Below are 57,671 nucleotides of genomic sequence, written 5' to 3' on the forward strand. Positions count from 1 at the left end.
AGGTGCTGCGGTAGATAGCGAAACCGATACGCAACAATTCATTTTGCCAATTATAATGCCTTTAATGCTAGCGGTTTATATTGGTATTTTTACGGTTATTGAGGATCCTCATGGAACCATTTCAACAGTGTTTTCATTTATACCGTTCACATCTCCGGTAGTGATGTTAATGCGCATTCCCTTTGGTGTGCCTTTATGGCAACAATTGGTGTCGTTATTCATATTAATTGCTACCTTTATGTTTGCAGTATGGTTTGCGGCTAAAATATATCGTGTTGGTATTTTAATGTATGGTAAAAAACCAACTTACAAAGAGTTGATAAAATGGATGAAATATTAAAATGGTTCAAGAATTAAATAAAATAGAAAAAGTAGTCGAATCTAGTTCCGTTTGGAAGGATGTTTTAACATTCCTTAATCAACATGTCGATTTTACTAAAGATATCAGTATTTCCGTAAAAGATGTATTGATTATTATAACAGTTATTTTCGTAACCACCTTGGTATTAAGATTTGTTTTAAAAATTATTACAAGGAAACTCCCAGAAGATGATAAAGGTAAGTTTAATGTGGTGTTTGGCTATTTCAGGTGGTTGGTATATCTGCTTATTTTACTTATCACGCTTAACGGTGTAGGTGTAGATGTAACAGCCGTTTTTGCTGCGTCGGCGGCATTAATGATAGGTATTGGTTTGGCGCTTCAAACACTGTTTCAAGATATTATATCGGGTGTTTTTATTTTGGTAGATCAAACGGTGCATGTGGGTGATATTATTGAAATTGATGGAAAAATAGGAAGGGTTGAAGAAATCAAGTTGCGAACTACAAGAGCCGTGACCATAGATAATAAAGTATTAATAATTCCAAACCATTTGTATTTAGAGAACAGTTTGTACAATTGGACACAAAATGGCTCGGATACCAGAGAAAGTGTCGAAGTGGGCGTAGCCTATGGAAGCGATGTGCAATTGGTTAAAAAGTTGTTGATACAAGCGGCAACTTCAATTCCTGAAGTTTTATACAAAGAAGATATAGCAGTGCGATTCACAAATTTTGGTGAAAGTTCGTTAGATTTTAAAGTTGTTTTTACCATACACGATAGTTTTAATGCCAATGCCATTAGAAGTGAAGTTCGATTTGAAATAGATAAATTATTTAGAGAAAATAATATTAGTATTCCGTTTCCGCAACGCGATATTAATATTATTCAAAAACCAAATCAAAGTGTTAGTTTAAGATTAGTACAATCTGAATTTAATACCAATTTAAGTAAAGATTAAATAAAAAAGCAAATGCCAAAAATTTTAATAATTGAAGACGAAGCAGCCATAAGACGTGTGCTTGTTAAAATTCTTTCAGAAGAAAACGAATCGTACCAAGTAGAAGAAGCCGAAGATGGATTGGTTGGTATTGGAAAAATAAAGAACGACGACTACGATTTAGTTCTTTGCGATATAAAAATGCCAAAAATGGATGGTGTAGAGGTGTTGGAAGCTACCAAGAAAATAAAACCGGAAATCCCAATGGTGATGATTTCTGGCCATGGTGATTTAGATACCGCAGTAAATACCATGCGTTTGGGAGCGTTTGATTATATATCGAAACCGCCCGATTTAAACCGACTTTTAAACACCGTTAGAAATGCATTAGATAAAAAAGAACTGGTTGTTGAAAATAAATTGCTTAAAAAGAAAGTGAGCAAAAATTTTGAAATGATTGGTGAAAGTGATGCTATTTCGCATATAAAAGATATTATTGAAAAAGTAGCCCAAACCGATGCTAGAGTACTCATTACAGGTCCCAACGGAACAGGAAAAGAGTTGGTAGCACATTGGTTACACCAAAAAAGCGAACGTGCCAATGGCCCCATGATTGAGGTAAACTGTGCAGCCATACCAAGCGAATTGATAGAAAGTGAACTCTTTGGTCATGTAAAAGGAGCGTTTACAAGTGCTGTAAAGGATAGAGCTGGTAAATTTGAGGCAGCTAATTCAGGAACTATTTTTTTAGATGAAATAGGCGATATGAGTTTGCCAGCACAAGCAAAAGTACTTCGAGCGTTGCAAGAAAGTCGTATTCAGCGTGTAGGTAGCGATAAAGACATTAAAGTGAATGTGCGCGTTGTGGCGGCAACCAATAAAGATTTAAAAAAAGAAATTGCAGAAGGTAGGTTTCGTGAGGATTTATACCACCGATTAGCCGTTATTTTAATACAAGTGCCTGCGTTAAATGATAGGCGTGATGATATTCCGTTATTGGTGAATCATTTTACCGAAAAAATTGCAGGCGAACAGGGTACATCGAAAAAAGCATTTTCAGATAAGGCCATTAAATTACTGCAAGATTATGATTGGACAGGCAACATTCGAGAGCTTCGTAATGTAGTAGAGCGTTTAATTATATTAGGTGGAACCGAAGTAAGCGAACAAGATGTAAAAATGTTTGCTAGTAAATAAAAAAAATAAGGCTTTCTAAAAAGTTAAAATAAATCGTCATTACGAACGTAGTGAAGTAATCTGATTATTGATTTTCAATAACTTAATGATCGCTTCGTTTCTTGAAATGACGTAGAACTACACTTTTAGATAGCCTCATTTTAAACCAAATTTTCTTAGTTACAAGAATTTAATTCAGATAAATAATTTGAAGCTAAACTCTTTAAATTATTCACATAATATTGTTTAAGGTCTTCAATACTTTTGTTCGAAGTGTCTTCTAAATTATCAGTATTTGTGATGGTTTTATGGTTGCAATCACAACTTTTTAAAGTTTCATTATAAGATTTAATATTCGAAGCGATAAGGGTTTTATAATTCAAGATTAACTGTTCTTTTTTAAGAAGTATTTCTTGTTCTTTCTGTTCTGCCAACTTTCCTTTAATTTCAGCTTCCTTAAGCTTTAAGGTTTCTTGTTGTTGTTTCAGTTTCAACTGTTCTTTTTCCAAATCGTTAAGCATTTGGTTATTTGCCGTACTTGAAGTAGAGGTGCCGGCAGTACATTTTTCAATAGCAATCACACTTTCTTTACTAATATCCCTGCCTTGTTTCACAAAAAACCGTCCGTCTTCATACGTTTTAGCATCTTCTACTTTAGCTAATAAAATAATGGCTTTATCAGTAAATTCCAAAGCAGTTTCGCAGCCACAACCAGTTAAAGGTTTCTTTGAAAGTTTTAACGACTCAACCGATCTGTTTGCATAATACTTTAAATGGCTGATATTATTGGCATCGTAAGATGATTTTACATGTGAGTAGGCACTCACTAAATAATAGTTGGCATCGTCACATACCGTTTGGCCGTTAACAGTTATTGAAATAATAAAAATAAAAAAAAGGTAAAAGTGTTTCATAAGTTTGGGGTTAGTACATAAATAGGTGCTGCTAATGTATCAAAAAACATTAAACATGGCAGTGTTATTCATCGAAATTATGAGATTTACTATATTTATAGCATATAAGTTTATAATAAAATGATAATTATGAAAGATAAATGGATTGAAAAATATAAAGTTACAGCGCCAATATCGTTAAAAGATATAGACACAAAAGTGGTTATAAAAAAAGCAGATAAAAAGCTTAAAGATGTACGAGAAGATTTAGGAAAACTTCAAGACACCATGTATGCACACGATAAATATGCAGTTTTGGTATGTTTACAAGGCATGGATACTTCTGGAAAAGACAGTTTAATACGTGAGGTTTTTAAGGAATTTAATGTTAGGGGTGTGGTGGTGCATAGTTTTAAAGTACCAACAGATTTGGAGCTGGGGCATGATTATTTGTGGCGCCACTATATAGCACTTCCCCAACGCGGAAAATTTGGTGTTTTTAACAGAACGCATTACGAAAATGTATTGGTAACGCGCGTACATCCTGAGTATGTTTTAGGTGAAAATATACCTTCGGTTAATTCGGTTGAAGATATTGATGATACCTTTTGGAATAAACGTTTTGAACAAATAAATAATTTTGAAAAGCATATAGCCGAAAATGGTACCATCATTTTCAAATTCTTTTTAAACCTTTCTAAAGACGAACAAAAATACCGTTTGCTTCGTCGTTTAGAAAAACAAGAGAAAAATTGGAAATTTTCTCCGGGCGATTTAAAAGAACGCAAACTCTGGGATGATTACCAAACATGCTATGAAGATGCCATTAACCGCACCTCGAAACCGTACGCACCTTGGTATACCATTCCTGCCGATGATAAAGATACAGCGCGTTACATGGTGGCTAAAATAATGCATGATACCTTGAAAAAATATACCGATATTCAAGAACCCGAGTTAGACGATAAAATAAAAGCAAACATGTCTATGTATAAGCAGGAGCTGGAAAACGAGTAAACTTTATTGTTTTTGAAATGTTTTTTATGATTTCTTTTAGAAGTCTCCCTTTTATAAATACTATTTTTAACTCAAAATTCAACAATATTATGATAAAAGTTGCAACAGTACTATGCTGTTTTTTTATTTCAATAGGATTAAATGCCCAAACCGACGAAGCTGTTTTAAAAAAAATATACACCACATCTTTAACCAACGGAAAAAGTTACGATTGGCTAAATCATTTATCAATCCAAATAGGCAGCCGTTTATCAGGTTCGTTGGGAGCTGAAAGAGCTGTAACTTATACAAAAGAAGAACTCGAAAAATTAGGTTTAGATAAAGTTTGGTTACAACCCGTTATGGTACCACGTTGGGTTCGAGGTGCAAAAGAATATGCGTATATAGAAACTGCTCCAGGTAAAACCAATACAGTAAATATTTGTGCCTTGGGCGGTTCGGTAGCAACCCCATCTCTAGGAATTAAAGCAAATATTGTTGAAGTTAAAAACTTTGAAGAATTAGAAACTTTGGGAAAAGCGAATGTTGAAGGGAAAATTGTATTCTATAATCGCCCGATGCAACCCGATTTAATTGAAACGTTTAATGCGTATGGTGGTTGTGTAAACCAAAGATATAAAGGTGCCGTTGAAGCTTCAAAATATGGCGCCATTGGTGTTATTGTAAGGTCTATGAATTTACGTTTAGACGATTTGCCACATACAGGAAGTATGACGTATGATGATATGCCTGTTGAAAAACGAATTCCTGCAGCAGCCATAAGTACCAATGATGCCGAAGTATTAAGCACCATGCTGCAATTGGATAAAAACATAAAACTCTACTTTAAACAAAATTGCAAACAATTAGCCGATGTGCAATCGTATAACGTAATTGGTGAAATTACGGGCAGCCAGTTTCCAAGCGAGTATATGGTTGTCGGTGGTCATTTAGATTCCTGGGATTTAGGTGATGGTTCGCATGATGATGGCGCTGGTGTTGTACAATCTATGGATGTATTACGATTGTTAAAAGAATCTGGAATTAAACCAAAACGCAGTATTCGTGTGGTATTATTTATGAATGAAGAAAACGGTTTACGGGGTGGTAATAAATACGCCGAAGAAGCCAAACAAAAAAATGAAAATCATGTGTTTGCTCTCGAAAGTGATGCTGGTGGTTTTACACCACGTGGTTTTAGTTTCGATTGTAATGATGCCAATTACAATCAGGTTTTAAGTTGGCAACAACTATTTAAACCGTACTTAATTCATTATTTTGAAAAGGGTGGAAGTGGTGCCGATGTGAGTCCATTAAAAACTAAAACAAATGTTTTGGCAGGTTTACGTCCAGATTCTCAACGGTATTTCAATCATCATCATGCAAGCAATGATACTTTTGATGCCGTTAATAAACGTGAGCTGGAATTAGGTGCAGCAACAATGGCTTCTTTAGTATATCTGTTTGATAAATATGGAGTTAAATAAATGACAAGTGACAATTAACAATTGACAATTAACACCTTAAAACCCAAAACCCAAAACCCAAAACCCAAAACCCAAAACCCAAAACCCAAAACCAACAACCAAAAACCAAAAACCAAAAACCAAAAACCAAAAACTCTAGAATGAAACACCTCATATTTGTTTTTGCTCTAATCAATTCAATAATTACAATGGCTCAATCTGAAGAAAAATTACCTTATTATGAAATTCCTGAATATTCTGAATCATATACTGCAAATTCTGTAGCAGCTAGAATGATTGATGGTTTAGGATTTCGCTATTATTGGGCTACTGAGGGGTTACTTACTGAAGATTTAAATTATAAACCAAGTGAATCTGCTAGGGCAACTTCTGAAACGATCGAACATATTTACGGCTTATCTAAAGTTATTAGAAATAATGTTTTAACTGATAATAAAGATGATAATAAAGAGAAACTCAATTTTGAAGGCTTACGAAAACAAACATTATTAAATTTGAAGTTGGTTTCAGATGCATTAAGAAGTACAAAAGCACCTTTTAAATTAGAAGATTCAGCAGTGCCTTTTTGGAATATCATTAACGGCCCTATTTCTGATGCGTTGTGGCATTGTGGGCAAGTGGTTTTATTGCGTCGTTCTTCTGGAAATCACTTTAATTCGAAGGTTAATCTTTTTAGTGGGAAAATTAAAGAATAGTTTAGAGTACGACTTATTGAAGATTCAACTAATCATAATTTATTTCTTCCTGTTAAAATCTATTTCGATCTAGTTTTATAATATTTTGAACATCTGGGTTTATTAATCTTAAAATAATTTGGTTCAGGAACTTTTTTTTAAATCCGATATATTGCACCAAATAGCCGATAAATTCGGAATCTATTTTTCTGTTAATTAGCTTTGTGTATATTATAACTTATAAAACAATCTCATATGAAAACAAAATTACTTTTATTAGCATTATTTGTAACTATGCTAGGTTATTCGCAAACAGCCATTGAACAATTTCAAAGTGCTACAGGTTCACAATTTGTAAGGGTAACAGGCACTATAAATCAATCCCCAACAGGTGCAAATGCATCATGGGATTTTACAGGTCTATCAGATACTTCAACTATTTATTCAGATACTTATTCTTCTTCAACCATTCAAACAAAAGAAGGTTCAACTTTAATAGCTGAAATTGTGCTCAATACTTCTGGAGCAACATCTATTATATCTGAAAAATTAGAAGGATTTGAATTAAATTTTTCTAATTATGGTATCATAGGTACCTTTCCTTTAAGTTATAACTATTCGAATTCAGATACTGTTTCTGGAACATTTAGTGGCGGAGGTGTTTCTGGGACTGTGGCTAATAGTAGTAATATAGTTGTTAGTGTTGATGCCTACGGAACTTTAAAAGTGGGTGCTTTTGATGGGGCTGTTACAAGATTAAAAATGGTTCAAAACTTATCTCTCAATATTACATTTCCACCAATTACAGCATCAGGCACTTTAACATCTTACTTTTATTATGATGCTAATAGCACTAATCTTATATTTAGAACAAACCATTTAGAAGTTTCTGATGCGGGTATAGATACCACCATCATGGAACGGTTATACAACAATCCGTTAAGTAATGATAAGTTTCATATTTCAAATTCTGACCTAAGTTTAGTTAGTAATCCTGTGCAGGAGGTTCTTAGACTTAACGTAAGTAATAATATTAAAATACAACGTATCACTATTTTAGATGTTTTAGGTAAAATTGTTTTAAAAGTAGATACTAATGAATCTTCAATACCTGTAAATCAATTAAAATCTGGGTTGTTTTTTGCATCCATTACAACCGATAAAGGCGTTGTGATTAAAAAATTTATAAAGAAATAGTTTTAGATATAAAACATAAAAAGCGTTTCATCCAAAATAGTTAATTGGATGAAACGCTTTTGTTTATTGATAGAAATTATTTTAAAATCTAGCTTTATTACTTATTAAATATTTTTCTTTAACGTGAGTTCGACGTAAAAAATTCAATTTTAAAGTTTTTTATTGAATATCCGTTTTCCTATAGTGAAAAAAACTGAGATTATCTGTGAAATTAGCAGGATAATTTTACAATTCAATATTGTTTTATTATCCAGCTGATTTTGCATATTTACGCAGAAAAAATAAATTTTTATATAGTTGCTTTATAAAGAAATAGTTACAAAAAGCTGTTTTTATGATATTTTACTGATAATCTTTTTTTTTTTGAATAACATAAATCATGTCACCTTGAATGCTCCCCACAATTAACGGTGGGGTGGATTCCTAATAAATGAATAATTTAGGTTTTTTAGACAATCTCTTTAAATTGAAAAATCATTATTTAGCAGTTAGTAATGTTGGGCTATAATAAGCCATTTCAGCCACTATTTTACCATCGGCATCAAAGCTATCGCTAAAATGAAACGGAACTGAAATCGCTTTTTTATCCGATTTACGAATTAAATGATAATTCCACCATGATAGTACTTCACGGCCATCGCCCATTTCATATTCTAAATAATCTGGATAACCAATCATATCGATGCTTACAATTTCATAATCTTTTAAAAATTTTGCCCAATTTGCTTTTGTTTCGGCTTTTGTATGCGATGTTCCAAATTCATCATTAATGTCATTAAACCTGGCGTCATCACTATAAAAGCTCATGGTTGTTTCAAGATCTCCATTTTCATAAGCGTATGTTAGTTTTCTAACGGTATTGATATTGTCGTGGTGGTTATAAATTTTACCGTTGGTTCTGTTACCATAACTCGCGCCAATTTCATCAAAAATACTTTCGTTGTTGTAGCTTATAGAAGTTTGTATTTTATTGTTTTTGTTTACCACATAAAGCCTATGTACTGGCATATTAATTTTTACGCCTGTTTTTTTGTGCACCCCTTTTAAGTCTTCCCAAGTTTGTACCCAAACTACATCTTTATCGTTGTCTTTTTTATATTCAATAGCATCTGGGTAGGCACCTTTTGTACGCGTAATGGTAAAATAATCGAGCGCATCGTTCCAACCTTTTACACCACTTAAAAAGGAGGCTTTGTCTTGTCCTTTGTCGTTGGTTCTTGTGCCCACGCCATTATAGGATTTAAAATCATCTGCCAAATAACTGGCTACTTTGGTAGAATCTCCAGCTACAAAAGCTTTAGTCATATCTTCTACAATTGTAAGTGCAGGATGATCGATGTAAACCGTGCCGTTTGTTTTTTTCTGTGCAAAAAGGCATGTTGTGCTTATAAAAGCGAGTACGAATAATAATGTTTTTGTTTTCATTTGATTTTTGGTTTTAAGTTGAGTAATTATTTAATGTTTCTTTTATGGGTTTAAACTGTATGTTTAAATCGTTTTTTGCTAAATCATTTTTGTAAATAATGCTCAGTTTTTCTTTTGGATTTTTGTTGTTAAGCATTGCTTGAATGTCTGATGCTTTATAGGTTTCGCTACTTAATAAATAATTTTTGCCATGTAACCCTTTTGTAGTTGCGGTTTTGTAAGTAGCAAGGGCCACATCTTCAACAGTTACCATGGCAAATGGCACATTATTATCAAATACAGCTTTCATGAAATCGTTGGGAGCTATATTGTTTTTAATTAAATATTGAATACTGCCTGATGTAGAATCTTCTCTTTCAGATAAAGCGTTACCAATAACCATGACTGGGGAAACGGAGCTGATTTCAAAATGTAAATCAGTATTATTTTTAATGAAATTTTCTACCGTTTCATTGGCTATGAATTTAGCTTGTGCATACGGGTGGCTCTCGGTACTTGTGAATTTCACCTCTGTTTCATCAAAAGTATCTGTAAAACTTTTTGTTCCTGCTGGAAACGGAAAATTGGTATTATAAGCAGCAACTGATGCTATAAAAACTACTTTTTCAATACTAGGTGTGTTATTTATTACTTCCAGAAAATTTTCGGTGCCCTTAATTGTAGGGTCGAACAATTGGGTTTTTGGGTCTTCTACATCTAAAATGAAAGGAGTTCCACTATGAATTACCACGTCGCAATCGCTTACAAAATCTTTTAAAGCAATTTTATCTGTTACGTTTAATTCACTTATATAAAGATTTTCCGAATGGTTAAAAACCATTAAATGTTCGTATTTGTCTTTCTCGGTAATATCGGTGGTCGAAACTTTTACTTGAAACCCATGGTCTAGAAATTGCTTGGTTATATAACTGCCTATAAAACCAGAACCACCTATGATGCCTGCTTTTTTCATTTGAAATAATTTTTACCCCTTTAAAAAAGGAGTGTATTAGTACTTCTAACTCTAACAAAAAATTAAGTAGGTAATATTTGGGGAATAGAAACAGACAGCATAACAAATAATTAAAGAGTGACTAATTCTTTTTTTAATTATAAATGACATGTTTTATTGCATTTAGTTGATGCTAAAACTGTCTGTTATGGTTGGTTAATTATTTTTTGCTACGTAGCCTAAATCGGGGCGCATTTCCCCAGATTTGGTTTCATATCTAGAAATTGAACTAAATAGCGCATCAAACAGTTTTTTGCCTTCTTCGCCGTATTGCGCTTCTGCTTCATTACTTGTTTTTATATAATCTTGAGCATCTTTAGCTGAAAGCACGGCAACGTAGAATTCTTCAGGTGAACCAAATCCGCTGTGATAAATTCTAAATTGTTCTTTGAGTCCCTTTTTTGCGTAGAATTCTTTTATTGCTTTTATTTTTTCTGAAACTATTTTGGAAGTTGAGGGCGTTACATAAAAGAAATGGTACTTTCTATAATCTTGATTAGGGGTACTCACATTCATTCCGTTAGGCATGTAAGATAGGTCAGCGTTTAAATGGATAACATAATCTGTGTGCTTATCGTAGCATGTGTTAAAGCGTTCAAACAAGGCAGAAAAGTTTTCTTTGCCCATTTTTTCAGCAAGTGGCTCTAATGGGTTGGCATCAAAATCAGCCATATTTTTAATAGGAGCAATGGTTAGATACCTACCATCATCAATTCTTATTGATGCCCAATCGGCATCTTTAAGGTCGTGTTTTTTGCAGGCTTCAACAAAATCTTTACATACTTTTTCATAGTCATTTTGCTTGGCGGGTTTTACGTAGTCGGTGTGTACCCAATACGCTTGGTTTTGTGCATTCGCCACTAATGTTATCATACATAGTAACAAGATGCCGAACAATGTGTTTTTCAAAATTTTCATGATAATAGCGTTTAAATGGTTAATTAATAACCCTAAGCTATTGATAATCATTTGTAAATGAAACCGATATAGGACGAAGCGGGTGTAATAATGTCCGAAACCTATGTTTTAGTTATCGGACGGTTTAAATGGTTGATAATTAAATATATAAATGGTTTTTAAGCAGATTAGCTTAACTGAAAGTTGAATACAAAGGAAGTTCCGTTTGAATAATCTTCCGTCATCGTACCATTCAATTGACGAGTTAGTAATGAAATTAACTGCGAACCAAAACCTGTACCTTGAGTGATACCTGATTTTCCAATACCATTATCTGCAACTTCAAGATGCAACATATTATTGGTTTGTTTTTCTAGTTTTATGGTAATGGTGCCTGTGTTGTTATCAGGGAATGCGTATTTAACGGTATTGGTTAATAATTCGTTGATAATCAATCCTAAAGGAACAGCGGTGTCTATATCCAAATCAAGAGTGTTCATGGCTAAATTTAAATGCACTTTATTTTCAGCACCAAAACTGTCGAGAATGGTTTCACTTAAATTTAATACATAATCTTTCATTTCAATAGCACCCAAATTGCTGCCTTTGTATAATTTTTGATGAACAATGCCGATGGAATTAACGCGATTCTGACTTTCAACAATGGCTTCTTTGGTATTAGGGTCTTTTATTTGGGCTGATTGAAGTGCAAGTAAACTAGAAACAATTTCTAAGTTATTTTTAACTCTGTGATGTACTTCTTTTAATAATAATTCAATTTCAGAATTTTTTGAAGCCAGTAGTTTATTTGCTCTACTTCGGTCTCGATAACCAATAAAACCAAAAATAAGCAAACCAATTAATAGGGCAAGCAAACCAAAACTTAATGTTTGAATGAGTTTTTGTTGTGAAATTTTATCTTCCTGATTTGCAATGGTTTCCTCCTTTTTATTGGTTTCATATTGGGTTAAAAGCTCCGACATTTTTGCATCACTTTCAATGGAAGCTATGCTGTCTCTTAACGAATAAGCTTTTTGTTTGTAGTTTAATGCCAATTCATAATTACCCAATTTATTGTAAATAGTACTTACATGGTTGTAGTTTTCAATTAAATTGGATACATCGTTATTGTTTTCTTGTAATTTTACGGTTTCTAATTGATAGCTTAAAGCCTCTTTATAATTGCCCAACAGCATATTAACTTCACCTAAATTAGCGGCTACTGTAGAAATAGCATTTGGGTAATTGGCGGCAGTTGCTAATGCTAAACAGCGTTTGTAACTTTCTAAAGCTTCAGGATATTTACCTAAACGTTTTAATGCGTTTCCAATGCCGTTCGTTACATCGGCTTCGGTTGCTAAACCCAAGTTTTGTTCTTTACAAATGGCTAGTGCTTTATTGTAATATGCCAACGATTGCTCATAATTACTTTTAGCCATAGCCACATTGGCAGCATTAAAATTAACGAAGAATTTTTCTGAAATTAAATTATGTTTTTCCGCAATAGCAATGGCTTTTTCGGCATATTCCAAAGCTTCTGTTAATCGGTTTTGACGAGTTAAATCTTCTGAAACTCGCGTTAAAGCATCACAAATACCTTCCTTGTCTTTTAAGGTTTCCATAATTTTTAAAGCAGAAAGGTCTTTTTGTAATGCCTGTTCTAAATCGCCTTTTTTCTTATCAACCCAAGATAATTTGAAAAGTGTTGTTGCTTTTCCTCGTTCGTTTTTCACGGCTTCATAACCTTTTATGGCTTTATTGAAGAAAAGGGACGCAGAGTCTAATTCTAATAAATTAGCATGCATTCTACCTTGCATTTCGTAAAATTTGGGTTGCCAGTTTTTATCGTTGCTTTCTTCTGATAGTTTTACACCTTGTTTTGCGTATTTTAAAGCTTCAGCAATATTCTGATTAAAAGCGATGGCAACCATCTCATTTATGAGTTCCAGTTTTTTGGTGGCTTGTTTTTCAGAATGAAGCTTTTGTTGTAAAACTTCCATATTATTATCTTGACTATACACGTAAAACGAGCACAAAATAAAAATGAATACCAGTTTTTTCATAAATACTTTATACTTTTTGAATATGTTGAAGCAATTGTTTTTTTGAATCTGAGCTTATGGGAATCGCTTTTTTTGAAATAACAATATGCGATGTAGCAATTTCATCTATTTGAGAAAGGTTAACAATGAACGACCTGTGTATGCGCAAAAAATGATTGTTAGGGAGTTTGTCTTCCAAATCTTTGAGTGTTACCACCAATAAGTATTCTTTATTTTTAGAGTGAATACGAGAATAGTTTCGTTCGGCTTCAATATAAAGAATATCAGCAATTTGCACTTTTACCATTTTGTCTTGGTGGCGTACAAAAATGCAATCGCTTAAAATAAACGGTAAGGTTTCATCTTCTTCAGTAGGTTCAATTTCCGATTCAATTTCAGTATAAAATCTATTAATGGCTAATTCGATAGTGCGTTGTAAATCTTGCTTTTTAAAAGGTTTAGAAATGAAGCCATAAGGATTTGTGGTTTTAGCTTTATTAAAATGTGCATCATCCGAATTTGCAGTTACATATATAATAGGAATATTGTAGTCTTGCTGAATTATTTGAGCGGTTTCTATACCATCAAGCGTACCTTTTAATTGAATATCCAGTAAAATTATATCAGGTTTATTTTCTTTTATGTGTATTAAGGCTTCTTCTCCTTTTAGTAAAATGCCCGTAATCTCGTAACCAAGCGTAGTAAGTTGCAACGACATGTTTGCTGCGATAATCATTTCGTCTTCAACAATCAATATCTTTACGGGTTCATTGGTTTTCATTGTATAAGTATTTGAATATTAAACACATATACGTTAAAACAACTTAAAGATAACTTGGGGGATCGTGTTGAGAGTGCGTGAAACATATGGGTCTTTTTTATTTATTGCTATTAAAAAAAAAGACTTAGGGTGAAAATTTATATAATATTAAAGAAAATATTGAAATTTAACAAATTAATTGCATATTATTAATGTAATATATTATATAATAAAAAAATGCTCAACAATTGTTGAGCATTAAAAAAAAAAGGTTTAGTTGGTAAAGGTTATTTAACCAATTGTTTTTCTTTTTTACTAGCAAAATTTACTTCTATTTGATTATTAATAATATCATCAAATGTTTCTCTTTTTCTTATTAAATGGGCTTCATTGTTGTACCATAGTACTTCCGCAGGACGGAATCTTGAGTTATAGTTGCTCGCCATAGAAAAGCAGTAAGCGCCTGCATTTTTAAAGCATAACACATCACCTTCGTTAATTTCATTAATTCTACGGTTGTTACCAAAGGTATCCGTTTCACAAATATAACCTACAACTGTGTAAAAACGCTCGCGTCCTTTTGGGTTGGAAATATTGATAATATCGTGGTGCGACCCATAAAACATAGGGCGTATTAAATGATTAAAACCAGAATCTACCTGTGCAAAAACAGTTGAGGTGGTTTGTTTAATGGCATTTACTTTTGTTAAAAACCTTCCTGATTCGCTCACTAAAAATTTACCAGGTTCAAAAGCTAAGGTTAAATCTTTACCATATTCTTTGCAAAATGCATTGAATTTAGCCGATAATTTTTCACCTAATTCTTCAATATTGGTTTCAATATCACCTAATTTGTAAGGTACTTTAAAACCAGAACCAAAATCAATAAAATCTAAATTTTTAAATTGTTTGGCCGTTTCAAACAAAATTTCACTGGCATAAAGGAACACTTCAATATCTAAAATATCGCTACCTGTATGCATGTGAATACCATTAATAGTCATTTTAGTATTTTCAACAATACGTAAAATGTGAGGTATTTGATGTATAGAAATTCCGAATTTAGAATCGATATGACCCACTGAAATATTAGCATTTCCACCAGCCATAACATGCGGGTTAATACGAATACAAACCGGTGTTTTTGGGTGCTTTGTACCAAACTGTTCTAATATGGAAAGGTTATCAATATTAATTTTAACACCCAATTTGGCAGCTTCTTCAATTTCATTTAAAGAAACACCATTTGGTGTAAAAATTATTTGTTCTGGAGTAAATCCTGCTGCTAAACCTAATTGAACTTCTTGAATTGAAACGGTATCAATACCAGAACCTAAGGTGTTAAACAGCTTTAATATGGATATATTTGATAATGCTTTTACGGCATAATTTATCTTAAGATGCTTAACGTTTTTAAAAGCATTCGTTAATCTCTTGTATTGATATTCAATTTTTTCGGCATCATAAACGTATACCGGGCTCCCAAAATCTTGTGCAATTTTCAGCAATTGATTTTCCAACATAATTTTAAAATTTTCGTCAAAGATATTTCTTTAGATTTAATATAAAAGAAATAAATCAAAAATTAAACAAATTAAACAAATTGTTAATTATATAACAATACAACTTAATCAATTAACAATTGTCAATTGATAATTGTCAATTATCAATTAATTACTACATTTGCGCATCTTAAACTATTTAGCAAATTATGAATTTACACGAATATCAAGGTAAAGAAATATTAAGCAGCTTTGGCGTGCGTATCCAGCGTGGTATTGTTGCTCAAAGTGCACAAGAGGCAGTAACTGCTGCAAAACAACTAAGCGCTGAGACAGGTACGAGTTGGTATGTTATAAAAGCACAAGTACATGCAGGTGGACGTGGTAAAGGTGGCGGTGTAAAACTTGCTAAAAACCTTAAGGAAGTAGAAGATATCTCTGGACAAATAATAGGAATGAACCTTATTACACCTCAAACATCGGCGGCGGGTAAAAAAGTTCATCAAGTCTTAATAGCTGAAGATGTTTATTATCCAGGAGAAAGTGAGACAAGTGAATTCTATATGTCTGTACTCTTAAACAGAGGAACAGGACGTAATATGATCATGTATTCTACTGAAGGTGGTATGGATATTGAAACAGTTGCAGAAGAAACACCTCATTTAATTTTTACTGAAGAAATTGATCCGACCGTAGGTATTTTACCTTTTCAAACACGACGCATTTCTTTTAATTTAGGTTTATCTGGTAACGCTTTTAAAGAAATGACAAAGTTTGTTACCAATCTATATACTGCTTATGTAAAATCTGATTCTTCTTTATTTGAAATCAATCCGGTTTTAAAAACAAGTGATAATAAAATACTGGCAGTGGATGCTAAAGTAACCATTGACGATAATTCACTTTTCAGACATAAAAACTATGTTGATTTACGTGATGTACGTGAAGAAAGCGCTATTGAAGTTGAAGCTGGAGCCTTAGGCTTAAATTATGTAGATTTAGATGGAAATGTTGGCTGTATGGTTAATGGAGCTGGTTTAGCCATGGCAACTATGGATTTAATAAAACAAGCAGGTGGTGAGCCAGCAAACTTTTTAGATGTTGGTGGTACTGCTGATGCAGCTCGTGTGGAAGCAGCATTTAAAATCATATTAAAAGATCCAGCTGTAAAAGCTATTTTAATTAATATTTTTGGTGGCATTGTACGTTGCGATCGTGTAGCACAAGGTGTTATTGACGCTTACAAAAACATGGGAACTATTAATGTGCCAATTATTGTGCGTTTACAAGGAACCAATGCAGATATTGCAAAAGAGTTAATTGATAATTCTGGTTTGGATGTAATGAGTGCAACCGAATTTCAGGAAGCGGCCGATAAAGTACAACAAGTACTAGCTTCATAATTTATATCCTACAAGGTTTTAAAAAACCTTGTAGGTATATTGTATATACTTGTTGGATAATTATTCTAAAAAGCCAATTTTGTAATAATAGTCACATTGAGCTTGTCGAAATGTTTCTTTTTTTAAAGTCTTCGACAAGCTCAGACTGACATTTAGGTTCTAATTGACTTATGAGTTTCAAATAAAAACTGATTTTCATTAATTACTACACCCAAAGGGTTATATAAAACAAAAAGAGCAACGTTAATCGTTGCTCTTTTTGTTTGTTTTAGAATGTAATAAACTCTTCTTCTTTATAAATTTTTTTGGTATCGCTTTCGCGGAAGCTTCGCCTTGTTCAGTTCCTGCTTGGGGATTTGGAATTTTTTCTTTTTTGGAGGTTGAGTTTTTAGGAGGCATCGGTCCACGTAAGTGAATAACCAAACCGTTTAAAAAGTTTCGTAAAATTTGGTCGCCACATTCCATATATTTTGGGTGGTCTTCATTTCTAAAAAAAGCGCCTAATTCACTTTTGGAAATTCTAAAATCTACAAGTTCTAAAATCTTAACAATATCATCATCCCTTAACTTTAAAGCAACACGTAGTTTTTTTAATATATCGTTGTTTGTCATATTTTTTATTTTCACTTAAATAAAAGCTACCGTTTATCGATAATGCAATGAGGCGGATGCTTTTCTAGCGTTTTTATGTTTTTTTGTAAAGATACTTAAAAATTTATTAAACTTCATTTAACTTAATGTAATTTGTAAATTTATAACATATTGTTAATCAGTAAATTAAATGTTTAATTTTTGTTTTTTAATTTTTATTTTTTGATAAAAAAAACAGGCTTTGTCATGGGTGATTTTAGTTTTTAATGATGAAATAAATAAAATTCACGACCAACTACGCCTGTGTTTTCGATAAGTTACATAATATCCACGATTATTAAATTACTCTTGTGTGTATCTTTATATTATTAATTAATTAATTAATCCCTCAAGACATGATTAATAGAGTAGAAAAACTAAGTCTCTTGTCTGAAATGATAGCTTTTGCTAAGTACGACAAAGATATAAAGCATATGGAATATAATTTTTTATTAGGTGTAGCCAAACAACTTGAAATATCACGAGAGGATTTCGATTATTTAATTGAAAATCCTATTAACTATATTCATTTAAAATCGCATAGCGAACGTATTGTTCAATTTCACAGATTGGTGTTATTAATGAATATTGAAAATCAAGGAGATAACAATTCAAAAAGTGTTATAAAACTATATAACTTCGGGTTAAGAATGGGCTTAAGTCATGAGTCCATTACCAAGGTTTTATATTTAATGGAAAGTTTTCCAAATAAAATAGTGCCGCCAGATGTATTAATAGATATTTTTAAAACACAATATAATTGAAGTTAACTCTCAAAACTTTAATTAAATGTTTTAAATTTCAACCTATTTAGGTTATTATAAAGCTAAAAGTGAAAACTTTTAGCTTTTTTATTTTACATCGATCTATTCATTCAAAAGGATATATGAAGAGTCTTAGTTCGGTAGCATTTTTTTTGATTCCATTTTTTATTAAGTTACACCGCAAGTTTTATTTTTTTTTAGCATCTAAATAGTGAAACTTAACATTATAACCATGAAAAAAATTACATTTCTGTTTGCTATTTTAAGTATTAACTTAACAATTGGGCAATCTTTTTACGATTTAGAAACAATACAAACCATCGAAATTACTTTTGCCGCAAGTAATTGGGATGCCTTATTAGATGCAGCCGAATCTACAGATGAATATATTGAAGCGCAGTCAGTTTCGATTAACGGAACCGTTTTTAGTACGGTTGGGGCAAAATATAAAGGCAATAGTTCTTACAGTGCCAGTAATGCAAAAAATCCATGGCATTTAGAATTGGATACCTATGTAGATCAAGATTATCAAGGTTACACAGACATCAAATTAAATAATATGATTTTTGACCCATCCATGATAAGAGAGACATTGGGATATAAAGTTTTAGGTAATTATATGGATGTACCTTTGGCAAATTACGCAAAGGTTTATGTAAATGGAACTTATTTAGGACTTTATACTAACGTAGAGTCTATTTCTAAAAAATTTGTAGATAGTCGTTTTGGTTCTAAAACAAATGCTTTTTTTGATTGTAGTCCTCCAGATGGAGCTACTCCACAATCAACTAATTTGCCAAATTTGGCATATTTAGGTACAAATAGTACAAGTTATGAATCGGCTTATGAGATGAAATCTGAAGAGGGTTGGGATGATTTAATTGCGTTAACTTATAATTTATCGACTACCACTTCAACTAACACTGCAAATATTGAAGCTGTTTTAGATGTTGACAGAGCACTTTGGATGCTTGCCTTTGATAATGTTTTTGTGAATCTAGATAGTTATATTGGACAATTCAAACAGAATTATTATTTATACAAATCTGATAATGGACAATTCAACCCTATTGTTTGGGATTTGAATATGAGTTTTGGAGTATATGGTAGTACAGGTTCTAGTACTGGAGGCCCTGGAGGTTCAACTTTAACAACGGCATCAAAAAAGACACTTTCGCATACATTACATGCGTCTGAAACGGCATGGCCTTTAGTCAATAAATTTCTGGCTATTCCTAGCTATAAAAAGAGATATTTAGCACATTATAAAACGATTTTAACAGAAGTGCTTTCAAACAGTGGTAGCGAATATTACTTAACAGATGCCCAAGCATTTCAAACACTTATTACCGATGCCGTAACAGCAGATACTAACCTATTTAGTTACCAATCCGTTTCAAATATGAGTGCTAATTTGGCTAGTACAGATATAAGTGTAACAAACAATACAGCGCCTGGAATTACAGCTTTAATGTCGGCAAGAAACACCTATTTAACGGCTTTAAGCGACTTTACAAATACACAACCAAGTATTACAAGTGTTACACCTTTAAATACAAGTCCTGCTATTGGTGGCACCGTTTCAATAACTGCCAATGTTACGAACACAACTACTACGTCTGTTTACTTAGGATACCGCTCCAGTAAGAATGCTGTTTTTGTTAAAGTACTAATGTACGATGATGGAGCGCATGACGATGGTTCTGCAAATGATAATGTATATGGCGTTTCAATACCTGTAAATGATGCTGCTATTCAATATTACATTTATGCTGAAAACACCAATATTGGCGCATTTTCTCCAGCTAGAGCAGAGTATGAGTATTATAGTATCGATGCAACATATCCTACAATTGCTTATCAAGAATTGGTAGTAAATGAAATAATGGCTTCAAACACTGCTACTGTTACAGATCTTAGTGGTAAGTACGAAGATTGGTTTGAATTATACAATAATACTGCAAATACTTTAAGTTTGGATAATTTGTATGCATCTGATTCTTCTACTGATTTATTGAAATGGCAATTTCCAACTGGAACGACCATTGAACCTTACTCTTATCTAGTAGTTTGGGCAGATAGTGATACAGACGAAAATGATGGGTTGCATGCCGATTTTAAGTTTTCTGCGAGTGGAGAGAATTGTATTTTATCTTATGCTGATGGAACTATTGTAGATGCAGTAACTTTTGGAGCACAAACAGCAGATATGGGATACGCAAGAAATCCAAACGGAACAGGTGATTTTGTAATTCAATCACCAACTTACAACGCTAATAATGAAACTAGTTTAGGTGTTGGTGATATAGAAATTTCTAGTTTAAATTTAAAATTATATCCAAACTCAACAGCTAATGTTTTAAATATTGTTGATAACGCAAATGTTGTAGAATCTATTAAAGTTTATAATTTACAGGGGCAAGCACTTTTTGCTAAAACATATTCGAACGAAAATAATATAACCATTGATTTGTCTGGTTATTCAAATGGTATGTATGTAGTTAATGTTAATAACCGACAGAATTTTAAGGTTGTTAAAAGATAAAGGAATAATGGTTTTGTATCTACTAAATTAGTTGTATGTTTAAACAACTTATTTAGTAGATATAATTTTTATTAATCCCATTTTCAGAACCTGATTTATCGAAATTCACTGTTAATGTTGAGGTTTCATCCGATGTAATAACAATAGATGTTCTTCCATAATTTCCTCAAATTAATTAATCAAAACGTCACTTGAGGTTCTTTTTCTTCCATATTAAAAGTAAATTCCCCAAAGGCTAAATAAAGTACAAGGTTTTTGTATGAGAAAAGTTGCTTAGTTTGTGAGTTAGGATTTTTCATAAATATTTATTTTCAGCTATTTCCCACTCTGACATTTCTCCAAATTCGGAAAGTGTTTTTGGTTTAATGCTAAATTTTATAATTTCAGTAGATACTTTTTCTTCTAATATATTTCCAGTTTCTGAAATTATTTCTCCTTTTTTAAAGTCGTATTTGTCATTTTCAAAATTTCCAGTTGCTGATTCCACTCCATTACTTTCAGCTTTTATAATTACCATTTGGTTATTATTAAACTCAAAAGTGTAAGATTGATTTGAACGAGCAAATTGATAATAAATAATCAACAATCCATTTTCAATCGATAATTCAGGTTCTAAATATGGCAACATGCCACCTTCGTCTCCAAGAGCGATAAATTTATTATTCTGGATAATTGTTTCTTCATAACCGTTTTTATTTAGCATAACAATTATAATTCTTGGTTTATTTTTCAATAATTTGCAGTCGGAACGTCTTTTTTCTAAAATACTGTCTTTCGATTCAAGTATTAGAGCAAAATCAGTGAGATCATCTTTATTCAAGTCTCCAGAAGATTTTTGTAAGATTCTCCAATCTGAATTATTCTCAATGGTATTTAAATTCTGTCCGATAAAATTGGGATAAATTGATTCATTATTTTGAGAATTTCCCAAAATACAAAAACATAAAAATAATAATGTCAGAATTCGTTGTTCCATATTTGTTTCAACTAAAGTATGCAAAGTTTCAATCTTCTTTTTATAAAAAATCTTAAGTTTTTTTATAATATTTCAGACATTTTATCTTGATATGCTTTTATCTCATCACGCAATTTGGCGGCCACAATAAAGTCCAACGCTTTAGCCGCTTCTTCCATAAGTTTACGTTTCTCCCGAATTTTCTTTTCAAGTTCAGGTTTACTTAAATATAAGGATTCTGGTTCTGCAGCTTTTGCTGCTTCTAATTCGTAGCTGTATGTACTTATCGAGTTCTTGGTTAATGCATTATCCAAGCTTTTGTTTAACGCTTTTGGAACTAAATTATGTTTGGTATTGTATGCAATTTGTTTTTCGCGTCTGTAATTAGTTTCGTCAATGGTTTTTTGCATGCTGTTTGTAATTTTATCGGCATACATAATGGCTTTACCATTTAAGTTTCTAGCAGCTCTACCAACCGTTTGTGTCAATGAACGTGCTGAACGTAAAAAACCTTCTTTATCGGCATCTAAAATAGCCACTAGAGATACTTCTGGTAAATCCAATCCTTCACGTAATAAGTTAACGCCAACCAAAACATCAAACAAACCTTTGCGTAAATCTTGCATAATTTCGACACGCTCTAATGTATCCACATCACTGTGAATGTAGCGACAACGAATTTGAATGCGATCCAAATATTTAGTCAATTCTTCAGCCATACGTTTAGTAAGGGTGGTTACCAAGGTGCGTTCATCTTTTTCTACACGTTGCTGAATTTCTTCAATTAAATCGTCAATCTGGTTTAAACTGGGGCGAATTTCGATAATAGGGTCTAATAATCCGGTTGGACGAATCACTTGCTCCACATAAATACCATCCGATTTTTTCAATTCATAATCGGCAGGTGTGGCACTTACATATATCACTTGGTTTTGTATGGCTTCAAATTCCTCAAATTTTAAAGGACGGTTGTCCATAGCAGCTGGCAATCTAAAACCGTATTCAACCAAATTTTCTTTCCGGCTTCTATCGCCCCCATACATGGCGTGTACCTGTGAAATGGTTACGTGACTTTCATCAACCACCATTAAATAATCATCTGGAAAATAATCTAATAAACAGAAGGGACGTGTGCCTGGTAATCTTCCATCTAAATAGCGTGAGTAGTTTTCAATACCAGAACAGTAGCCTAATTCGCGAATCATTTCCAAATCGAATTCGGTGCGTTCTTTTAGGCGTTTTGCTTCTAAATGTTTGCCGATTTCTTTAAAATAATCGTGTTGTTTTACTAAATCGTCTTGAATTTCTTTTATCGCACCTTGAAGCACATCGGGCGATGTAACAAACATGTTTGCTGGATAAATGGTCATCAAATCGTATTTTTCAATCACTTGATTGGTTTGAATGTTGAAAGATTCCATATCTTCAATTTCATCGCCAAAAAAGTGAATTCTGAAAGCATCATCGGCATAACTTGGGAAAATATCTACCGTATCACCTTTTATTCTGAAATTCCCGTGGTTGAATTCGCCTTCGGTTCTAGAATATAAACTTTGTACCAATTGATGCAATAATTTTGTTCGTGAAATTACTTGATCTCTTTCTAAAGTAATCACGTTTTTTTGAAATTCTATTGGGTTTCCAATACCATATATACAAGAAACGGATGCGACAACCAATACATCACGACGACCCGAAAGTAGGGAAGAGGTTGCACTTAAACGCATTTTTTCTATTTCTTCATTGATAGATAAATCTTTTTCTATAAAAACACCTGAAACGGGAATGTAAGCTTCGGGTTGGTAATAATCGTAATAGGATACGAAATATTCCACTGCATTATCTGGAAAAAACTGTTTAAATTCTGAATATAATTGAGCTGCTAATGTTTTATTATGTGCTAAAACTAAAGTCGGTTTTTGAACTTCTTGGATCACATTGGCTACTGTAAAGGTTTTACCAGAACCTGTTACACCAAGTAAGGTTTGATATTTTTCATTAGCTTTTAAACCTTCAGCAAGTTGTTTGATGGCTTGCGGTTGGTCGCCTGTAGGACTGAATTCGGATTCGATTTTGAACTTCATTTTGCAAAATTACGCAAAATATATGTGCTATCGTTTTAAAGTGAAATGACCCATAAAATTTCTTCCATCTTGAAGAAAAACTTTAAACCAATAATCATCGGTAGGTAACATGTTGCCATTAAAAGTACCATCCCATCCAACGGAATCTGGTCTTAATTGTTTTAAAAGTTTTCCGTAACGATCATAAATAAATATAACACTATTGGGTTGAATATTGGCATTGATGCCTTTTATCTGCCAAAAATCATTGAAACCGTCGTCGTTAGGAGTAAAATATTTTGTGTTCCCGATTACTGAAATATCCAACGTTGATTCCCCACAGATCTCATCTTGTACATAAATAGTATAAAACCCGGGTTTTACGTTGTTAAAAACAGTTTCTTCTTGGTAATTTATGAAAGGTGAACCTGCTTCTCTTAAAGCATATTCGTAATTGCCGCTGCCTAAATTTTCTGGATTTATGGTGACAGAATTATTTTCAGCCAGATCATTTATAATAACATCGTTTTGTGTGATGTTTGCTGTTTCGGAAGCTTCAACACTAATATCTTTTGATCTTGAGCAATTTGTTCCATCGGTTTTTGTTAATGTTATAGTATAGATTCCAGGTGTTGAAACTTCTAGTGTGGAGCTGGTCGCTATTTCATTGCCTTCAAAAAACCACGAATAGCTAAAGTTTTCGGTGCTATTAGCTTCATATGGATCTAAAATAATGCTGAATGTTGGATCTGAGGTACATACAATTTGAGGTGTTTCAACAGTGAATTCGGGTAGCGGATTTACATTCAAAGTAATGTAAGGTCCAAATGCTTGACAATCATTACTAATTTGGCTATCCACCCGTATGTAAATTTGTTGCGTGTTGGGATACCCAATATTTCTGTAGTTAGAAGTGTTGGTTATGGCATCATTTTCAGCTAAAGCATCGGCTTCATTTCTATAAAAAGTAACAGACGGGGTTTGTGGTAAAAAGAAACTTTCCACCATGGTTTTGACATAACTAAAATTGAAAGTAGCAATGCCGTCTGTGTCATTATTGTTATCATTGTTATTGCCATTAATATCTAAAAAATCATCGCAAGTATTAATAATTTCATTGATAGCTCCGTTAGGAATCTGGCTAATACTTACTTGTAATTGAATTTCAGAAATAGCTGTGCAACCTGAAGTAGATGTTATTCGAGCCCAAACAACTTCAGTAAATGGACTTGTGCTATTTTGATAAGCTATTGGCGAAGCAATATAATCTGGACTTGTTGTATCTCCGGAATTAGCGGCAATTTCTGTTTTGAAATACAAAAAGGTTTCGTTAGATGCATTGGTGGAAATTTTATTATTAGCTTCCGTTAAGTTGAAAAAACTAATGCCATCAATATCATCGTCACATTGTATTAAAGTAACAGATGGGTTTACAACAGGTGATGGAATTACAGAAAGTGTGATACTATCAGAATACAAACCACAGCTATTTCCAATTCTATCTAATCTTACTCGGTATTGGTAATTGTTGTATGATAATGGTGTATCTGAAATGGTTAAGTTTGCTGTTTGTGAACCATTATAAATAGCGTTGTCTGTAAAGGTGTTCCAATTAATTCCATCGGTGCTTATTTCCCATTGATACAATTCTGCTTCAGCTGAAACTATAGATAGTGTTGTGTTTAGGTGTTCGCAAACTTCTGTATTAATAGGTTGGGTTGTAATTGAAATAGGCGCGGCGATTAAATAATTGTTATTTGGCAGTGTGTAACCATCGGTGGCATTGGTGACTTTTCCAAAAGTATTTATAGTAACTGTAGAATGGCCTAGTAGGCTGTCGTTGTTGCCATCAGAGAATCCTGCTTCAATAACATCACTACATAAATCGCCATCGCTGTCTAAATCTATATAACTAAAAAGGGTATCGGCATCTAAATTGTTTACGGCATATCCAATAGCATTACTATCTGGAGATGTTTCAGCGTTATCATCCCATCCGTTAGTTCCAATTTTTGTGTTTATATTATCAATAATTCCATCAAAATTGCTGTCTGGTAAGGCGCTACCTGATTCTTCTAAATCGAAAATACCATCGTTATCGCTGTCTAAATCATAAAAATCATACACACCATCCGTATCAGAATCTAAAGGTGTTGCATTTATATTATACACATCGTCTAGTCCATTTAAATCGGCGTCAACTCCAGATAAAGCTATAATGGTTCCTATGTTTTCAATAAAATCAGGAATCCCATCGTTATCGCTATCTAAATCCAAAGCATCTTCAATACCGTCTAAATCGGTGTCTTTTTTAAAACAAGTTAGCGAAAGTCCACCATTAAAGATGGATCCCGTGGTTGGATTTTCTAGTTTGTGAACGAATGAAAAGCCATCAATTTTATTTGCCAAAAAAGTATAAGGTCTGTTTCCAGACGGTGAGGGGTTGATTTTAAAATGAATTTCAGAACCTGAAATGGTGGTAATTCCTGTTTCAAAAATGCCATCAAAATTAGAATCTACCAATAATCGATTATCAGGATCTACTAAAGTTATGTTTTTATTAAGCGGAAGTATGCCTACTATAAAATATTCTCCATCGACTGGTGAATGAGTAACGCCTTCACCAAATTTAATATTCACAGATTCTGTAAAAGAAATTTGATAGCTATTTTCAGAACTGGTTCCAGGACTTAAATTGCTCGAAAATCCTCCAGAACTATTACCCGTAAAATAATTGGGGGTTCCAGAAGTATTAGATGTTGTGTGGATACCAGTAGCAATACCATAATTTCTAGTGGCATCTTCAAAAACCAATTCTGGGGTAGCAACGATGCTTAAATTTACTTCAACATTACCTCTAGATTCTGTGCAGTTTAAAATACCATCATTGTCGTTGTCAATATCAATATTGTCAATAATGCCATCATTATCAATATCATCCGGACAAATGCTTACTGGTACTTCAACAGATTCTAAACGTTCTAAAGTACAAGCTATAATACCTATTAATTTATATTTTCCTGGAATTGTTGGTGTGTACGAAGGCGTATTTACAAATAAATTTTGAAAACCTGTACCATCATCAAACCACCATTCAAAACTGTCAAAACTTTGGGTGTTTGCAGCTTCAAGTGTAACGTTTGGAATGCAATTGCCAAGTGTTGCAAATTGTGCGTTGAAGTTTATTTCGGGTGCTGTAGGAAACCCTGAGTAAAAACTCCCTGAGGTCGCATTATTATTCTGATTAAAATAAGCGCAGTATAGCTCGTCATTACTTTGAACAGATATGTTACCACTCAGATTTAGTACTTTATAGGTTACATAATCTGGCTTACCTGTTACTGTACTTGGACCCACATAATTAAAACTAGAAATAGGGGAATTGTTAATGGTAATCGTTGCGCTTGCTTTTGTTACAATGGTGATGCCTCCAGTATAAACGGTACTTCCAATATTGTTTATGGCAGCTATGTTATCTAGATTCCCTCTGGTTTCGCAGCTTAAAGGAGGGACAAAAAACATGCCCTGGTTGGCTTCAGCACCTGCAAGACCACCAATCCCTTGGTATGCAAAAACATCTTCAGTGGTCTCCACGTACATATTGCCGTTGGCATTATAATAATAACCTTCAATTAAATAGTATTCACCTGCACTTATAGGCCCAATAGGTGTATTTCCATTAATACTTATAAAAGTATTGTTTGAATGGGCCACTATCAGCACATTTTCCCAACCATCATCCCCAGCACCTCTAACAAAAATGTATTCTTTTCCAACTTTAGAGACATCTACAATTTGATCGATGCCGTAGTCTCTTCCGCTTCCACCATAAAAGCTACCGTTCGCAGAACCACAATTAACAACAATGGGCTTGTCCGATTGTACAAGGCAGCCAATTAAACCGTTTTGATTAATAAAACTATTGTCACTATTGGTAGCTACAATATAACTTTCACCTTTATTTAAAGTAACGGTTATAGGCGTTGCGCCTGCATAGTTTTCAATGATTAATCCTGAAGGCAAATCGGAAAAAGCCACTAAAGTATTATCGCTAGTAGCCATTACCGAAACAAAATTTAAGTAATTAGATTGTGGGTTTGAATTAGTGAAACTCCCAACTCTAAATGTATACCCTAATGCCGATGTGCCCTTGCTAACCAAGGCTCCTGCTTGTGCACCTGCATTTACTCTTACCGATACATAGACAGGTCTATCCGCTTCTATAATATAACCTTTGTTAGTTTTTACGGTACTTGTTTCGTTTATATTCACAAACAATGGTGTACCTCTACCCGTGCCAATAGCATAAGTATAGGGCGATGTGTTTGATACAGTGCCAGTAATAGAGGTGGCTACCCCAACTGGTTTAATTGTAAAATTAACTGAGGAAGTGCTTGGGGTTGAAATGTAAATATAATGATCTTGAGGTGCGGAAGAATTCGTTCCAGATTCGGTTAAAGGTGGTAAAAAATGTGTTTTACTTAATTGTGAAAATGCTAACTGACCAACACATATGAAGAGTATGACAAGGAATGGATTGATATGCTTTTGGTTACACATTTTCAAATTAATTAAGAATCATATTTTATTTTGAATTTTGGGTGCAAACTAAAGTATGCTATTTTAATTAAAATAGACTTGCCAAATTATGAAAGGTTTAATGAATTCGGATGAAATGATAAAATAGTCGTTAATAGACTTAAACCTTATCGTTTTAGTGCAAAGTGCCCCTTTACTTCAAACGCATTTCCGTTTTGAATAACTTTTGCAACAAACCAGTAGTCGTCAGATGGCATATTCTCACCATTATACGTACCATCCCATCCATTGGATGTGTGCAGTAAGGTTTTAATTAATTTACCATAGCGATTGTAAATATATAAGATAGTACCCGGAAGTTTTTCAATGCCTATAATGTGCCAAGTATCGTTGTAAGTATCGTTGTTGGGTGTGAAAAATTTTGGAATATCTATAACAACCACTTCGGTAGTTGCGTCTTCACAACCGTTCAAATCTCTAATAGTTACGGTATGGACGCCATAAGTAACGTTTTCAAACACGTTGGATGTTTGTGGTTCGCCATCATCTAAAATATAAACATAATCGCCAATACCACTAATAGTGACGGTAATGCTGTTAGGGTCTGAAAAATCTACGGTAGCTGTTGAGTTTATGGTTGCAGTTTCCGATTCTACAACCGAAAAAGTTTTTGTGTATTGGCAATTGTTAGGAGTTGTTACTGTAACAGAATAAATGCCCAGATCTGTCATATCTAATTGAATTTCTGAAGCGGTAGAATTATTCACAGTAGGATTTATTGTAGTGGACCATAAATAGGTGTCGCCTACATTTCCAGTGGAAGCATTAATAATTAATGGTAAATCGTTTCCACATACAGCAACAACATCGCTTATTGGTATCATAGGAAGTGGGTTAACAATGGTTGAAAACTGTGTAACACCGTAGCATGTTGTTATGTTGTTTTCTAATCTGGCATAAATAATTTCGCCATTAAAAGCGGCATGTATATTTCCCAAGGCATTGGTGCCTGTTTCGGCATTTGCAGCATCATTATAAAAAGTAATTGTATGTGCACTAGCATCTTGTGCGCCCAATATGGCGTTGCTTGTATCCAATAAATTGAATTCAAAAAAACCATCAAAATCATCATCGCAAGAAACTAAATTGGGTGGTGTATTGGCAATGGGGTTTGGGTTTATTTGTAAAATGAATGCTTGCACAATAACACAACCTGTTGTATTATCTGAAACCCTCGCGTAAATGGTATGACTGCTAGCTGTGTAATTGTATGTGTTTGATAAAGGATCTGTATTGGTGTCGGCATCATTTTGGGTGTTGTGATAGGATATTGTAACGTCATTATTGCTGTTTACAATCATAGAGTTTACTAAAGATAAATCATAAGTATCAGTGTCATTATCACATATTTCAATAGTTCCGATGGTATTGGTTGGTGCAGGTAAAATCACATTAAGTTCCAAAGGAATAACACTGTAACAACCAGTTAGAGTATTGGCTACTTTTATATAAACGGTTTGTGAATTTGAATTGAAATTTGTTGGATTTGAAATGGCGTTTGAATTATCTAAACCATCATTTGGGTTGATATCACCTTGGTTTTCAAAATAATTAATAATGAGATTGTTTTGAACGCGATCGTTAATTTCAAAATCTGCGGTTTCTAAATTAAAAGTGGTTGTTCCATCATAATCGGTATCACATTCAATTAATGGAGCTTTTACTTCCGAAATATCTGGAGCCGCAATAATATTTATGCCTAATTCTTCAATAATAAAACATAAAGAGTCGCTACTTTCAATTCTAATGTATAAGGTTTGCGGGTTTATAGCGTTGGTGTATTGGTTTGGTAAAGGGCTTGTATTGTTTTCTGCTTGATTACGAGTAAGATGAAATGAAATATTTAGGTTATCGGTAGAACCAAGGGCAATTTCATTTCTTTTTTCATCTAAATTAAAAACATTTTTGCCATCGTTACTAGCATCGTCACACACTAAATAATCTTGTATAGGGTTGTAAATAGGGGAGGGAGAAACTTCTAAAATAAAAGAAGCAGTTCCAAAACAGCTCGCATCCGTTGTATTTTCAACTCTAACATAAATGGTTTGTGGACTTGTTGTGTTTTGGTAAATGGTGTTTTTAGGAATAGGAATTGTAAACGCCGCATCTTCAAAATAAAAGACTTCTTTACCTATTTGACCGTTTAATATTTCATCATCTTTTTCAGATAATAAAAAATCGGCAAAACTATCACCATCATCTTCACAAACTTGGTAATTACTTATTAAAGGAAAATTGGGAAGCGTATTAACAATAACTTCAAAAGATTCAATTGTATAACATCCATCTGATGAAAGTGCATCTTCAACTCGAATGTAGATAGTTTGTGTATTGGAATTGTAAGCTGTTAAATTTGAATCGGGAATGGGGTTTGAATTCGTATTGGCTTCGTCAAAAGATGTGTGTACACTAATATTTAAACCTATTCTGCTTGCAACTGCTTCATCAATTTTATCATTAAGATTTATTGTTGATACTCCGTCTTGGTCATTATCACAAATAATAATATCTGTAGGTGTATTGGTTGAAGGTGCTATTAAAACTTCTATTTCAAAAGAATTTATAGTATAGCAAGTAACTCCATTTAATCTACTCTCAATACGGGCAAAAAATTGTTGTATTCCTGAAGATGGGTGAAAAGGAGGGAGTTCATTGTTTTTGTTTTCGGCATCTAGAAATGATAGAAAATATGTGACTGTAAAATTAGTATTGCCGTTGGTTATCTCATTATCTAGAGAGTGTAATTCAATATCTACCATACCATCATCATCGGTATCGCAATAAGGTATAGGGGTTAAAGGATTAAACAATAGAATAGGATTAATTAACAGGGTGATTTCAGACATTTCAAAACAGCCTGTATCTGTATTTTCTACTCGTATGTATAAAGTTTTTGGACTTGTTGCATAATAGGGTACATTATTAGGGATTGCGTTTACGTTGGCATCTCTATCTGCTTCAGTTTCATAAAATGTTGTAGATATAGGGAATGGCAAGGGATTCCCGTTTTTGTCGGTAGCAATTTCATTTTGTATGGAGTTGAGCGAAAAAGGGAGCGAATCGGTATTGTCATTATTGTTGTCGCACAGAGCAAAATCTCCCGTATTGGTAGCTGTTATTAGTAAATTGGTATGAATTTCTAAGGGTACAATAGATGCACATCCCGTGGTATTGTCTTCAACCCTTACGTAAAGCGTTTGTTCTTCAGGATTTATATTTTGGTAATTAGTAGGGTTTGTAATAGGGTTAGCACCTGTTTGGGCATCTTCATAATTTATATGAAATGAGGTTGTTACATTGGTTAGTCCGTTTTCAATATCTGCAATTACTTCTGTTAAATCAAAACTATCAAAACCATCATGGTCGGCATCACAAGCGTCTAAATATCTAGTATCTCTAATAACTAAAGGACTTATTGTGATGATAACATCTAATGTTGAAGTGTTTACACAACCTGTTTGGGTGTTAATGACGCGTACATAAACGGTGCTGGTAGGTGTAGCAGTATTTATATATGGTAATGGTATAGGGTTGTTGCCCGTATTGGCATCGGCAGGGGTGTAGTGGTAGGTTACGGCTAAATTGCTTTGTCCGTTTGTTATTTCATCATCTTTTTCGTTTAAATATACAATGGCGAAACCATCAGGATAATCGTCGGTATCACAAACCTCTAGGGGTGTTGGATTTGTAATATTAGGAACTTGATTGACTACTAAATTAAAGGTGGTGTATGAAAAGCAGTTACTATCTAAATCATCTATTCTAACAAATATGGTTTGTGGATTAGATGTATTGGAAATGGGTGCTGTAATTTCATTAATATTGCTTCTGGCCTCTAAATCGGAATAATGATAACTATACGTGTAATTAGTAAATGGAATATTAGCGATAAGTTCGGTTGTTTTTGTTGATAGGTCAAACACCTCAATGCCATTACCTGATGCATCATCGCACAATTGATAATTTGTTAAGGAGGCTATTGGTTCTTCCGTGTTAAGTACTATAACAATTTCGTCTTCTTCAAAACATGTATTGCCATTTAAAGATACAGATACTTCAACTTTATACGTGCCATTTTGTGTTACATCCAACGTAGGGTTTACTTCGCCTACTATCAGGTTGTTATTTCTGTACCACTGGTAAAATGCTGCTGGGTTTTGTATATCGGCATTTAAAGTGGCTAAACTAGCACAGGTAGTTATATCTTCCCCTAAGTCTAAAATTTTAAAACTATCGCCTTCTATAAAAACGGCAGAATCGGATTGAATATCCGTTTGGTCTGCAATGATTAATTTAATATGATACTGAACATAAGGTGTAATGGTTGTGGATGCTGTTAACACGGTAGTTCTACCATTGTAATTGGTGTCTCCCAAGTTATACCCATCAAAATATTGCTCATTTTGAGCTGGACATACGCCAAAAATTTCATCGTGAATGGTGTTGGTATTAACGGGTGTTGAAGTTCCTGGCACTAATGCGATGTTTTGATAGGGGCCAGGGCTACCAGTTTCTTTAATAAGAAAAACAAACCCATCTGAAAATTGACATGGGTTAATACCAAAATACTCTTCGGAAGCTAATAAATAATTAAATTGAAGTTGGTTTGAAATGGAAACAATATCAAATTCAATAGAGGTAGCATTTACGGTATTGGTTATGCCCAAGGCAGTTTCTAAATCGGGATCGGTTCCCCAATTTGAAGTACCTTCGCTTAATGTTGGTGTTATGTTACCGTTGCCACCAGATATGGCGTTTCCTGTTGAAAGCATAATGCCGTTTTGAAACGGAAAGTTAGAGCTGCCTTTTTCAAAATACGCATAACTAGAAAAACCGTTGGCATTTCCGTTTACTGATGATGAAATATTTGTAATATCAACACAGCTATTTTGAACCAAGTTGTTTTCTATAAGTGGCTGTAAACCAATAGTTCCATCAACTGTTATTTGTTGTGAAAACATAAAGTTACAGCTACAAAAAAGCAGAAGTAAATTAAAGTAGTTATGTAGATTTTTTTTCACTTTGCTTTATTTGGGTATAAAAACGATGTGCTATTGAATTAAGTAGTTTTTGAAAATTATGTAAATTTCAGATGAAATGAAAAAAAAAAGGTGGAAATACAATTTTAACTGTTTTCGAGTAAAAATCTATCTTTTTAAAGTAAAATGATTTTTATAAATTCTACCATCTTGAAGTTTTACCGAGAACCAATAATCATCCACTGGTAATTGTCTTCCGTTCAATAAACCATTCCAACCTTCACCTAAAGGTGTTAATTCTTTTATTAGCTTACCGTATCTATCAAAAATATAAACTTTAGTGTTTGGTTGAAACATGCTAGATACGCCATAAACTTGCCATGTATCGTTATAACCATCACCATTGGGAGTGAATACTTTTGGAAACCCGATAACCGATATTTTGAATGGTTGGGTAGTGCCGCAATTATTTTTAATATCTTTTACAGAAACTGAATAAAATCCTGGTTTTACGTTTTCAAAAATGTTACTACTTTGAAAATCAGCATACACGCTATTGTTTTCGTCTAGTAACCTGTATTCATAAGTGCCCTCGCCAGAAGCTAATACGGTTACCGTATTGTTTTGCGAAGCATCTTTTATTACAATATCATCAATAGTTGCTATGTTTGATGCTTGCACGGTAATAATTTTGTCTTTGCTACAGCCATTTGCATTGGTAACGGTTACGGTGTAAGTTCCTACTTGGTTAATTTCAATGTTATAAGTGCTATCACCAGTAGACCAATAATAGGTGTAATTGGTTGGATCACTGTTTATTATATCGGCATTAATGTTTATGGTTTCTGGAAACTTGTTTAAGCAATAATAGGTGGAGCTTGATGGGTTTATGTTTGGCAATTTGTTAACGGTCAAAATAACTTTAAGAATACCAAAGCAACTGTTTGCGTTTTCTACTCGGGCGTAAATAGTTTGACTGTATGGATTTGTATTTGTAAATGTTGTATTTAAACTGTTTTGTTCAAAAAGTGCATCATCAAATGTTTTATAGTAAGTGATGGCATATAGAAAATTGTAGGTTGCTTGTATTTCAGAGGTAACTGTATCAAGGTTGAAAGCATTTATACCATCTTCAGAGTCTAACTCATCGCATAAAGGTGTGGGTGTAAAATCGGCTATTTGTGTAGTCGTTACATTTAGTGAAAGCAAAGATGTATCATAACATCCTGTTTTTTCATCAAAAACTTTAGTGTAAATAGGCCTTGGGTTGTCAGCATTAAAAGAGTAAGAGTTAATGTTGGTTATTTCATCAGTCAAAGCTATATCTCTATAGAATTTGACTAAAAGACCTGTAACGTTTCCTGTTAAATAACTAGTTGCTTCGTTTAAATTAAACCTAGTAAAACCGCCAACAACAGTATCTTCATCACATTGTGTTAACGTATAGTCGTATGCCACGGGGTTTCTGTTATAAGTAACAAAAGCGACACCTTCAAATGTGCTGTCACAATCACCTGTATTAGGGTCTATAAATACTTTGTAAAAACCATCTTCTGTAACTTCTAAGTTAGGACTAGTTTCAGATAAAGGAACATCATTACGAGACCAAGTATAGGTAGCGCCTGGAATGACATCAGACTTCAAAGTATAGGTGTCTCCATCACATAAAAACAACTCGGTAGATTCGATTGTTGAGGTCTTTCTTATAATATCAATTTTCTCTGAAAAAAAGGAAGTTATAAAAGGTGGTAATCCTTGTCTTGAATTGTTGCTTAATTGGAAACTATTGTTTGTGTAGTTACAGGCGGCTCCAATGTTATTTGGTGCATTTATAACTGATAAATAGGGTAAACCTTGACGGTAAGTGGCATTCATAGCTCTGTAAATTTTACCGTTAGGGCCTAATTGAAGTCCGCCTCTATAAGTGACTCTATCATCAATTACAATTTCACTAGCACTTATGTTTGGTGACGTTAAGTTGTACTGAAGCAAAGCACCATATTGAGCAGAACTATTATTTTGGTCATCACTATCTGTTTCCAAATAGGTTGTAATATAGAGCAATTCATTATTTTGAGAAAATTCAACCCCATATGGAATTTGCCGACTGAATCCATTATGCGAAAAATTAATAGCAATAGGGGTTTCGTTACTTACCATACCAGTGTTTTTGTCAAAATCATAAATATACAATCCAGATGAAGCATTTGCCGATACAAGTTTTGTGCCATCTGGCGATAGTTTTAAATAGCCTCTGGCATCATCAATAAATGTTGAAAAGGTAGAAATTATAGGTACTGTGTTTAAACCAGTAGAACTAACCTCATAAGCATAAAAAGTATTAAATTGACCTGTAATTAATGGCGCATACGTAATAACCCAAATGGATTGTGTTAAACAGTCTTTTAATACAGCGGTTACTTTTTCTGAGCTTTCTTCAAGCAGATTATCGTTTTTTAAAGTAACATTTCCTAGGCCACCATTTAAACTCAAATCAACTAAGGAGTAATTAAAGCCGTAATTTACGTCGCTATTACTTGTAGATGTATCAACAGTGAATATGTAATATATATTGGGGTCCTTTGGTTTTGGCACTACAATGGCAGATTGCGTGCTTGAAGGGTCTCCAAACAGCCCAAAGCCATTAGGCATCATTGTGTGGTTTTTGTTCCAAACGGTTACACCATCTGTATAAAATAATAACTCGCCATTGGCGTCTGAAATGGTTGTACAGCCTTCAATGGTGCTCAATTTTCCGTTTATTAACTCGGTAACAGTGCCGTCTGGATTAAAGCTAATACCAGCATTATCGCCAAAATACCAATTGGAGGCTTCCTTTTGAGCGAAACAAAAAATGGTACTAAAAAAAGCTAATATTATTAAGGGATTTTTCATTGTAGATCGCAAAGCAACCAAAGATATCACAAATCTCGCTTTTTTAATAATCTGTACGATAAAAAGATGAATAAGGCAGTCCAAGCTAGCACGATTGCTATTTCGTAAGAATGTACGGCGTAGTCGTAAACTAAATTTGTTTTATCAGGAAATTTAGTCATAGCAATGCGTTGGAAGGGTTGGTCTATAAGTTTATACATAGATTTTAATGGGAAGAAATTCTGAATTTTTTCAGCGGTATCCGAATTAAATTTCCATGCAAAAAGTCCGAAAATTATCCATTCCAAAATATAAAGTATGAATAAAAAAGCCAACGCAAAAGCTGAACGTTTTACTAGCATACCAAAGAATAAACACAGACTAAAAAAGCCAACAAGCTTAACAAAGTAGGCTATTAAAAAATTAGTTTCTATAAAGATGATAGAAATTTCATTGTAACTAGAATAATATAAACCAATACAAAGGGAAATGATGCTAATTAACACCGTTGAGATGAAAGAGAAAAATACAATGGTATAAAATTTAGAAAGTATAAATTCCTTTTTACTTAAACCATCAATTAGATTTTGTTTTAAGGTTTTGTTACTGTATTCGTTGCCAATCATACTCACCACCACAATAGCGAAGAAAAATTTGAATTGTGAAGCGAAAAACGTGGTTAAATGCCAGATTATTGGGAAGTTGAAAATACCTAATTCACCTAATTCCAAAGTAAAAAAACCAAATACATTTATTTTTAGTGATGATAAAAGGATAACAAAAAATGGGAGAATAAAGGATATGAAAATAAGAACTTTACTGGTTCTATTAAGCAAAAGTTTTTGTAATTCTAAATTTAAAAGTCTGAACATGTCAATGATTTTGGTTGCGTTAGTTCTTATCGGTTAATTGCAAAAATTGTTCTTCCAAACTTTCTTTACGCTGCACTAAATGGGTGAGAATAATGCCGTTTTCGAATAGAAATTTGTTGAAATCGTCCGATTTCATGGGTTCATTTAAAAATGCGGTTACTAAGGTGTCTTGCACTTTTATTTTCCCAAAAACGGAATTGTTCTGCAATAGTTTTACTAGCGTATCTTGGTTGTTGCATTTTAATTCAAAAAAACCATGGCTGGAAATCATTTCATCTACTCTGCCTGAGTATAATTTTTCACCTTTACGAAGTACCACCACGTGCGAACATACTTTTTCAACTTCATCCAATAAGTGAGAAGCTAGTAAAATGGTAGTGCCTTTAGCTGCGATTTGTTTTATGATTTCCCGAATTTGGTGAATTCCTTGTGGGTCCAAACCATTGGTGGGTTCGTCTAAAATTAAAATTTCTGGGTCGTTAAGTAGGGCAGAGGCAATGGCCAAACGTTGTTTCATACCTAATGAGTAGGTGCTGAATTTGCTGTTTTTTCGTTCTAAAAGCCCAACAATTTCCAGTTTTTCGTCAATTTTACTGTAATCGACGCCTTTAATTTTACAAACAAGTTTTAAGTTTTGGGTAGCCGTCATATACGGGTAAAAGTTGGGGCGTTCAATAATAGCTCCTACTTTTTTTAATGCGTGGTGTGTTGTTGTATTGCCATCAAACCATTTAAAATCGCCACTGGTTTTATTTACAACATTTAATACGATGCCTAAGGTGGTCGATTTTCCGCTACCATTGGGTCCTAAAATACCATAAACATTGCCTTTATTTATGGTAAACGATAGCTCTTTTACAGCGGTTAAATACCCGAATTTTTTGGTGAGGTTACTAATGGTTAGTATGGGTTCCAAATTGAAATGTTTTTTTTGTAGAATAAAAATCTACTTTTGATTAGTTACTAAAGTATGACGATTGTTCTTATATTTTGTTACAAGTTTGTTAAATAATATTGTTTTGCTAATGTTTTTTTGCGTGGGGATTACTCATGTTTTTCAATTGTAAAATTGAAATCGAGAATGCGACACATTTGCAATGGAAACCCTTTTTTAACTAGGATAAAAACTAGTTTATGTAAAAGTAAAAATTTGGCCGATTGCTTTGTTGTGTCTGCTCGCAATGTCGTTTTAAAAAGATTGTAATGGAAAGACCGACCCGGTTCCTGAACTTGTTTCAGGATAAAGGTAACGCCCAAAACGGTAAATTTAATTTTGAGTTGTTATTGAATTTACTAGTAAAAAGGTTTAAATTTGAATAAGATTTAATTTATGCAAGATTTAAAAATTTCAAAAAGAAAACCGTCGTACCCAATTTCGGCTGAGCTAAGCGACTATTTAACGGAATACAGTAGAAATATAAAACTTCCTGTTTTTTATGATGATTTATTGCGTTTTCAAGGCTCGATTGTGGTGTATGATAAAGATGATAACGACACGTTGTGGATTCGTGTTTACTACAATGAATTTGAAAGACAGGAAATAGAGCTGTCGTTGAAGAAGGTTTATACCATTTTACATTCTGATGGTAATGAAGATACGGTTCCATTTTTAAGTGTAGATGCAATTGATTATTGTACGTTTGGAAATTCGAAGCCTTTTAGAATAAAAATCAGAAATATATTAAATGATAATTTCACTTATTTCTACATTAAAACCGCCGATGCCTCTAGAATTTATGGATTGGAATTAGAGCATATTTTATCGCCCTATAATTTGAATTTTTTAGTTTATAAAGACACGTTAATAGAAGAACATATTGCGGGAATTCCGGGAGATGAGTTTATTCAAAATTTTCTTCCAAAATGTGATAAATCTGAAAAATCTCAAATCGCTAAAGAATTTGTGAAATTTAACGAGCGTTGTATGATTAGGCTTTTGGGCGATATGCGTTCATATAATTATGTTATTGTTCCAACGCACGATTTTGATCAGGTTGTCTATAAAATTAGAGCTATTGATTTTGATCAACAATCATACGAAGGTAAATTTAATATTTACAGACCACAGTTTTTTAAAGAGAATATGAAAATGGTTGAGTTGGTTTCTGAAACGTTTCAAAAACTATCGATTGACCAATATAAAATTGAAGAACGCTCTATTTTGGTGAAGCGATTTAAAAGTTATTCAACTAGAATACACAGGTTGTTGGACTGTATGGCTGTTGATACTATTTCAAAAGATGAATACGTGAATTTGTTAAAACGCACCATATACGATTATACAAAAGATGAAAAGTTTAAGAAATGTAAAAATATGGGCGAAATATTAATAAACGCCTTATCATATTTAAATCAGAACTACGAAAATGTAAAGCCAAAAAGCTATATGTAATTGGGTTTAATTCCAGTTTTCGTCAAAATCCAAACCGTCGTAATCTTCTATGTCTAAATCGTCTTCAAACTCGTCAAAATCGTCGTAGTCATCATCGGCATCAAATATTTTTTCTGGAGCTTCATCGGGTATTTGCCCATGTACAAACATTAAGTTAGGATAATCGACATCTTGGTTTTCTTCAACTATTTCAGCTAATTCTACAAAAAACGTCCACATACTTAAAAAGTCGTACACATAAATAAGTCTTGGTTGAAGTTCATGAACCACATCGTTAATGGTGGTTTCACTCATTAAACGCGCAGATGCTTCACCCTCACTTAAATCGAATAATGAAATTTCTTCACCTTGATCCCATTGGTTATTACTTAAATAAAAGGAAGCCATTTCTGTACCATCAAATCCAAAGGATTGGGTAATAATGTTATGTAAATCTTCAAGGGTGTCGGTTTCACGAATTTCTAAATCGCGAAACACATCATCGTCAACATCGTTATCAAGTATAACTCTAAATCTGTAAATCATGGTAAAAAAATATTTTGCAAATGTATGTTTTTTTATATTATTTAGAAAAACGATGTAAAGTAAATATCATGGCACTTAACAAGAAAAATGCGCCCACTTGGTGAACTACACCCAACCATACGGGAACGTTTAATAAAATAGTAAAAACACCTAGTAAAAATTGAATAAATACAATAATTACTAGACTATTTATACCGTTAGATTGTATTTTAGTAAGACTCATTTTTTTAGATTTTTGCCAAATAACAAGAATAAATATTACCACGATATAAGCGAGCGTTCTGTGTACAAATTGCACACCACTTTTCCCTTCAATAAAGTTTTTGTATAACGGACTTTGCTCTATATAGACAGTTTCGTGCATAAATTTGCCTTCACTCATCATGGGCCAGTGGTTATGTATAAAACCAGCATCTAAACCAGCAACGAATGCACCATAAATAATTTGAAGCATTAAAATGGCTAATCCCCAACGGATGAGATTTCTAAATTTGATATTAATTGTTTTTTCTTTTGGGAATATTAAATCTAAAGCAACCCAAAACGTGTATGCAAAAGTTACAAAGGCAGTGGTTAAATGTGCCGCTAAACGGTAGTGACTAACGTCTGGATTATCTACCAAGCCGCTTTTTACCATATACCAACCCATAAACCCTTGAAATGCACCCAAGCAAAGTAAAATGATAGATTTTTTAATGGTAGGTTTTGTAAGTTGTTTTTTAAATAAAAAGTATAAAAATGGGATTAAAAATACTAACCCAATCATTCTACCAATAAAACGGTGTAACCATTCCCAAAAATAAATATCTTTAAAATCTTCAAGATTAAAATGGTTGTTAAGTTTTTGGTATTCAGGGTATTGTTTGTATAGATCGAAGGCTTCGTGCCATTCGGTTTCATTCAAAGGAGGCAGTGTTCCTGAAATTAATTTGTAGTTTGAAATTGACAAACCAGAATGTGTAAGCCTGGTAATACCGCCTACTACTACCATTATAAAAATAAGAAAACATCCTGTTAATAGCCAATAGATTACTTTTTTGTTGTTTTTTGTTTTTTTCACAGTTTCAGAGTTTCAGAGTTTCAGAGATTCAAAGTTTTAAAGTTTCAGAGTTTCAAAGTTTCAGAGATTTAAAGTTTTATGCTTTAATTTTTTTAATGAAACTGGTTAACATTCGTTCAATTTCTCTTGTATTTTCATAAAGTTTCTTGAAATTATCCTCTTTCAAAAACTTTAAATTATAAGCTATTTCAATTTGTGTTTGTAATTCGAATAAAGAACTTAGAGCAATATTTAAGAATCTTAAATAATCTTTTAAACCGTCTCTTCCATAGCCTTCCGCAATATTACTTGGAATTGAAGTAGCCGAACGTTTAATTTGAGAAGTTAAAGCGTACAACTCATCTGAAGGGAATGTTTTAACTTCTTTAAAAATTTCGGTAACTAAAGTCATAGATTTCTGCCAAATAAGTAATTTTCTAAACGTATTATTGTTTTCCATGTTACTTTTATTCTTTGTTGCTTTGCAACTTTGATGCTTCTAACCCCAATCGTTTTCCTTCCTTAAGCATTAAGTTAAAAGCAGCCTCATAATCGTTTGGGATGTCGCCTTCTAAAATGGCTTCTTTGATGGTTTCTTTAATAATTCCTATTTCTTTTGAAGGTTTTAAGTTGAAGGTTGTCATAATTTCTTCTCCCGATATTGGTGGTTGAAAATTTCTAACATGGTCACGTTCTTCTACTTCAACAATTTTATCTCGGACAATTTTAAAGTTGTTATGGTATTTATTGAATTTTTTAGGGTTTTTTGTGGTTATGTCTGCCTCACATAAGGTCATTAAATCATCAACGAATTCACCAGCATCAAACACTAATCTACGAACAGCAGAATCGGTTACTTCTTCATTAGCCAGTACAATAGGTCGAGAACTCATAAACACCATTTTTTGTACAAATTTCATTTTCTCATTCAATGGCATTTTTAATCGTTTAAATAAACGATACACCATTTTAGAGCCTTCAAACTCATGCCCATGAAAAGTCCAGCCCACTTTTTTACTGAATTTTTTAGTTGGTGCTTTTCCTATATCATGCAATAAAGCAGCCCAACGTAGCCATAAGTTATCGGTGTTTTTTGCAATATTATCAACCACTTCTAAGGTGTGGTAAAAATTATCTTTATGGCGTTGTCCTTCAACTTCATCAATACCTTTTAAAGCAATAAGTTCTGGTAAAATATGCTTTAATAAACCTGTTCGCTCTAAAAGTAAAAATCCAATAGAAGGCGTTTCACTTTCTATAATTTTATTAAGTTCTACAACAATGCGTTCGTTGGTAATAATTTTAATACGCTCACTATTTCGGGTAATAGCGTTTAATGACTCTTTTTCAATAGTAAAATTAAGTTGCGTAGCAAACCTGATAGCACGCATCATGCGTAAAGGGTCATCACTATAAGTAATGTCTGGATTTAATGGCGTACGGATTATTTTATTTTCTAAATCGGTCGTGCCATTAAAAGGATCGAGTAAATTGCCAAAATTTGTTTCACTTAAATCTAAAGCCAAAGCATTTATGGTGAAATCACGACGGTTTTGGTCGTCTTCTAAAGAGCCATTTTCAACTGCTGGATTTCTACTATCTTCAGTATACGATTCTTTTCGAGCACCAACAAATTCTACTTCAATATCATCATAGAGAAGCATGGCAGTTCCGTAGGTTTTAAAAACCTGTACATTTGGTTTGTTAGGAAGGTTTTTCGCAACTTGTTTGGCAAGCTTAATACCATCGCCAATAGCCACTACATCAATGTCTTTAGCGGTGCCACGTTTTAAAATAAAATCGCGTACAAAGCCGCCAATAACGTAACTATCTAAATTTAATTCTTTAGCAGATTTCGATATTATTTTAAAAATGGGATGTTGTAAAGCTTGTTTGTAATTCATATTCTTACAGTAAATTCGCAAATTATTTTTTCTTTGAATTTATTATGCATTTATTTTACTCACGGATAATCTTCACAACGCCACTATTACTCAATTTTATAATGGAAGATGGTTTGCTGCAAATTTTTTCGCGTTGCAAATTTACAACATAGTCTACACCTTTTAAAATGGCTGGTTGTATTTCTTTAAATGAATTTGGGGTTGGAAAACCACTAATATTTGCAGATGTTGAAACAATAGCGCCATTAAGTCTTCTACATAGTTGAAAACAAAATTCGTCATCAGGAATTCTAATGGCTATGGTGCCATTTTCAGCTATTAAATTTGAAGCTAAATTTTGAGCCTCATCATAAATGATGGTGGTAGGTTTGTCAGTAACATCAATAATGTTTAGAGCTACAGCGGGGATATTTTTCACATATTTTTTCAGCATTCTATCATCGGCAACTAAACAAATTAATGCTTTGCTATCCACGCGTTCTTTTAGTTTGTAAACTTTATTAACAGCTTCTTCGTTAGTAGCATCGCAGCCAATTCCCCAGACAGTATCGGTAGGGTAAAGAATTAAGCCACCAGTTTTTAAAATTTGTAATGCTTTATTTATTTCTTCAATCATTTTATGAACCTTATATTTGTAACGCTGCAAATTTACAACAGAAAATTAATATGATTTGTTTTTAAATTGAAGTAGATTGCACGACATTATTTTTTATGAGCTTATATTATTTGAATGAAGGAAATAAAGGTTTTTAATAACGGATTAAAAGACGACTTTAAAGAGAGGTTAACTGGCGTAATTCATGGTTTTGATACATTTGAAGGAGGTGTGGGCAAACGTAATGTTATTAAAATAATTCCTGTTGAAGGTGTGAACTTAAATATTAAAGCCTTCAAAATTCCGAATGCCGTAAATAAAGTAGTGTATAATTTTTTTAGAAAAAGCAAAGCACAACGCTCATTTGAATATGCCAATAAGTTAATTGAATTAGAAGTAGGTACGCCAAAACCAATAGCATATTTCGAATATAAATCGTTATTTATGTTCAATAGAAGTTTTTATGTAAGTGAACAGTTGGATTGTGATATGACTTACAGAGAACTTACAAAAGATTTTACCATTCCAGATTATGATAACATTTTAAGGGCTTTTACCAGATTTACTTTTCATTTGCACCAAAAAGGCATTCAATTTTTGGACCACTCACCAGGAAATACCCTAATTAAAAAAAACGGTAATACGTATGATTTCTTTTTAGTTGATTTAAATAGAATGAAATTCGGCCCCATGGATTTTGAAACCAGAATTAAAAACTTTGCACGTTTAACAATTCATAAATCGATGGTTGAGGTTATGAGCGATGAATATGCAAAATGCTCTGGTGAAGATTATGATACAATTTTTAATTTAATGTGGCATGAAACTAAGGCGTTTCAGGAAAAATTCCATAAAAAAAAACGACTTAAAAAGAAGTTGAAAATTAAAAAATAGATTAAGAATTTAGTTTCCAAAGTCTATACAGCTTCACGTATTTTAAAAACGTAACATTATACGTTTGAACACAAATAATAAAACCGTTTAAACCATCTAAAAAACCCAATCTTAAAAAATAGGCTTTAAAAAATGCCCAAGCAGGTCTGTAAATTATTTTCCAAATAGACGATTTTTTACCAAATTTATAATAAGCTCCGGCAGCAATGGTTGAAAACCGTTCTACTTTTAAATTGTGATCGGAATAATCACGATAAATCCAATGAAGTAAATCGCCTTTTAGTTTTCCTGCTTTCAACCCTTTTTTTAAAATATAGCAATCATGCGGATTGATGCCTTTCCATTCGCCACTTTCTTTTTTGAATAATCGCATTTTTTTATCAGGATACCAATCAGAATGTTTAATCCACTGGCCACAATAGTTGTTCAATCTGTTACAGTAATAACCATCAAATTCCCAATTTTCTTTAACCTTTAAAATACTGGTTTTTAAAGTTTTAGAAAGTGCTTCATCCCCATCTAGCGATAAAATATAATTGTAGTTGGCTAAAGAAACTGCGTAATTTTTTTGTTCAATATAACCTTGAAACTTATGTTGAATAAAGGTGACGTTGAAAGCTTTACAGATTTCGGGTGTTCTATCAGTTGAAAATGAATCTACTACAATAATTTCATCAGCAACAGTGGTTAATGAACTTAAACATTTTTCTAAATGTTCATCTTCATTATATGTTATGATAACAGCTGAAAGTTTAATCATTATAAGTAGGTTTATTTATTGGAATTAAAATACTTTATTGGTTTTTAATAGTGTAGTGCTTGTCAAAACTTTTTAATGTAAAATACCCTAAGCGCTTTCTTATTTTATATTTACGGAGTAAGTTAAGCGGCTTGCTTTTTAAGTAATTTTTGTCTTTATGCAAAAATGAAATACAAGCATCAACAACACGTTTGCTTGATTTTCCATCGCTGTAAGGATGCAAGTTATTAATGTAGCTTTTTATTTTATTAAGTAATTCTTCCGACGGATTTAGAGCTGTTTTAAAAGCATTTTCAATGGCGCTTGCCTCTTCAATATTTATTAAAAAATCTTCGTGGACTTTATGTTTGAAAGTTACAACAGGTTTTTTTTGAAGCACAAATTCCTGAATGGCAGATGTGGTGTCAGCAAAAAGAATATCGGCTTTTAAAAACAGCGGTGTTAAGTCGGTAGTATCAAAAAACGTGAAATTTTCATTGGTTAGCGATTGCCATTTTTTTATAATATGTATTGGCAATTTTGGATGCAAAACCATTATGAATTTATAATTATTTGAGTTTGAAAGTCTCTTAATTTCATTGAAAACGGCATCATTATAAGCTAAACTTAAACGTTCGGTAAAAGTTGAAGCAATCATGATAATTGGAAGTTGCTGGGTGTTTTTTTGTAATATTTCTCTATTTTTTTCTAAAGGAAACATGGGGTCTACTTTACTCCAGCCAGTTTCTATAACTTCAAAATATTTTAATTCTTTGGAAAGACGTGTGAATTCAGTAGTGGTACTAGGACCTTGAGTGCAATACAAATCAAAAAAACCACGAATTCTGAAATGATAAAACCCGCCATTTTTTAAAGGCCTCTTTTTGGCAAAAAAACCATGAAATATTTGCACTTTTAGACCTGTTATAAAATCTGGAACATCATCCGTTGCAGCTAACACAATGTCGGGTTTGTAATCAATTACATCTTGGATACTTCCAAGTAAATTGGTTTTGTTTTTGAGTGCCTTTTTGCCGTTATCTAGGTCGCTAAACCATTTTACAGTATCGCCACGACTTATAATTTCTTGCTCCAATGGATTTCCAATAGGTACCGCGTAGCTGTAAGATATGTAAATTAGAAATTTGTATGGCATAACTTTATCGTATCTTTTTGTCTAACCAATTTAAAATGTATTCTTGGGTTTTGCTATCAGCCATTTCTAAGCTTTGAAACGTAATAAATAGCATATTTTTGTTAATGTCATACAAAAATAATTTTAACTTAACCATAAAGAAGCTTTTGTAAGATCTAAAATAAGTTAATTTCGTTTGTGGTTTATAATGAAAGGTATTGTTTTTAATTTCTAGATGGTTTGCAAGTGTTTCTGTAATAAATTGATGGTTGTTATCTCTAAATTTATAGGCGATATTATCTTTCAGAAGCTCATTTTTATCAGAAAAAAAGTCAATAAGTATGGATTTTCTCATTGAAACTGGTGTGTGCAATCTTTTTAGAAACCTATTTCTGCCATCATTTGCCAATTTTGCACCAATTTGCATCGATTTACGTAACGTGCCTTTCTCTCGTCTTTTTTTGTCTTTTTCAGAACTAAAAAAACGATAATACATGGCTTTTAATTTTAAATCTTCATAATATTTTTCCCAGACACCTCTTAAAACGGGAAGTCCATCAATAAAGAAATCTTCAACGGTAGCATTTTTCAGAATGAAGAAATCATCATTAAAAAGTACATAATGTTCAGAAAGATTAGGGATACGATGTAATAGTGAAATAATAGAGGTTGAATTAAAGCATGGTAGAAACTCTTCGTAATCACGAAACAATATTTTATGGTCAATTATTTCCAAATTAACGCCAGATAATTTACCCAATGCTTTTAAACTTTCAAAAGCATCGGGTATTTGTTCATCTGTTACTAAGTATATATTTTTGAAAAAAGGAGCGTATTTTATGATAGATTTAATGGCGATATTTATTTCGCCAATAGAATTAAACCGAACGCTTTCTTTTTTTTTACTGAAATCTATTTTTACTGCTAAATGCTGGTTTATTTTTTCCTGCCATTTTTTGTCGTTGCCATTTACCCACGGAATGACTGCATCAAGTTGAATGTTATGATTTTTTTCTTTCATCTATTAGCGCATTTAGAGTTGTCATTCATTTCTACAACTTGTTGGCAGAGGTTAAAAAACTACATTTTCAAATTTATAATTAAAAACTGCGACTATAATCTCCATTTTTAAACCGCTACATCATTGTCACGAAGGGCGTTGTTTAACGATGTTTTTTTATCGGTACTTTCTTTACGTTTTCCAATAATCAGCGCACATGGTACTTGGTATTCTCCAGCAGCAAATTTCTTGGTATAGCTTCCGGGAATTACTACAGAACGTGCGGGAACTCTACCTTTCATTTCAATTGGTTTATCACCCGTAACATCAATAATTTTAGTGCTCATGGTTAACACCACGTTGGCACCTAAAACAGCTTCGGTTTCAACATGTACGCCTTCAACCACAATACATCTTGAACCTACAAATACATTATCTTCAATAATAACAGGAGCAGCTTGTAAAGGCTCTAATACCCCTCCAATACCAACACCACCTGATAGATGTACGTTTTTACCAATTTGAGCACAACTTCCAACAGTAGCCCAAGTATCAACCATAGTACCTTCATCTACATAAGCACCAATATTTACATAACTTGGCATTAAAATAGTACCTGGAGATAGGTAAGAACCTTGTCTTGCAGAAGCACCCGGAACCACACGAACACCTTGCTCCTTGTAATTGGTTTTTAAGGGCATTTTATCGTGATATTCAAAAATACCAGCTTCTAAAGTTTCCATTTTTTGAATAGGGAAGTATAAAACAACGGCTTTTTTCACCCATTCGTTTACTTGCCATCCACCTTCAATAGGCTCAGCAACTCTTAACTTTCCTTTATCTAAAAGTTCGATAACCTCTCTAATGGCAGAGGTTGTTTTTTCTTCTTTTAAAAGATCTCTATTATCCCAAGCTTGTTCTATGGTTTGTCTTAATTCGGTCATTTTTGTGTTTTATTTTTTGGCAAATATAATACCTATCTAATAAAAAACAGGAAAGATACATGTATTAATCCAAATTTTGAAAGTTATAAAGGATACCGTTAATCGGCAACATATCGATATTCATCTGCTGATAATTAAAAAAATAAACCAATTACCGATACTTAATGGTTTTTCGTCTTTTAAACACCGTATCTAGTCGCTTAAACGTAAAAATATGCATTTCAACTACTAATCGAAAATACTGGCGTGTATATCTAATTTATTGTGTGTAAGGCTTTCATCGCATATATATTTGCTTCATCAAACAACAAGAACAGATGAAAACAAACTTTTACATATTATTAATCTTCTTATTAGCTTTCACTTTTGGTAACGCACAAAGTACTACTGAAACTGTTAAGGTTGAGATTAATAATACTGTTTCTGTTTCTGAGGATAATAAAGAAGTAACTGTTGAAAACAAAATAATTTTAATTGAGGCTTCAGAAGTAAAAGAATCTATAGCTCGTAGTAGTGATATTAGACTTTACTTTAACCGTTTAAGAAATGTTGACAATTTAAACTTATTGTTTCCTAAAATCAACAATCCAATAAAGGCTTAAACCAAACAAGAGTTCATATTCAAATATTATACAAGGTTAAATTATTAAAAGGCTTTCTTAAAAAGAGAGCCTTTTTTGTTTTTTACCCTATTTTTGCAAAAAAGAATTAATATGGCACGTATTTTAGCAATTGATTATGGTATGAAACGCACCGGAATAGCAGTAACCGATACTTTGCAAATTATAGCATCTGGTCTTACTACGGTTAATACCAATGAATTGGTTTCTTTTTTAAAAGATTACACAAGTAAAGAAGCTGTTGAATTGTTTATTGTTGGCGAACCCAAACAAATGGATAATACGGCATCGGAAAGTGAAGTGCTTATTGTGCCGTTTTTAAAGAAATTGGAAGAACAGTTTCCAAATATTCCTATTCAGCGGGTTGATGAGCGTTTTACTTCTAAAATGGCATTCCAAACCATGATAGATAGCGGCCTGAAAAAAAACCAACGAAAAAACAAAGCCTTGGTTGATGAAATTAGTGCTACCCTTATTCTTCAAAGCTATTTGTACTCCAAGTAGTTGCTTTTATAAACGAATAAATTTTTCATAAATACAATCAAAAAGTTATAAGTATTGTATTTTTGCAGGAATAATAGAAATTACAACCATGATTTTACCCATTATAGCCTATGGCGACCCTGTTTTAAAAAAATTAGGTGTCGATATTAATAAAGATTATCCTCAATTAGATATTTTGTTGGATAACATGTTCGATACCATGTACAATGCCTTTGGTGTCGGTTTAGCAGCACCACAGATAGGATTAGCCATTCGTTTATTTATTGTTGATACTACGCCGTTTTCAGAGGATGAAGAATTAACAATCGAAGAACAAAATGCACTTAAAAGCTTCAAACGGGTATTTATAAATGCGAAAATTACTAAAGAAGAGGGAGACGAATGGGCATTTAATGAAGGTTGTTTAAGTATTCCAGATGTACGTGAAGATGTTTTTAGAAAACCTACAATTACCGTTGAATATTTAGATGAAAATTTTGAACCACATACAGAAGTGTTCGATGGTTTAATTGCCCGGGTCATACAACATGAATACGACCATATTGAAGGCATTCTGTTTACAGATAAGTTATCGAGTTTAAAAAAGCGTTTAATAAAAGGACGACTAACAAACATATCGAAAGGAAAAATAGATGTGGATTACCGTATGCGTTTTCCAGACCAAAAAAAGAAACGATAATATTTGCAAGACATCATTAAACGGTAGATATTTGCCGTTCTTAAAAAAAATAATTTATGAGTTTAGAAAAAGTTATAGCTATTACAGGAAAGCCAGGTTTGTATAAATTAGTGGCACAAACTCGTGGTGGTTTTGTAGCAGAGTCGTTAATAGACAAAAAAAGAATGTCTGTTAATATTCAACAAAATGTAAGTGTTTTAAGTGAAATAGCTATTTATACTTTAACAGAGGAAGTGCCTTTAAAAGAAGTGTTTAAAAGCATTCAGAAAAAAGAAAATGGAGGAGCAACTTCAGTAAAAGCTAAAGATAGTAAAGATAAATTAGAAGAATATTTCTTTGAGGTTTTACCGGATTATGATGAAGATCGCGTGTATGCAAGCGACATAAAAAAAGTAATTCAATGGTATAACTTATTGTTAGAACACAATATGTTAGATTTAGAGGACGATTCTAAAGAAAAAAAAGAGACTGTTAAAGATGAAGAAGAATAAATAATTCTTTATTTTTTTGTTATATATTAGGCATAGTTTCGACATAGAAATTATGCCTTTTTTAATTTATAATTATGAGCTTTTTAAAGAAAAACATTAAGAACATTCTGTTTTTGTTGGTCATAGCAGTGATGTTAATTCCACAAACTAGACAACCTATTCAAGTATTATTACATAAAGCCATCGCATTAGTGAAACCAGTATCCATTAACGAAACGAAACTAACCAGCTTACCTCATTACAATTGGAAATTAACGGATGAGAATAACGTAACTTTTAATTTTGAAAATGCTAAGGGAAAGGTTGTTTTAATCAATTTTTGGGCAACATGGTGTCCGCCTTGTATTGCCGAAATGCCTAGTATGCAAGCGCTTTATGATGATTATAAAGACCAAGTGCTTTTCCTTTTTGTAACTAACGATTGGTATAGTGAAATCAATCCGTTTCTGAAAAAAAACAATTATACATTTAAAGTGTACAGACCAGCAGCAGAGTACCCGGAATATTTTGATATTCCAACCATACCTAGAACATTTTTAATAGACAAAAACAGCAATGTTATTATTGATGAAAATGGTGCTGTAAATTGGAATAGCGATAAAATAAGAAATACAATTGATAATTTATTAAAGTAATTTTTTATAAATTATCATTAAAAAGCACAAAATATGAAAATGGTAATTTTAGACGGATTTACATTAAATCCTGGCGATTTAAACTGGAAAGACATTAAACAGTTTGGCGATTTAGAAGTGCACGATCGAACGGATTTTAACCCAAAAACGGTTATTAAAACTATTGGAGATGCCGAAGTAGTGTTTACAAACAAAGTGCCACTTCCTAAAGAGGTACTTACAGAAGTTCCTAACCTTAAATATATAGGCGTTTTGGCAACGGGTTATAATGTGGTAGATATTGATGCCGCTAGAGATTTAGATATTTTAGTCACCAATGTGCCAAATTATGGAACAGCAGCTGTGGCGCAGTTTACCATGGGTTTGCTGTTAGAAATGTGCCATCATATTGGAGACCATAACAAAGCAGTACAGGATGGAGAATGGGCAAAGGCTCCAGATTTTTGTTTTTGGAATACGCCATTAATTGAACTTGCAGGAAAAAAATTAGGTATTATAGGCTTTGGCAGCATAGGGCAGGCCACTGCAAAAATAGCTCAGGCTTTTGGGTTGCATATTTTGGCTTATAATAGAAGCAAAGATTTATCGTTGGAATCGGACACATGTCGATATGTCGAATTAGATGAGCTTTTTGAAAAATCGGATATTATTAGTTTGCATTGCCCGTTAAACGAAAGCACAAAAGGAATTATAGACAAAAAGAATATTGCAAAAATGAAAGATGGTGTTATGATAATTAACACAGCTAGAGGTGGTTTAATTGTGGAGGAAGACTTAAAAGAAGCACTCAATTCTGGAAAAGTAGCTGAAGCAGCGGTTGATGTAGTTTCATCAGAACCCATAGAAGAAAACAATCCGTTATTAAAAGCGAAAAACTGCATCATTACACCTCATATTGCTTGGGCTCCTAAAGAATCGAGAGCACGTTTGCTTGATACTGTTGTAGATAATTTAAAGACTTATTTGGATGGAAATCCTAAAAATGTGGTAAATACTTAATTGTTTTTTTGATTTTTAGAAATCAACCTGATAATTAAATTTTAAAGCAATGAGCAATATAGAATTAGCACTTAAGGAACGCATAAAAGAATTAACCTGTCTTTATGAGGTGTCGTCTATTATTGTGAATGCAGATATTGAGAGTCTTGAAGATACACTTAAAGCCATTGCGTTTAGTGTGCAAAAGGCGTTCAGTTTCCCTGAGAAAACACAAATTTTCATTTCAGTTGATAACATGAATGTAGGAACGTCGCATGTTTTAAATAGGTCTGTGGAATTAGTATCAGAAATAGCTATTTTTAATAAGTTGTCAGGTGCTATTTCAGCACATTTAAATCATTCAAATTTCACTAAAGAAAATTTTTTAAATGAAGAACAACAACTATTAAACACCATCGCTTTAAAATTAGGGAGTTTATTCGAACGTGTAGAAATCAGGAAAAATGAAATGTCTTTAAAAAGGCAAATGGAGCATGCAGACCGACTTAAAATTTTAGGAGAGCTCACTGCAGGAATAGCACACGAACTTAATACGCCTTTGGCCAACATTTTAGGTTTTGCTGAATTATTAAAAGATAATCTTGAAAATAACAACGAAAGTTTGGCAGATTTAGATAAGATTATTCAAAGTGCTATTTTCTCAAGAGAAGTTGTAAAAAATCTCATGTTTTTTGCTTGTGAAATGCCTCAAAAAATGACACGGGTGAATATAGTTCCAAGCATTAAAGGGGCCATCGATTTGTTGGATGCTACTTTCAGAAAACAAGAAGTAAAATATATTGTAAAGATAGAAGATGAAACCTTGTGGTTAAAGGCGGATACCATACAACTTACGCAAATAATTTTCAACCTTATCACGAATGCTATTTACTTTTCACCAAAAAATGGACTGGTAGCCATCTCAACATTTCAAACAGATACGGCTATTGTATTCAAAGTATCCGATGAAGGTCCTGGGCTTTCTTCCGACGCATTGGAAAAAGTATTTCAACCATTTTTCACTACAAAACCCACAGGAGAAGGTTCCGGTTTAGGTTTAAGCGTCGTACACGGCATTGTTTCCAGTCATAAAGGAACCATTGTGGCAACAAATAATCCGAGTAAAGGCGCTACCTTTACAGTAACATTACCAAAGTAATTATATGCAATTTCAAAAAGAAAACATATTGGTTGTAGATGATGATATCAATATTTTGGAGTTGCTACAACGGCATTTAAAATCATGGGATTATCACACTTATAAAGCTGTTTCGGTTAAAGAAGCGGTTGCTATTTTAAGAGATACTTCTGTTGATTTGTTAATTACTGATTTAAAAATGCCAGAAGTTGATGGTTTTGAACTTCTTAAATTTGTATCAGAGCATTACCCAAAATTGCCTAAATTGGTAGTTACTGGTTACCCTTCGATTCAAGATTCATTAGTGGCCATAAAATCTAAAGTCGTTTATCTTACAAAACCTTTTACAAAAGACGAGTTGAAAGCTGCAATAGATAGCACGTTGCCAAAAAGTAATACAGTTAAAAAAGCCCAAATCCATCAACCAAATAAAGAGGGGTATGGTGAGATTATTGGTGTTTCAGAAAAAATTGATAAAGTCATTCAAATTATTGAACGTGTTAAAGATAATAAAGCAACGGTTTTTATAAATGGTGAAAGCGGCACAGGAAAAGAGTTGGTGGCAAGAGCTATTCATTATCAAGGTAAATTTTCAAGAGCGCCTTTTATTTCTGTGAATTGCGGAGGCATCCCTGAAAATCTTTTGGAAGCAGAGCTTTTTGGTTATGTGAAAGGTGCATTTACAGGTGCCGACACCAATAGAAACGGCTATTTTCAAGCAGCCAATGGCGGTACTATTTTTTTGGATGAAATAGGTAATGCATCTTTGGCAGTTCAATCAAGATTATTACGTGTCTTGCAAGAAAAGGAAGTGTTGAAAGTGGGTTCTCAAAAAGCAGAAAAAGTAGATGTTCGTATTATTGCGGCAACCAATAGTGATTTAAAGGATATGATAATAAAACAAATCTTTAGGGAAGATTTGTATTATAGACTTACGGTTGTTGAAATTAATGTAGCGCCTTTAAAAGACAGAAAAGAAGATATACCGTTGTTGGTAGATAAATTTCTGTTTAAATATGGGGTGGAATATAAAGACCGATTTGTAAAAATCACCTCAGAAGCATCCAATTTATTACAGCGTTACGATTGGCCTGGAAACATTCGGGAATTGGAAAATGTAATTCAACGTGCCGTAATCATGTGCGATAAGGTTATTGAAATTGAACACTTACCCAATAGCCTTAAATTCAATATTGATTTTTCAAATGAAAAGTTATTACCATTAAAGGAAATGGAAAAACAATACATTTTAAAAGTTTTGAATGCTACAAACAATAACAAAACTAAAGCTGCTGAAATTTTAGGTATTGATAGAAAAACCATTCGTCAAAAACTTTCAGAATAAATTCTCTTAATTACATAATATTACTGGAACATTTTGCCTCAGTTGGGTAATTATGTACCACTTTCTATTTATTACTTTACATTCTAAAAACTCCCAAAACCCTTATATACAAAGGGTTTTTTATTGCAATCATATTTTGTGGCACAAGTTGGTATAAGTATTGTCTTTATTCAAAAAAAGAATAGACACTATGAATACAAATAAATTTAACATCTGTCCTAGTTGCATACATGTAAAAACCTGCGTGCTTACTACTCAAAAAAGTCAAGTATGGTCGTGTAGTGAATATGATGAAGTACCAACACATTCAAATTCTTTTTCACAACTCGAAATAAATCAGAATAGAAATCATAATCATATTTAATTAAAAACATAAATCATGAAAAATTATATAATAGCAACTTTAATAGTTTTTGTGACTTTAAGTATGCATGCTCAAGACCAATTTAGTAAATCAATAAATCTAGCAAAAGGCGATGTTATAGAAGTAGGTAATCCGTCAAGTAAAATGTATAAACATATAAAACTTCCACGTGGAAATTTTGTGGGAACAGAAAAAGGAGTGTCCAATTATAAATCTGCCTTAGGAAATGAGGTTGTTGTAACCAACATTAAAAAGATGCAAAATGGGAATACAATAATTAGTGTAAAACGAAATGATGGTAAACTATTTTTTAATACGGTAGCTACCTTAAATATTAGTTTAGAAAAAGCTTTAAGGGTAAATGAAATTAAGTTAATGTAATAGGAATCAATATTTATAAAGAACAATAACATGGCAATACTAACAGAAGAATTAAATTCTAAAACAAAAAAAGTGCTACAAAAGGGGATGATGGACAATGTGATGGAGCAATTTAATCGTGCCGCAAATCATATTAATTTACATCCTAATATTCGAAAAATTTTAAGCATCACAAATAATGAAATCGTCATTCATTTTCCCGTAAAAATGGACAATGGCGACATAGAAATTTTTACGGGTTACCGCGTGCAACATAACAATGCTTTGGGACCTTACAAAGGTGGTTTGCGCTACCACCCAACAGTTGATATTGATGCGGCAAGAGCCCTTGCTATGTGGATGACTTGGAAAACATCGCTAGCTGGTTTGCCATATGGTGGTGGTAAAGGGGGGATTCAAATAGATCCTTCAAAATATTCGCAAAGTGAGTTGGAACGTATTACACGTAGGTTCACGTTTGCATTGGCGGATAATATTGGGCCTGAGCATGATATTCCAGCACCCGATGTTAACACCAATAGCCAAACTATGGCGTGGATTGCCGATACTTACATGAGTACCAGACCACCTGCGGAACGTTCGGCAAACCAGCATGTTGTAACAGGTAAGCCTGCTGGAAGTGGTGGATTGGAAGGTCGTGATAGAGCCACCGGGTTTGGTGTGTATTTAAGTATCAAATTATGGGTACAAAGTCAAAATGACACATTAAAAGATAAACGTTTTATGGTACAGGGTTTTGGGAATGTAGGTTACTGGGCAGCTCATTTTTTAGAAAAGGAAGGTGCTAAATTAGTTGCAGTACAAGATGCTTTTGGAAGTATTGAAAACCAAAAAGGTATTCATGTGGAAACACTTTTTGAGTATACCAAAACCAATGAAGGAAGCATTGTTAATTTTCCTGAAGCATTACTTATTGGTAAAGAAGATTTTTTTGGTGTAGACTGTGATATTTTTATTCCAGCCGCTTTGGGCAATCAAATAACGAAAGAAACGGCACCAAAAATTAAAGCACGGTTAGTTGCTGAGGGTGCTAACGGACCAACAAACGTAGAAGGAGAACAAGTACTTTTAAAAGAAGGTGTTGCCATTATTCCTGATATACTATGTAATTCAGGAGGTGTTATTGCCAGTTATTTTGAATGGCTACAAAACAGAAATGGCGAATTATGGCATATGGAAGAGGTTATGAATAAGTTAGAAAAAAAACTAAAAAGTTCTTATGAAGCCGTTTCTGTATATGCACAAAATGAAGATGTAGATATGCGAACTGCAGCCTATTGTATAGCCATCAAACGCATTGAAAAAGCTTATATACAACGCGGGATTTTCCCATAAAAAATTAAGAAAATGAAATACGGAAGTATCATGTTGGAAAAAAAGGAGTATGTGTATATTAAACGCATTCTTAACATTTCTGGATATGTAGGAGATCATGAAATCCAGAAATCTTTAGCAAAATTTTCAGAAGAATTAAAATCAGCTCACATTTTAGACGAGGCAGAAATGCCGGATGATGTAGTGCGCTTAAATAGTATCGTAAGGGTTACAGTAAATAATAATTGGGAAAAAAGCATTCAAATAGTGCAACCTTCAGAAAAAGATATTAAGAATAATAAAATTTCAATTCTTACCACTATGGGGTCTGCATTAATGGGATATTCAAAAGATGATATTATTGAATGGGATTTCCCTAATGGTAAACAACAGATTAAAATCACTGAGGTTACCCAAGAAGGAACTTTTAGTCCCATTGAAATAATATTATAAAATAATAAAATTATGACAGATTCTAATGCCTAACACATAGTAAACGTTTTATGAATGAATATTGAAGATTTTATTTTTTCAATACCTGCAAATATCAAATTCCAGGATTAAATGCGATAGAATTACTACAGGCAGATGGTCATGATTTTGATAAAACTAAAGAGAGATATTTAAAGAATCTAGAGAAATTAAACACAAATAATGTATTGGCAGTGCATCAATAAATTCAACTTCTATGAATAATCGGAAATTTTATATTATAACAGTAGTCATTGGAATAGCAATTATAGCTTTATTGTCGTGGGTTGTGCCTGCTCCAATTTTTTAATAATTAAGTTCGTGTTTTTATTTTATGAATGCAAACAACTTTTTTTCTAGTTTTAATAATCAATGTGGCTATTTGAAACATAGAAACACTAAATCTTATATATAAAATTTTTGAGAGTGACTTTTATTATTAGTTATTAGTGTGTTTTAAAGCCGTGGATAGACATTTATCTGCGGCTTTTTGTTTATAAATTTATTAGGTACTAAACTATTAAAAATGATTTGTTGAATTAAAGCGTTTTAAAAAAGGCTTTAATAAACGACCATGAAAACAACGACCACATAATTTTAA

General features: G+C 32.9%; 48 protein-coding genes (2 of these 48 running past the window's edge). 23 read left to right on the top strand and 25 right to left on the bottom strand.

Features of this window, described 5'->3' with window-relative positions; genetic code table 11:
• The 3 genes in view from EV196_RS09980 to EV196_RS09990 are tightly spaced (at most 12 nt apart) and all read left to right on the top strand, a layout consistent with a single transcriptional unit that may run on beyond the window.
• Positions 1-340, top strand: the final stretch of a protein-coding gene (locus EV196_RS09980; protein ID WP_132217613.1) for an ABC transporter permease. It extends 974 nt beyond the left edge of the window; 340 of the gene's 1,314 nt are visible here — the last part of the coding sequence; its start codon lies off the left edge, out of view; its stop codon occupies positions 338-340.
• A 1-nt stretch (position 341) separates the two neighbouring features.
• Positions 342-1,280 (top strand): mechanosensitive ion channel family protein, encoded by a 939-nt coding sequence (locus tag EV196_RS09985; protein WP_132217614.1) that lies wholly within the window; start codon positions 342-344, stop codon positions 1,278-1,280.
• Between the two features lie 12 nt (positions 1,281-1,292).
• Positions 1,293-2,456, top strand: a complete 1,164-nt coding sequence (locus EV196_RS09990; RefSeq protein ID WP_132217615.1) for a sigma-54-dependent transcriptional regulator — start codon at positions 1,293-1,295, stop codon at positions 2,454-2,456.
• 155 nt (positions 2,457-2,611) lie between these two features.
• Here the strand turns inward: EV196_RS09990 and EV196_RS09995 are convergent, their stop codons facing one another.
• On the bottom strand, positions 2,612-3,349 hold the full coding sequence (locus tag EV196_RS09995) for a hypothetical protein (protein WP_132217616.1): 738 nt from the start codon (positions 3,347-3,349) through the stop codon (positions 2,612-2,614).
• 129 nt (positions 3,350-3,478) lie between these two features.
• On the opposite strand from EV196_RS09995, the gene EV196_RS10000 reads away from it, so the two are divergent.
• The 4 genes from EV196_RS10000 to EV196_RS10015 all read left to right on the top strand — a co-directional run bounded on the left by EV196_RS10000 (position 3,479) and on the right by EV196_RS10015 (position 7,682).
• A complete protein-coding gene (locus EV196_RS10000; RefSeq protein WP_132217617.1) occupies positions 3,479-4,345 on the top strand; it encodes a PPK2 family polyphosphate kinase in 867 nt (288 codons plus the stop codon).
• Positions 4,346-4,434: 89 nt separating this feature from the next.
• Positions 4,435-5,811, top strand: coding sequence for a M20/M25/M40 family metallo-hydrolase (locus EV196_RS10005; protein WP_132217618.1), 1,377 nt, complete (start codon positions 4,435-4,437; stop codon positions 5,809-5,811).
• A 140-nt stretch (positions 5,812-5,951) separates the two neighbouring features.
• Positions 5,952-6,506, top strand: coding sequence for a hypothetical protein (locus EV196_RS10010; RefSeq protein WP_132217619.1), 555 nt, complete (start codon positions 5,952-5,954; stop codon positions 6,504-6,506).
• A gap of 234 nt (positions 6,507-6,740) precedes the next feature.
• On the top strand, positions 6,741-7,682 hold the full coding sequence (locus EV196_RS10015) for a T9SS type A sorting domain-containing protein (RefSeq protein WP_132217620.1): 942 nt from the start codon (positions 6,741-6,743) through the stop codon (positions 7,680-7,682).
• A 477-nt stretch (positions 7,683-8,159) separates the two neighbouring features.
• Here the strand turns inward: EV196_RS10015 and EV196_RS10020 are convergent, their stop codons facing one another.
• The 6 genes from EV196_RS10020 to lysA form a co-directional block, all read right to left on the bottom strand.
• Positions 8,160-9,107, bottom strand: a complete 948-nt coding sequence (locus EV196_RS10020) for a nuclear transport factor 2 family protein (RefSeq protein WP_132217621.1) — start codon at positions 9,105-9,107, stop codon at positions 8,160-8,162.
• A gap of 13 nt (positions 9,108-9,120) precedes the next feature.
• Positions 9,121-10,059: an NAD-dependent epimerase/dehydratase family protein gene (locus EV196_RS10025; RefSeq protein WP_132217622.1), complete on the bottom strand. Its 939-nt coding sequence runs from the start codon at positions 10,057-10,059 to the stop codon at positions 9,121-9,123.
• A 195-nt stretch (positions 10,060-10,254) separates the two neighbouring features.
• Entirely contained in the window at positions 10,255-11,016 is a 762-nt protein-coding gene (locus EV196_RS10030; protein ID WP_132217623.1) for a hypothetical protein, read from the bottom strand.
• A gap of 167 nt (positions 11,017-11,183) precedes the next feature.
• A complete protein-coding gene (locus EV196_RS10035; RefSeq protein ID WP_132217624.1) occupies positions 11,184-13,058 on the bottom strand; it encodes a tetratricopeptide repeat protein in 1,875 nt (624 codons plus the stop codon).
• A gap of 7 nt (positions 13,059-13,065) precedes the next feature.
• On the bottom strand, positions 13,066-13,818 hold the full coding sequence (locus tag EV196_RS10040) for a LytR/AlgR family response regulator transcription factor (RefSeq protein ID WP_132217625.1): 753 nt from the start codon (positions 13,816-13,818) through the stop codon (positions 13,066-13,068).
• Positions 13,819-14,084: 266 nt separating this feature from the next.
• A complete protein-coding gene (gene lysA, locus EV196_RS10045) occupies positions 14,085-15,320 on the bottom strand; it encodes a diaminopimelate decarboxylase (RefSeq protein ID WP_132217626.1) in 1,236 nt (411 codons plus the stop codon).
• 188 nt (positions 15,321-15,508) lie between these two features.
• Here lysA and sucC point away from each other — a divergent pair, with 188 nt between their 5' ends.
• Positions 15,509-16,702 (top strand): ADP-forming succinate--CoA ligase subunit beta, encoded by a 1,194-nt coding sequence (sucC, locus tag EV196_RS10050; RefSeq protein WP_132217627.1) that lies wholly within the window; start codon positions 15,509-15,511, stop codon positions 16,700-16,702.
• Between the two features lie 243 nt (positions 16,703-16,945).
• Here the strand turns inward: sucC and EV196_RS10055 are convergent, their stop codons facing one another.
• On the bottom strand, positions 16,946-17,314 hold the full coding sequence (locus tag EV196_RS10055; RefSeq protein ID WP_132217628.1) for a DUF1456 family protein: 369 nt from the start codon (positions 17,312-17,314) through the stop codon (positions 16,946-16,948).
• 374 nt (positions 17,315-17,688) lie between these two features.
• Here EV196_RS10055 and EV196_RS10060 point away from each other — a divergent pair, with 374 nt between their 5' ends.
• Complete coding sequence (locus tag EV196_RS10060; protein ID WP_132217629.1) at positions 17,689-18,096, top strand: TerB family tellurite resistance protein; 408 nt, start codon at positions 17,689-17,691, stop codon at positions 18,094-18,096.
• Between the two features lie 232 nt (positions 18,097-18,328).
• Positions 18,329-20,641: a CotH kinase family protein gene (locus EV196_RS10065; RefSeq protein WP_132217630.1), complete on the top strand. Its 2,313-nt coding sequence runs from the start codon at positions 18,329-18,331 to the stop codon at positions 20,639-20,641.
• 295 nt (positions 20,642-20,936) lie between these two features.
• On the opposite strand, the gene EV196_RS10070 is transcribed toward EV196_RS10065, so the two are convergent.
• The 7 genes from EV196_RS10070 to EV196_RS10100 form a co-directional block, all read right to left on the bottom strand.
• The gene (locus EV196_RS10070; RefSeq protein ID WP_207902845.1) at positions 20,937-21,641 is read right to left on the bottom strand and encodes a hypothetical protein; all 705 of its coding nucleotides are present in this window, start codon (positions 21,639-21,641) and stop codon (positions 20,937-20,939) included.
• 38 nt (positions 21,642-21,679) lie between these two features.
• Positions 21,680-23,680 carry an excinuclease ABC subunit UvrB gene (gene uvrB / locus EV196_RS10075; RefSeq protein WP_132217632.1) on the bottom strand — a complete coding sequence of 667 codons (2,001 nt, stop codon included), beginning with the start codon at positions 23,678-23,680 and terminating at the stop codon, positions 21,680-21,682.
• A gap of 27 nt (positions 23,681-23,707) precedes the next feature.
• Positions 23,708-28,219, bottom strand: a complete 4,512-nt coding sequence (locus EV196_RS10080; protein ID WP_132217633.1) for a T9SS type B sorting domain-containing protein — start codon at positions 28,217-28,219, stop codon at positions 23,708-23,710.
• 146 nt (positions 28,220-28,365) lie between these two features.
• A complete protein-coding gene (locus EV196_RS10085) occupies positions 28,366-33,219 on the bottom strand; it encodes a T9SS type B sorting domain-containing protein (RefSeq protein ID WP_132217634.1) in 4,854 nt (1,617 codons plus the stop codon).
• Between the two features lie 186 nt (positions 33,220-33,405).
• Positions 33,406-36,132 (bottom strand): T9SS type B sorting domain-containing protein, encoded by a 2,727-nt coding sequence (locus EV196_RS10090; RefSeq protein ID WP_132217635.1) that lies wholly within the window; start codon positions 36,130-36,132, stop codon positions 33,406-33,408.
• 26 nt (positions 36,133-36,158) lie between these two features.
• On the bottom strand, positions 36,159-36,983 hold the full coding sequence (locus EV196_RS10095) for an ABC transporter permease (RefSeq protein WP_132217636.1): 825 nt from the start codon (positions 36,981-36,983) through the stop codon (positions 36,159-36,161).
• Between the two features lie 19 nt (positions 36,984-37,002).
• Complete coding sequence (locus EV196_RS10100; RefSeq protein ID WP_132217637.1) at positions 37,003-37,899, bottom strand: ABC transporter ATP-binding protein; 897 nt, start codon at positions 37,897-37,899, stop codon at positions 37,003-37,005.
• 414 nt (positions 37,900-38,313) lie between these two features.
• Between EV196_RS10100 and EV196_RS10105 the strand changes: the two genes are divergently transcribed.
• Complete coding sequence (locus tag EV196_RS10105; protein ID WP_132217638.1) at positions 38,314-39,375, top strand: hypothetical protein; 1,062 nt, start codon at positions 38,314-38,316, stop codon at positions 39,373-39,375.
• Between the two features lie 6 nt (positions 39,376-39,381).
• Here the strand turns inward: EV196_RS10105 and EV196_RS10110 are convergent, their stop codons facing one another.
• The 5 genes from EV196_RS10110 to EV196_RS10130 form a co-directional block, all read right to left on the bottom strand.
• On the bottom strand, positions 39,382-39,900 hold the full coding sequence (locus tag EV196_RS10110) for an IS1096 element passenger TnpR family protein (RefSeq protein WP_132217639.1): 519 nt from the start codon (positions 39,898-39,900) through the stop codon (positions 39,382-39,384).
• Between the two features lie 37 nt (positions 39,901-39,937).
• Entirely contained in the window at positions 39,938-40,960 is a 1,023-nt protein-coding gene (locus tag EV196_RS10115) for a COX15/CtaA family protein (protein WP_132217640.1), read from the bottom strand.
• A gap of 76 nt (positions 40,961-41,036) precedes the next feature.
• Positions 41,037-41,399: a four helix bundle protein gene (locus EV196_RS10120; RefSeq protein WP_132217641.1), complete on the bottom strand. Its 363-nt coding sequence runs from the start codon at positions 41,397-41,399 to the stop codon at positions 41,037-41,039.
• A gap of 7 nt (positions 41,400-41,406) precedes the next feature.
• Positions 41,407-42,843: a CCA tRNA nucleotidyltransferase gene (locus tag EV196_RS10125; protein ID WP_132217642.1), complete on the bottom strand. Its 1,437-nt coding sequence runs from the start codon at positions 42,841-42,843 to the stop codon at positions 41,407-41,409.
• A gap of 55 nt (positions 42,844-42,898) precedes the next feature.
• Positions 42,899-43,459: an L-threonylcarbamoyladenylate synthase gene (locus tag EV196_RS10130; protein WP_132217643.1), complete on the bottom strand. Its 561-nt coding sequence runs from the start codon at positions 43,457-43,459 to the stop codon at positions 42,899-42,901.
• A 114-nt stretch (positions 43,460-43,573) separates the two neighbouring features.
• On the opposite strand from EV196_RS10130, the gene EV196_RS10135 reads away from it, so the two are divergent.
• Complete coding sequence (locus EV196_RS10135; RefSeq protein ID WP_132217644.1) at positions 43,574-44,332, top strand: lipopolysaccharide kinase InaA family protein; 759 nt, start codon at positions 43,574-43,576, stop codon at positions 44,330-44,332.
• Between the two features lies 1 nt (position 44,333).
• Here EV196_RS10135 and EV196_RS10140 read toward each other — a convergent pair whose 3' ends face one another.
• The 4 genes from EV196_RS10140 to EV196_RS10155 form a co-directional block, all read right to left on the bottom strand.
• Positions 44,334-45,092, bottom strand: coding sequence for a glycosyltransferase family 2 protein (locus EV196_RS10140; protein WP_132217645.1), 759 nt, complete (start codon positions 45,090-45,092; stop codon positions 44,334-44,336).
• A 34-nt stretch (positions 45,093-45,126) separates the two neighbouring features.
• Positions 45,127-46,227 (bottom strand): CDP-glycerol glycerophosphotransferase family protein, encoded by a 1,101-nt coding sequence (locus EV196_RS10145; RefSeq protein WP_132217646.1) that lies wholly within the window; start codon positions 46,225-46,227, stop codon positions 45,127-45,129.
• A 4-nt stretch (positions 46,228-46,231) separates the two neighbouring features.
• A complete protein-coding gene (locus EV196_RS10150) occupies positions 46,232-47,227 on the bottom strand; it encodes a Stealth CR1 domain-containing protein (RefSeq protein WP_132217647.1) in 996 nt (331 codons plus the stop codon).
• A 107-nt stretch (positions 47,228-47,334) separates the two neighbouring features.
• The gene (locus EV196_RS10155; protein ID WP_132217648.1) at positions 47,335-48,150 is read right to left on the bottom strand and encodes a 2,3,4,5-tetrahydropyridine-2,6-dicarboxylate N-succinyltransferase; all 816 of its coding nucleotides are present in this window, start codon (positions 48,148-48,150) and stop codon (positions 47,335-47,337) included.
• A gap of 317 nt (positions 48,151-48,467) precedes the next feature.
• Between EV196_RS10155 and EV196_RS10160 the strand changes: the two genes are divergently transcribed.
• From EV196_RS10160 to EV196_RS10210, 11 genes are all read left to right on the top strand, one after another.
• A complete protein-coding gene (locus tag EV196_RS10160) occupies positions 48,468-48,752 on the top strand; it encodes a hypothetical protein (protein WP_132217649.1) in 285 nt (94 codons plus the stop codon).
• A 111-nt stretch (positions 48,753-48,863) separates the two neighbouring features.
• Positions 48,864-49,274, top strand: a complete 411-nt coding sequence (ruvX, locus tag EV196_RS10165) for a Holliday junction resolvase RuvX (RefSeq protein ID WP_132217650.1) — start codon at positions 48,864-48,866, stop codon at positions 49,272-49,274.
• An 88-nt stretch (positions 49,275-49,362) separates the two neighbouring features.
• Positions 49,363-49,953 (top strand): peptide deformylase, encoded by a 591-nt coding sequence (def, locus tag EV196_RS10170; RefSeq protein ID WP_132217651.1) that lies wholly within the window; start codon positions 49,363-49,365, stop codon positions 49,951-49,953.
• 56 nt (positions 49,954-50,009) lie between these two features.
• A complete protein-coding gene (locus tag EV196_RS10175; protein ID WP_132217652.1) occupies positions 50,010-50,444 on the top strand; it encodes a DUF5606 family protein in 435 nt (144 codons plus the stop codon).
• Between the two features lie 74 nt (positions 50,445-50,518).
• A complete protein-coding gene (locus EV196_RS10180) occupies positions 50,519-51,079 on the top strand; it encodes a TlpA family protein disulfide reductase (RefSeq protein WP_132217653.1) in 561 nt (186 codons plus the stop codon).
• A gap of 33 nt (positions 51,080-51,112) precedes the next feature.
• Positions 51,113-52,078: a D-2-hydroxyacid dehydrogenase gene (locus tag EV196_RS10185; protein ID WP_132217654.1), complete on the top strand. Its 966-nt coding sequence runs from the start codon at positions 51,113-51,115 to the stop codon at positions 52,076-52,078.
• 49 nt (positions 52,079-52,127) lie between these two features.
• Complete coding sequence (locus EV196_RS10190; protein ID WP_132217655.1) at positions 52,128-53,216, top strand: sensor histidine kinase; 1,089 nt, start codon at positions 52,128-52,130, stop codon at positions 53,214-53,216.
• A 4-nt stretch (positions 53,217-53,220) separates the two neighbouring features.
• Complete coding sequence (locus EV196_RS10195) at positions 53,221-54,540, top strand: sigma-54-dependent transcriptional regulator (protein WP_132217656.1); 1,320 nt, start codon at positions 53,221-53,223, stop codon at positions 54,538-54,540.
• A 379-nt stretch (positions 54,541-54,919) separates the two neighbouring features.
• The gene (locus EV196_RS10200; protein ID WP_132217657.1) at positions 54,920-55,285 is read left to right on the top strand and encodes a hypothetical protein; all 366 of its coding nucleotides are present in this window, start codon (positions 54,920-54,922) and stop codon (positions 55,283-55,285) included.
• 30 nt (positions 55,286-55,315) lie between these two features.
• Complete coding sequence (locus tag EV196_RS10205; RefSeq protein ID WP_132217658.1) at positions 55,316-56,620, top strand: Glu/Leu/Phe/Val family dehydrogenase; 1,305 nt, start codon at positions 55,316-55,318, stop codon at positions 56,618-56,620.
• Positions 56,621-56,632: 12 nt separating this feature from the next.
• Positions 56,633-57,052 (top strand): GreA/GreB family elongation factor, encoded by a 420-nt coding sequence (locus tag EV196_RS10210; protein WP_132217659.1) that lies wholly within the window; start codon positions 56,633-56,635, stop codon positions 57,050-57,052.
• Positions 57,053-57,609: 557 nt separating this feature from the next.
• On the opposite strand, the gene EV196_RS10215 is transcribed toward EV196_RS10210, so the two are convergent.
• Positions 57,610-57,671, bottom strand: partial view of a lycopene cyclase family protein gene (locus EV196_RS10215; RefSeq protein WP_132217660.1) — the end only. 1,084 nt of this gene lie beyond the right edge of the window; only the last 62 of its 1,146 coding nucleotides appear in the window; the start codon falls outside the window, past its right edge — the gene reads right to left on this strand; the stop codon is at positions 57,610-57,612.

This window comes from Mariniflexile fucanivorans, from assembly GCF_004341235.1.
Classification (GTDB): Bacteria; Bacteroidota; Bacteroidia; order Flavobacteriales; family Flavobacteriaceae; genus Mariniflexile; species Mariniflexile fucanivorans.

Excerpts from the sequence above, each read along its gene's own strand:
- EV196_RS09985 (WP_132217614.1), top strand. The coding sequence starts at position 342 with ATGGTTCAAGAATTAAATAAAATAGAAAAAGTAGTCGAATCTAGTTCC.
- EV196_RS09990 (WP_132217615.1), top strand. The coding sequence starts at position 1,293 with ATGCCAAAAATTTTAATAATTGAAGACGAAGCAGCCATAAGACGTGTG.
- EV196_RS09995 (WP_132217616.1), bottom strand. The coding sequence starts at position 3,349 with ATGAAACACTTTTACCTTTTTTTTATTTTTATTATTTCAATAACTGTT.
- EV196_RS10000 (WP_132217617.1), top strand. The coding sequence starts at position 3,479 with ATGAAAGATAAATGGATTGAAAAATATAAAGTTACAGCGCCAATATCG.
- EV196_RS10005 (WP_132217618.1), top strand. The coding sequence starts at position 4,435 with ATGATAAAAGTTGCAACAGTACTATGCTGTTTTTTTATTTCAATAGGA.
- EV196_RS10010 (WP_132217619.1), top strand. The coding sequence starts at position 5,952 with ATGAAACACCTCATATTTGTTTTTGCTCTAATCAATTCAATAATTACA.
- EV196_RS10015 (WP_132217620.1), top strand. The coding sequence starts at position 6,741 with ATGAAAACAAAATTACTTTTATTAGCATTATTTGTAACTATGCTAGGT.
- EV196_RS10020 (WP_132217621.1), bottom strand. The coding sequence starts at position 9,107 with ATGAAAACAAAAACATTATTATTCGTACTCGCTTTTATAAGCACAACA.
- EV196_RS10025 (WP_132217622.1), bottom strand. The coding sequence starts at position 10,059 with ATGAAAAAAGCAGGCATCATAGGTGGTTCTGGTTTTATAGGCAGTTAT.
- EV196_RS10030 (WP_132217623.1), bottom strand. The coding sequence starts at position 11,016 with ATGAAAATTTTGAAAAACACATTGTTCGGCATCTTGTTACTATGTATG.
- EV196_RS10035 (WP_132217624.1), bottom strand. The coding sequence starts at position 13,058 with ATGAAAAAACTGGTATTCATTTTTATTTTGTGCTCGTTTTACGTGTAT.
- EV196_RS10040 (WP_132217625.1), bottom strand. The coding sequence starts at position 13,818 with ATGAAAACCAATGAACCCGTAAAGATATTGATTGTTGAAGACGAAATG.
- lysA (WP_132217626.1), bottom strand. The coding sequence starts at position 15,320 with ATGTTGGAAAATCAATTGCTGAAAATTGCACAAGATTTTGGGAGCCCG.
- sucC (WP_132217627.1), top strand. The coding sequence starts at position 15,509 with ATGAATTTACACGAATATCAAGGTAAAGAAATATTAAGCAGCTTTGGC.
- EV196_RS10055 (WP_132217628.1), bottom strand. The coding sequence starts at position 17,314 with ATGACAAACAACGATATATTAAAAAAACTACGTGTTGCTTTAAAGTTA.
- EV196_RS10060 (WP_132217629.1), top strand. The coding sequence starts at position 17,689 with ATGATTAATAGAGTAGAAAAACTAAGTCTCTTGTCTGAAATGATAGCT.
- EV196_RS10065 (WP_132217630.1), top strand. The coding sequence starts at position 18,329 with ATGAAAAAAATTACATTTCTGTTTGCTATTTTAAGTATTAACTTAACA.
- uvrB (WP_132217632.1), bottom strand. The coding sequence starts at position 23,680 with ATGAAGTTCAAAATCGAATCCGAATTCAGTCCTACAGGCGACCAACCG.
- EV196_RS10080 (WP_132217633.1), bottom strand. The coding sequence starts at position 28,219 with ATGTGTAACCAAAAGCATATCAATCCATTCCTTGTCATACTCTTCATA.
- EV196_RS10085 (WP_132217634.1), bottom strand. The coding sequence starts at position 33,219 with ATGTTTTCACAACAAATAACAGTTGATGGAACTATTGGTTTACAGCCA.
- EV196_RS10090 (WP_132217635.1), bottom strand. The coding sequence starts at position 36,132 with ATGAAAAATCCCTTAATAATATTAGCTTTTTTTAGTACCATTTTTTGT.
- EV196_RS10095 (WP_132217636.1), bottom strand. The coding sequence starts at position 36,983 with ATGTTCAGACTTTTAAATTTAGAATTACAAAAACTTTTGCTTAATAGA.
- EV196_RS10105 (WP_132217638.1), top strand. The coding sequence starts at position 38,314 with ATGCAAGATTTAAAAATTTCAAAAAGAAAACCGTCGTACCCAATTTCG.
- EV196_RS10110 (WP_132217639.1), bottom strand. The coding sequence starts at position 39,900 with ATGATTTACAGATTTAGAGTTATACTTGATAACGATGTTGACGATGAT.
- EV196_RS10120 (WP_132217641.1), bottom strand. The coding sequence starts at position 41,399 with ATGGAAAACAATAATACGTTTAGAAAATTACTTATTTGGCAGAAATCT.
- EV196_RS10125 (WP_132217642.1), bottom strand. The coding sequence starts at position 42,843 with ATGAATTACAAACAAGCTTTACAACATCCCATTTTTAAAATAATATCG.
- EV196_RS10130 (WP_132217643.1), bottom strand. The coding sequence starts at position 43,459 with ATGATTGAAGAAATAAATAAAGCATTACAAATTTTAAAAACTGGTGGC.
- EV196_RS10135 (WP_132217644.1), top strand. The coding sequence starts at position 43,574 with ATGAAGGAAATAAAGGTTTTTAATAACGGATTAAAAGACGACTTTAAA.
- EV196_RS10140 (WP_132217645.1), bottom strand. The coding sequence starts at position 45,092 with ATGATTAAACTTTCAGCTGTTATCATAACATATAATGAAGATGAACAT.
- EV196_RS10145 (WP_132217646.1), bottom strand. The coding sequence starts at position 46,227 with ATGCCATACAAATTTCTAATTTACATATCTTACAGCTACGCGGTACCT.
- EV196_RS10150 (WP_132217647.1), bottom strand. The coding sequence starts at position 47,227 with ATGAAAGAAAAAAATCATAACATTCAACTTGATGCAGTCATTCCGTGG.
- EV196_RS10155 (WP_132217648.1), bottom strand. The coding sequence starts at position 48,150 with ATGACCGAATTAAGACAAACCATAGAACAAGCTTGGGATAATAGAGAT.
- EV196_RS10160 (WP_132217649.1), top strand. The coding sequence starts at position 48,468 with ATGAAAACAAACTTTTACATATTATTAATCTTCTTATTAGCTTTCACT.
- ruvX (WP_132217650.1), top strand. The coding sequence starts at position 48,864 with ATGGCACGTATTTTAGCAATTGATTATGGTATGAAACGCACCGGAATA.
- def (WP_132217651.1), top strand. The coding sequence starts at position 49,363 with ATGATTTTACCCATTATAGCCTATGGCGACCCTGTTTTAAAAAAATTA.
- EV196_RS10175 (WP_132217652.1), top strand. The coding sequence starts at position 50,010 with ATGAGTTTAGAAAAAGTTATAGCTATTACAGGAAAGCCAGGTTTGTAT.
- EV196_RS10180 (WP_132217653.1), top strand. The coding sequence starts at position 50,519 with ATGAGCTTTTTAAAGAAAAACATTAAGAACATTCTGTTTTTGTTGGTC.
- EV196_RS10185 (WP_132217654.1), top strand. The coding sequence starts at position 51,113 with ATGAAAATGGTAATTTTAGACGGATTTACATTAAATCCTGGCGATTTA.
- EV196_RS10190 (WP_132217655.1), top strand. The coding sequence starts at position 52,128 with ATGAGCAATATAGAATTAGCACTTAAGGAACGCATAAAAGAATTAACC.
- EV196_RS10195 (WP_132217656.1), top strand. The coding sequence starts at position 53,221 with ATGCAATTTCAAAAAGAAAACATATTGGTTGTAGATGATGATATCAAT.
- EV196_RS10200 (WP_132217657.1), top strand. The coding sequence starts at position 54,920 with ATGAAAAATTATATAATAGCAACTTTAATAGTTTTTGTGACTTTAAGT.
- EV196_RS10205 (WP_132217658.1), top strand. The coding sequence starts at position 55,316 with ATGGCAATACTAACAGAAGAATTAAATTCTAAAACAAAAAAAGTGCTA.
- EV196_RS10210 (WP_132217659.1), top strand. The coding sequence starts at position 56,633 with ATGAAATACGGAAGTATCATGTTGGAAAAAAAGGAGTATGTGTATATT.